The 57,047-nt window shown below is 70.1% G+C and carries 53 protein-coding genes, 1 tRNA gene and 2 pseudogenes (2 of these 56 running past the window's edge); 14 read left to right on the plus strand and 42 right to left on the minus strand.

All coding sequences use genetic code 11. The features are described 5' to 3' along the window. The 5 genes from LNW71_RS07875 to LNW71_RS07895 all read left to right on the plus strand — a co-directional run. On the plus strand, positions 1–514 hold the 3' portion of the coding sequence (locus LNW71_RS07875) for a cellulose-binding protein (protein ID WP_250967575.1). Its footprint begins 425 nt before the window's first position; the window shows 514 of its 939 coding nt (coding positions 426–939); the start codon falls outside the window, past its left edge; it ends in the stop codon at positions 512–514. Between the two features lie 120 nt (positions 515–634). After that, a complete protein-coding gene (locus tag LNW71_RS07880) occupies positions 635–1,660 on the plus strand; it encodes an ATP-binding cassette domain-containing protein (RefSeq protein WP_250967576.1) in 1,026 nt (341 codons plus the stop codon). 5 nt (positions 1,661–1,665) lie between these two features. After that, a complete protein-coding gene (locus LNW71_RS07885; protein ID WP_250967577.1) occupies positions 1,666–2,445 on the plus strand; it encodes an ABC transporter permease subunit in 780 nt (259 codons plus the stop codon). A 161-nt stretch (positions 2,446–2,606) separates the two neighbouring features. Next, positions 2,607–3,857, plus strand: coding sequence for an ABC transporter ATP-binding protein (locus LNW71_RS07890; protein WP_250967578.1), 1,251 nt, complete (start codon positions 2,607–2,609; stop codon positions 3,855–3,857). Further along, positions 3,854–4,750, plus strand: a complete 897-nt coding sequence (locus LNW71_RS07895) for an ABC transporter permease subunit (RefSeq protein WP_250967579.1) — start codon at positions 3,854–3,856, stop codon at positions 4,748–4,750. The genes LNW71_RS07890 and LNW71_RS07895 overlap by 4 nt, the downstream gene beginning before the upstream one ends. A gap of 31 nt (positions 4,751–4,781) precedes the next feature. Here LNW71_RS07895 and LNW71_RS07900 read toward each other — a convergent pair whose 3' ends face one another. Then, positions 4,782–5,111, minus strand: a complete 330-nt coding sequence (locus tag LNW71_RS07900; protein WP_250967580.1) for an ATP/GTP-binding protein — start codon at positions 5,109–5,111, stop codon at positions 4,782–4,784. A 211-nt stretch (positions 5,112–5,322) separates the two neighbouring features. Between LNW71_RS07900 and LNW71_RS07905 the strand changes: the two genes are divergently transcribed. Then, complete coding sequence (locus LNW71_RS07905; protein ID WP_250967581.1) at positions 5,323–6,366, plus strand: LLM class flavin-dependent oxidoreductase; 1,044 nt, start codon at positions 5,323–5,325, stop codon at positions 6,364–6,366. Between the two features lie 90 nt (positions 6,367–6,456). Here the strand turns inward: LNW71_RS07905 and LNW71_RS07910 are convergent, their stop codons facing one another. After that, a complete protein-coding gene (locus tag LNW71_RS07910; protein WP_250967582.1) occupies positions 6,457–6,849 on the minus strand; it encodes an SCO5389 family protein in 393 nt (130 codons plus the stop codon). A 263-nt stretch (positions 6,850–7,112) separates the two neighbouring features. Between LNW71_RS07910 and nucS the strand changes: the two are divergent. Next, positions 7,113–7,783 (plus strand): annotated as a pseudogene (nucS, locus tag LNW71_RS07915) (endonuclease NucS). Between the two features lie 216 nt (positions 7,784–7,999). Here the strand turns inward: nucS and LNW71_RS07920 are convergent. The 4 genes from LNW71_RS07920 to LNW71_RS07935 all read right to left on the minus strand — a co-directional run bounded on the left by LNW71_RS07920 (position 8,000) and on the right by LNW71_RS07935 (position 12,860). Beyond that, positions 8,000–10,438 carry an ATP-binding protein gene (locus LNW71_RS07920; RefSeq protein ID WP_250967583.1) on the minus strand — a complete coding sequence of 813 codons (2,439 nt, stop codon included), beginning with the start codon at positions 10,436–10,438 and terminating at the stop codon, positions 8,000–8,002. Positions 10,439–10,677: 239 nt separating this feature from the next. Then, positions 10,678–11,001 carry an STAS domain-containing protein gene (locus LNW71_RS07925; protein ID WP_250967584.1) on the minus strand — a complete coding sequence of 108 codons (324 nt, stop codon included), beginning with the start codon at positions 10,999–11,001 and terminating at the stop codon, positions 10,678–10,680. A gap of 237 nt (positions 11,002–11,238) precedes the next feature. After that, entirely contained in the window at positions 11,239–12,087 is an 849-nt protein-coding gene (locus LNW71_RS07930) for a 3-hydroxyacyl-CoA dehydrogenase family protein (protein WP_250967585.1), read from the minus strand. Between the two features lie 131 nt (positions 12,088–12,218). Beyond that, positions 12,219–12,860: a TetR/AcrR family transcriptional regulator gene (locus LNW71_RS07935; protein ID WP_250967586.1), complete on the minus strand. Its 642-nt coding sequence runs from the start codon at positions 12,858–12,860 to the stop codon at positions 12,219–12,221. Between the two features lie 99 nt (positions 12,861–12,959). Between LNW71_RS07935 and LNW71_RS07940 the strand changes: the two genes are divergently transcribed. From LNW71_RS07940 to LNW71_RS07950, 3 genes are all read left to right on the plus strand, one after another. Further along, on the plus strand, positions 12,960–13,742 hold the full coding sequence (locus tag LNW71_RS07940) for an ABC transporter ATP-binding protein (protein WP_250967587.1): 783 nt from the start codon (positions 12,960–12,962) through the stop codon (positions 13,740–13,742). A gap of 12 nt (positions 13,743–13,754) precedes the next feature. Beyond that, complete coding sequence (locus LNW71_RS07945; RefSeq protein WP_250967588.1) at positions 13,755–14,504, plus strand: ABC transporter permease; 750 nt, start codon at positions 13,755–13,757, stop codon at positions 14,502–14,504. Positions 14,505–14,681: 177 nt separating this feature from the next. Continuing rightward, positions 14,682–15,254 carry a cob(I)yrinic acid a,c-diamide adenosyltransferase gene (locus LNW71_RS07950; protein WP_250967589.1) on the plus strand — a complete coding sequence of 191 codons (573 nt, stop codon included), beginning with the start codon at positions 14,682–14,684 and terminating at the stop codon, positions 15,252–15,254. Between the two features lie 69 nt (positions 15,255–15,323). Here the strand turns inward: LNW71_RS07950 and LNW71_RS07955 are convergent, their stop codons facing one another. Next, positions 15,324–15,893, minus strand: coding sequence for a hypothetical protein (locus LNW71_RS07955; RefSeq protein WP_250967590.1), 570 nt, complete (start codon positions 15,891–15,893; stop codon positions 15,324–15,326). Positions 15,894–16,044: 151 nt separating this feature from the next. Here LNW71_RS07955 and LNW71_RS07960 point away from each other — a divergent pair. The 3 genes and pseudogenes from LNW71_RS07960 to LNW71_RS07970 all read left to right on the plus strand — a co-directional run bounded on the left by LNW71_RS07960 (position 16,045) and on the right by LNW71_RS07970 (position 19,937). Continuing rightward, positions 16,045–17,240 (plus strand): annotated as a pseudogene (locus LNW71_RS07960) (sensor histidine kinase). After that, positions 17,237–17,887, plus strand: coding sequence for a response regulator transcription factor (locus LNW71_RS07965; RefSeq protein ID WP_250967591.1), 651 nt, complete (start codon positions 17,237–17,239; stop codon positions 17,885–17,887). The pseudogene LNW71_RS07960 and the gene LNW71_RS07965 overlap by 4 nt, the downstream one beginning before the upstream one ends. Positions 17,888–18,173: 286 nt before the next feature. Next, on the plus strand, positions 18,174–19,937 hold the full coding sequence (locus tag LNW71_RS07970; RefSeq protein ID WP_250967592.1) for a glycoside hydrolase family 18 chitinase: 1,764 nt from the start codon (positions 18,174–18,176) through the stop codon (positions 19,935–19,937). 97 nt (positions 19,938–20,034) lie between these two features. Here the strand turns inward: LNW71_RS07970 and LNW71_RS07975 are convergent, their stop codons facing one another. The 26 genes from LNW71_RS07975 to LNW71_RS08100 all read right to left on the minus strand — a co-directional run bounded on the left by LNW71_RS07975 (position 20,035) and on the right by LNW71_RS08100 (position 47,014). Beyond that, complete coding sequence (locus LNW71_RS07975) at positions 20,035–20,481, minus strand: DUF2550 domain-containing protein (protein ID WP_250971931.1); 447 nt, start codon at positions 20,479–20,481, stop codon at positions 20,035–20,037. Between the two features lie 140 nt (positions 20,482–20,621). Then, positions 20,622–20,996, minus strand: coding sequence for a F0F1 ATP synthase subunit epsilon (locus tag LNW71_RS07980; protein WP_250967593.1), 375 nt, complete (start codon positions 20,994–20,996; stop codon positions 20,622–20,624). Between the two features lie 108 nt (positions 20,997–21,104). Further along, positions 21,105–22,547: a F0F1 ATP synthase subunit beta gene (gene atpD, locus LNW71_RS07985; protein ID WP_250967594.1), complete on the minus strand. Its 1,443-nt coding sequence runs from the start codon at positions 22,545–22,547 to the stop codon at positions 21,105–21,107. Continuing rightward, complete coding sequence (locus LNW71_RS07990) at positions 22,547–23,461, minus strand: F0F1 ATP synthase subunit gamma (protein ID WP_250967595.1); 915 nt, start codon at positions 23,459–23,461, stop codon at positions 22,547–22,549. The genes atpD and LNW71_RS07990 overlap by 1 nt, the downstream gene beginning before the upstream one ends. Before the next feature lie 3 nt (positions 23,462–23,464). Further along, positions 23,465–25,036: a F0F1 ATP synthase subunit alpha gene (gene atpA / locus LNW71_RS07995; RefSeq protein WP_250967596.1), complete on the minus strand. Its 1,572-nt coding sequence runs from the start codon at positions 25,034–25,036 to the stop codon at positions 23,465–23,467. Positions 25,037–25,190: 154 nt separating this feature from the next. Next, positions 25,191–26,006: a F0F1 ATP synthase subunit delta gene (locus LNW71_RS08000; protein ID WP_250967597.1), complete on the minus strand. Its 816-nt coding sequence runs from the start codon at positions 26,004–26,006 to the stop codon at positions 25,191–25,193. Beyond that, a complete protein-coding gene (locus LNW71_RS08005; RefSeq protein WP_250967598.1) occupies positions 26,003–26,545 on the minus strand; it encodes a F0F1 ATP synthase subunit B in 543 nt (180 codons plus the stop codon). Before LNW71_RS08005 ends, LNW71_RS08000 begins: the two co-directional genes overlap by 4 nt. 42 nt (positions 26,546–26,587) lie before the next feature. Next, positions 26,588–26,818, minus strand: coding sequence for an ATP synthase F0 subunit C (atpE, locus tag LNW71_RS08010; RefSeq protein ID WP_250967599.1), 231 nt, complete (start codon positions 26,816–26,818; stop codon positions 26,588–26,590). 73 nt (positions 26,819–26,891) lie between these two features. Beyond that, on the minus strand, positions 26,892–27,713 hold the full coding sequence (gene atpB / locus LNW71_RS08015; RefSeq protein ID WP_250967600.1) for a F0F1 ATP synthase subunit A: 822 nt from the start codon (positions 27,711–27,713) through the stop codon (positions 26,892–26,894). A 225-nt stretch (positions 27,714–27,938) separates the two neighbouring features. After that, positions 27,939–28,376 carry a hypothetical protein gene (locus LNW71_RS08020; RefSeq protein ID WP_250967601.1) on the minus strand — a complete coding sequence of 146 codons (438 nt, stop codon included), beginning with the start codon at positions 28,374–28,376 and terminating at the stop codon, positions 27,939–27,941. A gap of 460 nt (positions 28,377–28,836) precedes the next feature. Next, a complete protein-coding gene (locus LNW71_RS08025; protein ID WP_250967602.1) occupies positions 28,837–29,178 on the minus strand; it encodes a hypothetical protein in 342 nt (113 codons plus the stop codon). A 318-nt stretch (positions 29,179–29,496) separates the two neighbouring features. Further along, positions 29,497–30,882, minus strand: coding sequence for an MraY family glycosyltransferase (locus tag LNW71_RS08030; protein WP_250967603.1), 1,386 nt, complete (start codon positions 30,880–30,882; stop codon positions 29,497–29,499). Positions 30,883–31,014: 132 nt separating this feature from the next. Then, on the minus strand, positions 31,015–32,274 hold the full coding sequence (glyA, locus tag LNW71_RS08035; protein WP_250967604.1) for a serine hydroxymethyltransferase: 1,260 nt from the start codon (positions 32,272–32,274) through the stop codon (positions 31,015–31,017). Positions 32,275–32,424: 150 nt separating this feature from the next. Next, entirely contained in the window at positions 32,425–33,066 is a 642-nt protein-coding gene (locus LNW71_RS08040) for a protein-tyrosine-phosphatase (RefSeq protein WP_250967605.1), read from the minus strand. Continuing rightward, positions 33,063–33,710, minus strand: coding sequence for an L-threonylcarbamoyladenylate synthase (locus LNW71_RS08045; protein ID WP_250967606.1), 648 nt, complete (start codon positions 33,708–33,710; stop codon positions 33,063–33,065). The genes LNW71_RS08040 and LNW71_RS08045 overlap by 4 nt, the downstream gene beginning before the upstream one ends. A 67-nt stretch (positions 33,711–33,777) precedes the next feature. Then, a complete protein-coding gene (prmC, locus tag LNW71_RS08050) occupies positions 33,778–34,623 on the minus strand; it encodes a peptide chain release factor N(5)-glutamine methyltransferase (RefSeq protein WP_250967607.1) in 846 nt (281 codons plus the stop codon). A 45-nt stretch (positions 34,624–34,668) separates the two neighbouring features. Next, positions 34,669–35,745 carry a peptide chain release factor 1 gene (gene prfA / locus LNW71_RS08055; RefSeq protein ID WP_250967608.1) on the minus strand — a complete coding sequence of 359 codons (1,077 nt, stop codon included), beginning with the start codon at positions 35,743–35,745 and terminating at the stop codon, positions 34,669–34,671. A 148-nt stretch (positions 35,746–35,893) separates the two neighbouring features. Then, positions 35,894–36,118 carry a 50S ribosomal protein L31 gene (rpmE, locus tag LNW71_RS08060; protein ID WP_123461667.1) on the minus strand — a complete coding sequence of 75 codons (225 nt, stop codon included), beginning with the start codon at positions 36,116–36,118 and terminating at the stop codon, positions 35,894–35,896. Positions 36,119–36,261: 143 nt separating this feature from the next. Then, positions 36,262–37,362 (minus strand): LCP family protein, encoded by a 1,101-nt coding sequence (locus LNW71_RS08065; protein WP_250967609.1) that lies wholly within the window; start codon positions 37,360–37,362, stop codon positions 36,262–36,264. A gap of 364 nt (positions 37,363–37,726) precedes the next feature. Further along, complete coding sequence (gene rho, locus LNW71_RS08070; RefSeq protein ID WP_250967610.1) at positions 37,727–39,808, minus strand: transcription termination factor Rho; 2,082 nt, start codon at positions 39,806–39,808, stop codon at positions 37,727–37,729. Positions 39,809–40,199: 391 nt separating this feature from the next. Next, positions 40,200–41,117, minus strand: a complete 918-nt coding sequence (thrB, locus tag LNW71_RS08075; protein WP_250967611.1) for a homoserine kinase — start codon at positions 41,115–41,117, stop codon at positions 40,200–40,202. A gap of 424 nt (positions 41,118–41,541) precedes the next feature. Next, on the minus strand, positions 41,542–42,612 hold the full coding sequence (gene thrC, locus LNW71_RS08080; RefSeq protein ID WP_250967612.1) for a threonine synthase: 1,071 nt from the start codon (positions 42,610–42,612) through the stop codon (positions 41,542–41,544). A 6-nt stretch (positions 42,613–42,618) separates the two neighbouring features. After that, a complete protein-coding gene (locus tag LNW71_RS08085) occupies positions 42,619–43,920 on the minus strand; it encodes a homoserine dehydrogenase (RefSeq protein WP_250967613.1) in 1,302 nt (433 codons plus the stop codon). A 125-nt stretch (positions 43,921–44,045) separates the two neighbouring features. Next, the gene (gene lysA / locus LNW71_RS08090) at positions 44,046–45,437 is read right to left on the minus strand and encodes a diaminopimelate decarboxylase (protein ID WP_250967614.1); all 1,392 of its coding nucleotides are present in this window, start codon (positions 45,435–45,437) and stop codon (positions 44,046–44,048) included. Positions 45,438–45,462: 25 nt separating this feature from the next. Continuing rightward, complete coding sequence (gene nrtL, locus LNW71_RS08095) at positions 45,463–46,545, minus strand: ArgS-related anticodon-binding protein NrtL (protein WP_250967615.1); 1,083 nt, start codon at positions 46,543–46,545, stop codon at positions 45,463–45,465. 55 nt (positions 46,546–46,600) lie between these two features. Continuing rightward, on the minus strand, positions 46,601–47,014 hold the full coding sequence (locus LNW71_RS08100; RefSeq protein ID WP_250971932.1) for a PleD family two-component system response regulator: 414 nt from the start codon (positions 47,012–47,014) through the stop codon (positions 46,601–46,603). Between the two features lie 227 nt (positions 47,015–47,241). On the opposite strand from LNW71_RS08100, the gene LNW71_RS08105 reads away from it, so the two are divergent. Further along, a tRNA-Arg gene (locus LNW71_RS08105) sits at positions 47,242–47,313 on the plus strand. Positions 47,314–47,505: 192 nt separating this feature from the next. On the opposite strand, the gene LNW71_RS08110 is transcribed toward LNW71_RS08105, so the two are convergent. The 9 genes from LNW71_RS08110 to LNW71_RS08150 all read right to left on the minus strand — a co-directional run. Then, positions 47,506–48,411 (minus strand): LysR family transcriptional regulator, encoded by a 906-nt coding sequence (locus tag LNW71_RS08110; protein ID WP_250967616.1) that lies wholly within the window; start codon positions 48,409–48,411, stop codon positions 47,506–47,508. 112 nt (positions 48,412–48,523) lie between these two features. After that, entirely contained in the window at positions 48,524–49,555 is a 1,032-nt protein-coding gene (locus LNW71_RS08115; protein ID WP_250967617.1) for a LuxR C-terminal-related transcriptional regulator, read from the minus strand. A gap of 495 nt (positions 49,556–50,050) precedes the next feature. Continuing rightward, on the minus strand, positions 50,051–51,082 hold the full coding sequence (locus tag LNW71_RS08120; protein ID WP_250967618.1) for a TauD/TfdA family dioxygenase: 1,032 nt from the start codon (positions 51,080–51,082) through the stop codon (positions 50,051–50,053). Positions 51,083–51,086: 4 nt separating this feature from the next. Then, positions 51,087–52,211: an aspartate kinase gene (locus tag LNW71_RS08125; RefSeq protein WP_250967619.1), complete on the minus strand. Its 1,125-nt coding sequence runs from the start codon at positions 52,209–52,211 to the stop codon at positions 51,087–51,089. Next, positions 52,208–53,266, minus strand: a complete 1,059-nt coding sequence (locus LNW71_RS08130) for an aspartate-semialdehyde dehydrogenase (RefSeq protein ID WP_250967620.1) — start codon at positions 53,264–53,266, stop codon at positions 52,208–52,210. The genes LNW71_RS08125 and LNW71_RS08130 overlap by 4 nt, the downstream gene beginning before the upstream one ends. 154 nt (positions 53,267–53,420) lie before the next feature. After that, entirely contained in the window at positions 53,421–54,260 is an 840-nt protein-coding gene (locus LNW71_RS08135) for a DMT family transporter (protein WP_308294465.1), read from the minus strand. Positions 54,261–54,419: 159 nt separating this feature from the next. After that, positions 54,420–55,301, minus strand: coding sequence for a transporter substrate-binding domain-containing protein (locus tag LNW71_RS08140; RefSeq protein WP_250967621.1), 882 nt, complete (start codon positions 55,299–55,301; stop codon positions 54,420–54,422). Positions 55,302–55,347: 46 nt separating this feature from the next. Beyond that, on the minus strand, positions 55,348–56,643 hold the full coding sequence (locus tag LNW71_RS08145) for a methylaspartate mutase (RefSeq protein ID WP_250967622.1): 1,296 nt from the start codon (positions 56,641–56,643) through the stop codon (positions 55,348–55,350). Next, a protein-coding gene (locus LNW71_RS08150; RefSeq protein ID WP_250967623.1) for a methylmalonyl-CoA mutase crosses the window boundary here: on the minus strand, positions 56,640–57,047 show its 3' portion. It continues 72 nt past the right edge of the window; 408 of the gene's 480 nt are visible here — the last part of the coding sequence; its start codon lies off the right edge, out of view; it ends in the stop codon at positions 56,640–56,642. The genes LNW71_RS08145 and LNW71_RS08150 overlap by 4 nt, the downstream gene beginning before the upstream one ends.

A 57,047-nucleotide genomic window follows, 5' to 3' on the forward strand; every position in this document is an offset into this window, starting at 1 on the left:
CACCCTGCGCACGGACGCGCAGAAGGACGCCGCGCAGAAGCGCGAGGAGGCCGACGCCCTCTTCGAGGAGACCCGCGCCAAGGCCGCCCAGGCCGCCGCGGACTTCGAGACCAACCTGGCCAAGCGCCGTGACCAGTCGGAGCGCGACCTCGCGGCCCGTCAGGCCAAGGCCGAGAAGCGTCTGGCCGAGATCGAGCACCGCGCGGAGCAGCTCCGCCTGGAGGCCGAGAAGCTCCGCACGGACGCCGAGCGCCGGGCCCGTCAGACGGTGGAGACCGCGCAGCGCCAGTCCGAGGACATCGTGGCCGACGCCAACGCGAAGGCCGACCGGATCCGCAGCGAGTCGGAGCGCGAGCTGGCGGCGCTCACCAACCGCCGCGACTCGATCAACGCGCAGCTGACCAACGTCCGCGAGATGCTGGCGACGCTGACCGGTGCCGCTGTGGCGGCCGCAGGCACCCCCGCCGAGGAGGAGCCTGTCACCCGCGGCGTTCCGGCCCAGCAGACCCGCTGACGCCCGCACAACAACGCACGCACGGCCGGTCGTCCCTGACGCACCGGTCGGTCCGGCTCCGACGCGCCCGGTTCCGCCTTTGTGGTGGCGCCGGGCGCGCGGCCGTTCTAGCGTGAACGCATGATCGAGCTCGATGGCCTCACCAAGCGTTTCGGCAGCAAGGTTGCCGTCGACCAGTTGTCGTGCCGGATCAAGCCGGGGATGGTGACGGGTTTTCTGGGACCCAACGGGGCGGGCAAGTCCACCACGATGCGGATGATGCTCGATCTCGACAACCCCACCAGCGGATCGGTACGCATCGACGGCAAGCACTACCGCGAGCTGGAAGAACCCCTGAAGTACATCGGCGCGCTGCTCGACGCCAAGTCGATGCACGGCGGCCGCAGCGCGTACAACAACCTGCTCTGTCTGGCGCAGAGCAATCGGATCCCGCGCAGCCGGGTGGCGGAGGTCCTCGACACCGTCGGCCTGACCGCGGTGGCGAAGAAGAAGTCCAAGGGTTTCTCGCTCGGCATGGGCCAGCGGCTCGGAATCGCCTCGGCGCTGCTCGGCGACCCCGAGATCCTGATGTTCGACGAACCCGTCAACGGTCTGGACCCCGAGGGAATTCACTGGATCCGAAACCTGATGAAGGCGCTGGCCTCGGAAGGCCGGACGATCTTCGTCTCCTCGCACCTGATGAGTGAAATGGCGCTGACCGCTGATCATCTGATCGTGATCGGCCAGGGAAAACTGCTGGCCGACACCTCGATGGCCGACTTCATCCACCAGAATTCGCGCAGTTATGTACGGCTGCGCTCGCCGCAGCAGGAGCGGCTGCGCGACGCGCTGCACGCGGAGGGAGTCGTGGCGGTCGAGTCGGGGAACGGCACGCTGGAGGTCGACGGCGCCACCACCGAGGCGATGGGCGAGCTCGCCGCCCGGCACACGATCGTGCTGCACGAGCTGAGCTCCCAGCGGGCCTCGCTGGAGGAGGCGTTCATGCAGATGACGGCGGACTCGGTCGAGTACCACGCGCACTCGGAACGGGGCGCCGCGCCGCCCCCGGTGGGACCGCACTGGGGCGATCAGTGGAACCAGCCGCCCGGGGGCGACCCGGGAACTCCCGGCGGGTCCGGCGGGTCCGGCACCGGCAAGGGGGCGTGACGACGATGGCATCAGTACCCGCGGTCCTGACCTCGGAATGGACCAAGATCCGTACGGTCTCCTCGACCACCTGGACGCTGATCTGCGCGTTCGTCGTCACCGTGGCGATGGGCGCCGCGCTCTGCGCGGTGATGAACTCCCAGTTCGACAGCCTCTCCGATGCGGAACGGGCCACCTTCGACCCCACCTTCATCAGCTTCTCGGGGATGATTCTCGGCCAGCTGGCGATGGTCGTCTTCGGTGTCCTGGTGGTCGGTACGGAGTACAGCTCCGGCATGATCCGCACCTCGCTGGCGGCGGTGCCGCAGCGCGCCACCTTCCTCTTCAGCAAGATGCTGGTGGCCGGCGTGCTGGCCCTGGTGGTCGGTCTGATCACCAGTTTCGTCACCTTCTTCCTCGGCCAGGCCCTGCTCGGTGACCACAGGACCGACATCGGCGCGGACAACGTGCTGCGGGCGGTGTTCGGCGGCGGCATCTACATGGGGCTGATCGCGATCTTCTCCATGGCGGTCGCGACGATGCTGCGCAGTTCCATGCTGTCGCTCGGCATCCTGATGCCGTTCTTCTTCCTGGTCTCCCAGATCCTGTCGGCCGTACCGGGCGCCAAGAGCGTCGCCCAGTACTTCCCCGACCAGGCCGGATCCAAGATCATGCAGGTGGTGCCCGACGCGATGAACAGCGATCCGGCACCGTACGGACCATGGGCCGGGCTGCTGATCATGGTCGCCTGGGTGGCGGCCGCGGTGATCGGCGGCTTCCTCGTACTCAAGAAGCGGGACGCCTGACCGGGGCGGCCGTGGACCCCCGGTCCACGGCCGCCGTACGGGACGCGCCGCGCAACGGCTTGGCCGGAACCGTCAAGGCCTGGTTATCCTCCTAACTCTTACGGGGGCGTGCGGCCGGACGGCCTGTGCCCCGACGACAGATAAGTCGATGGGGCTGGAGCATGATCGAGGCAGTCGGCCTGACCAAGCGCTATGGCGCGAAGACGGCCGTGTACAACCTTTCCTTCCAGGTGCGGCCGGGCACCGTCACCGGATTCCTCGGTCCCAACGGGTCGGGCAAGTCGACGACCATGCGCATGATCCTCGGTCTGGACCGGCCGACCTCCGGCCATGTGACGATCGGCGGCCACGCCTACCGCAGCCTGCCCAACGCACCGCGTCAGGTGGGTGCGCTGCTGGACGCCAAGGCGGTGCACGGCGGCCGCAGCGCCCGCAACCATCTGCTCTCGCTGGCCCAGCTCGCCGGCATCCCCGCGGCCCGGGTCGACGAGGTGCTCGGTGTCGTCGGTCTGCAGGACGTGGCGCGGAAGCGGTCCAAGGGCTTCTCGCTCGGCATGGGACAGCGGCTCGGCATCGCGGCCGCCCTGCTGGGCGATCCGCAGGTGCTGCTCTTCGACGAGCCGGTCAACGGCCTCGACCCGGAGGGCATCCTCTGGGTCCGCAACCTGATGAAGATGCTGGCGTCCGAGGGCCGCACCGTCTTCGTCTCCAGCCACCTCATGAGCGAGATGGCGCTCACCGCCGACCATCTGATCGTGATCGGCCGCGGCCAGCTGATGGCCGACATGAGCATCACGGACTTCATCTCGGCCAACTCGGCCGACTTCGCCCGGGTCCGGGTCCAGGACAACGGCGCCGAGCAGCGGGAGAAGCTGACCGCCACGCTCACCGAGGCGGGTGGGCGGGTGATGTCGGAGCCGGACGGAGCCCTGCGGATCACCGGCCTCGCGCTGCCGCGGATCAGCGATCTGGCCCACGGGTCGGACGTCCGGCTGTGGGAGCTCTCGCCGCACCAGGCCTCGCTGGAGGAGGCGTACATGCGGATGACGCAGGGCGCCGTCGACTACCGCTCGACGGCGGACCAGAAGGCGGGGCTGGTGCAGCCGCTGCCGGGCAACGGATACGGGCAGCCGCACCCGGGGTACGCCCCGCCGCAGCAGACCGTGCCGGAGGTCCCGCAGCAGGGCTGGTACGCCCCGCCGCCGCCCGGACAGAACCCGTACGCGGCAGCCCCCGCGCCCGGCCAGGCACCGGCAGTCGCCCCGGGCGGCCCGGCGCCGGTCCCGGCAGCAGCGCCCGCCCCTGCGGCGCCCGTCCCGGCAGCGCCCGCTGCCGCCTCCCCCGCCCCGGCGGCGCCCGCAGCGGCTCCCGCCGATCTGACCGCGCGCGACACCAGCGAGGACCCCCGATGACAACGCCGTCCACGCCGCCGACGCCGTACCAGCAGCAGGCGTACGAGCAGCCGGCCGCACCGCAGCACCCGCAGGCTTACCAGCAGCAGGGCGCGCAGGGCGCCTTCTACACCTCGCCGATCCCGGTGCGGCGCGCCACCCTCGGCGACGCGATCGCCTCCGAGTGGACCAAGATCCGTTCCGTGCGCTCCACGATGTGGACGCTCGGCGTCATGATCGTGCTGCTGCTCGGCATCGGCCTGCTCTCGGCGCTCGCCGTCGATCTGTCCGACTCCGACCTGGGCTCCACCCCGGTGCTCAGCCTCGGCTTCTTCGGCGTGCTGCTCGGTTCGATCTGTGTGATCACGCTCGGCGTGATGACGATCGCCTCGGAGTACGGCACCGGCATGATCCGTACGACGCTGACCGCCTGCCCCAGCCATGCCCGGGTGCTCAGCGCGAAGGCCATCGTCTTCTTCCTGCTCACCTTCGTCCTCACGACCGTGATGACCTCGATCGTCGGCGTGCTGCAGACGGCCATCCTGGACGCCGATACGCCCAGCGGCGAGGACTGGCTGCGCAGCACGGTCGGTGTGGGCCTCTACATCGCGACGCTGGGGCTGCTCTCGCTGGCGGTCGGCACGCTGATCCGGCACTCGGCCGGTGCGATCACCGTCATGATCGGCGTGGTGCTGCTGCCGCTCGTGCTGGCCATCTTCATGTTCGCCGAGTCGCTCTCGAAGGTCCAGCAGTGGCTGCTGGAGTACTCGATCCCCAACCAGCTCAGCAATTTCTACGACGCCTCGGTCACCGCGTCGGGGCCGTCCGGCTGGGAGCCGCTGTGGATCATGCTCGCCGTGACCGCCGTGGCCCTGGGCGGCGCCTACCTGGCCATGAGCCGGCGCGACGTCTGACCGGCCGCCGCCGGCCGGCGCAGCCGGGCGCTCAGTACCTCGGCGCGTTCCTGGACCGCTGCACCCGTGTGGTGCGGCGGTCCTTCGCGTTCCAGCAGGCCTTGTGCCAGTGCCTGCGGTCGTCGATCCCGCCGTACTGCGACCAGGCCACCAGGTGCGGGACGCCGGACGGGATCTCCTGGTCGCAGCCGGGGCACCGGTAGCGCTTGCCCGCCGCGCTCGCACCGCTCACCGGGCGGACGGACCACTCCTCGTCCTGCCACTCCTCGGAGCGCCCTCCACCGCCGTACCGGTCCCCCGCCGTGCGTGCGCTGTCGGTGGGACTCTCGCCGCCTCGGGGGCGGTTGCGGCGCGGGGACACGTGACACCTCACGGGGCAGGGCTGGGCAGTTCCCGTCCAGCGTAGGGCCATTCGGCCGGGGTACACGTCCCGCACCGCTCGCCGCGGGGCCCGGGACGGGACGGGTTACCGGAAAATCGCAACAACTTCCCCGCGGACCGTGCCTTTGGCACGTGTCAGACGTTGTTGCCAGTAGGGGAGAGCCGCGTCGGCCGCAAGGAGGCAATAGGCGATGCGCGTGGGAACGTTCGTACTGGCAGCCCAGTTTCCGGGGCAGGGGCCGGGTGAAGCGCTGCATCGCGCCATCCGGTCCGCCGAGGTCGCGGAGGAATCCGGACTCGACTCGGTCTGGCTGGCCGAACATCATTTCGTGCCGTACGGGGTCTGCCCGTCCGCCGTGACACTGGCCGCGCTGCTGCTCGGCCGCACCCGCAGAATCCGGGTCGGCACGGCGGTGAGCGTGCTGCCGACCCAGCATCCGGTCGCACTCGGCGAGCAGGCGGCCCTGCTCCACCTCACCAGCGGGGGCCGGTTCACTCTCGGCGTCGGCCGGGGCGGCCCCTGGATCGACCTGGAGGTGTTCGGCGGCGGCCTGGAGGCGTACGAGAAGGGCTTCCCCGAGTCCCTGGGGCTCCTGCTCGACTGGCTGCGCGAACCACGGGTGGCGGGCCGCGGGGAGCGCTACGGCTTCCGCGAGGTGGCGGTGGTCCCCCGGGCCGACGAACTCTTCGACGGGGAGGACGGCGAGAACCCCGGCGGTCCGGAGGTGATCGTCGCCTGCACCTCGCCGAAGAGCGTGAGACTCGCCGCCGAGAACGGCCTGCCGATGCTGCTCGGGATGCACTGCGGCGACGAGGAGAAGGCCGAGATGGTGGCTCTGTGGCGGTCCAGCGCGCTCGCCGCCGGCCGGTCGCCGGAGAGCGTGCGGCAGGCCGGGCACGTCTCCGCGGGGGTGGCCCAGATCGCGGACCGTACCGAGGACGCCACCGAGACCCTCGTGAAGGCGATGCCCGGCTGGCTGCGGCAGGGGCTCGGCGCCCATGTGACGGTCGACGGCCGGCACCGGGTGATGCGCGACCCGGTCGGCTACACGGAGCTGCTGTGCGGCCTTCACCCGGTGGGCCCGCCCCGGCTCGCGGCCGACCGGCTCGCGGCCACGGCGGAGCGCACGGGCATCACCCGCTTCGCGCTCCTGGTCGAGGGTTCAGGAGATCTCATGGCCACGGAGGAGAACGTAGCGCGCCTGGGCACCGAGGTGCTGCCGCTCCTGAAATGACCGCCCGCAGCCGGTATTCCGGTGTACGAACGGGAGCTGCCGCCCCGGACCAGTCGCACCTCCCGCGGCCCGGAGCGGCAGCAGAGGCGTTCAGCAGTCCCGTAGTTCGGGCGACTGGTTGAGCAACTGGCCCCTCACCGAGGTGAATCGGGCCAGCCGGTCGTCGACCGAGGCGTCCAGCGGGAACACCGCGACGCGGTGGCAGTTCTGGAATGCGAGACGCACCCCGAAGTGCCGCTGCAGCGCGCCGCGTATCGCATCACTCGCGAGCGCACGCAGCAGCTGACCACGTGCCTGCTCGTTCGGCGGCGGCGTCTGGTTGTCGGCGAACTCGCCACCGTCGACCTTCAGCTGTGCCACCAACGAGCTGATCATCTCCCATGCGAAGGGCAGGGAGGTCCGGACGCAGTCGACGAAGTCGGCTTCGTCGACCTCGCCTCGCTCGGCCTGTTCCAACAGCGCCGGTGAGACGTCGAGCGACATGGGTTCTCCTCTCGCGACCCCGGCGGAGCGCCGGAGCCTTACGGGCAGGGAAGGAGGACGGCGACGCAGCGTGCACAGACGGCGACCTCCTGCATCCACGGTAAGGGTGCAGTCCGGGCCGCACCAGGAGATTGGGAACACAACCGGCCAATAACGAAGGGGTTCAAAGACGGACAAGCCAGATTCGGTCAGGTCGAGGCGGGGATGGAGTGACGGGTGGGTGAATCGCGTCGACCGCCTGTCGTCGAGTAGCGTTGCCGACCATGCGTCTCGTCATCGCCCGCTGCTCCGTGGACTACGCGGGCCGGCTCACGGCCCACCTGCCCTCCGCTCCCCGTCTGATCCTGGTGAAGGCGGACGGGAGCGTGTCGATTCACGCCGACGACAGGGCGTACAAACCGCTCAACTGGATGTCGCCCCCTGCACCTTGAAGGAGGGCTCCGGCGACACCGAGGGCGTCTGGACCGTCGTGAACAAGGCGGGCGAAAAACTGATCATCACGATGGAAGAAATCCTCCACGACTCGTCCCATGAACTGGGCGTGGACCCCGGCCTGATCAAGGACGGCGTGGAAGCGCATCTGCAGGAGCTGCTCGCCGACAGGATCGAGACGCTCGGCGAGGGCTACACCCTGATCCGCCGCGAGTACTTCACCGCCATCGGCCCGGTCGACATCCTGTGCCGCGACGCCGACGGGCAGACCGTGGCGGTCGAACTCAAGCGGCGCGGCGACATCGACGGCGTGGAACAGCTGACCCGCTACCTGGAGCTGCTCAACCGCGATCCCCATCTCGCCCCGGTGAAGGGCATCTTCGCGGCCCAGGAGATCAAGCCCCAGGCCCGCGTGCTGGCGACGGACCGCGGTATCGGCTGCGTGGTGCTCGACTACAACGCGATGCGCGGCATCGAGGACGACAAGCTCAGGCTGTTCTGACCCCGGGCGCCCTCCGGCGCTTGATCACCCTCCGGCACCCCGAGCCCGTCCGGCGCCCACGAGCCCGTCCGTCCGGGCACCCCGGGCCCCCTCCGGCACCACCAAGCCCGTCCGGCGTTTGAGGACGGACCCCTCACCCCGGAGGCCGGGACCCCACCGGACGAGCGGCACCCACCGACCCCGTCCGGCACCAAAAGCCCGTCCGGGCGCAACGGCTCAGGCCGCCGACGGGCTCCCCGTCGCCCCGCTCGCCGAGTCCGACATGTCGGGCGCACTCGGCTCCTCCGGCTCCGGGTCGGAAGGAGAGGGCGACGGACTCGTGTCCGACGGGCTCGGCGAGGGACTGCTCGGCGGCGGATCCGACTTCGTCGGCTTGGGCGGCTTGGACGTGGAGTGCGACGGACTCGGCTTGCCGCTCGACGGCTTCCCCGAGGACGAAGGGGTGTCCTGCGGCTCCGTGGTCCCGGACGACGCGGTCCCGCTCCCGGCCGGCGCGGACTCGCCGCCCGTCGGCCCCGGCGTGGACGACCCGGAGTGCGATGCGTGGGCGGACGGGGTCGTGGACTTCGCCGGCTCCTCGGCAGGAAGCCCGGTGTCGCTGTCGTCGCCCTCGCTCACCGACTGCTCGGCCGGGGCGCCGGGGTCACCCTGCGCATCACTGTTCGACGTCAGCCCGAGCGTCACCACCGTGCCGAGCACCCCGGCCAGCAGCACACCCGCACCCGCCGCGACCAGATTGCGCCGCGCTCCGCCGAGGACCGCGAAGCGCCCGCCGGCCGCTCCCCCGGCGCCCCGCGGAGGGGTCTGCCGGGACACGACGGCGGTGTCGTCCGCGTACGGCCGCGGCATGGAGACCGGTATGCCGGCCGGCAGGCCACCGGGCGCCGATGTCTCGAAGGGGTTCGCCGGTATCTCCTCGGCCGCCGGAGCGCGGCCTGCCGCCACCCCGCCCGAGCGGTCCTCGACCAGGGCGAGCGCCCGCCGCCCGACCACCGCGCCCGGCTTGTCGGCCAGCGCGCCACGCATGCTGATGGATGTCTCCAGCTCGGCCCTGGCCCGGTCCGGGTTGCCGGTGCAGAGCGCGAGTACGCCCAACTCGTGGTGGAAGTAAGCCTCTTCGGCGACCTCTCCGGCGATCCGGCCCGCCTCCTGGCCGATCCGCAGGGACTTCTCCCAGGCGCTCCAGTGCAGCCCGGCCGCGAAAGCGGGCGAGGCGCTGCGGGCCAGCAGTACGGCGACGCTGGTCTGGCCGGCCCCGTCACCCGGCACCAGCTGCGCCATCGCCGCGACGATCGCGTCGGCCTCGGCGACCGCCCGTGCGGGGGTGACCGAGGGGTGGCCTGCCCACCAGGCGTAGTGCTGGGCCACCGTGCGGGCCCGGGTCGTGGCGTCGTCGCCGTATCCGGCGGCCTCCAGCTGGGCGAGCACGCCGGCGGCCAGCCGGTAGCGGGGCCCGGCCGGGGAGAGCAGTCCGCAGCCGGCCAGTTCGCCGAGCGCGGCGTCGGCGTGGGTGTCCCCCACGAGCGCCGGCAGATGCGCCTGGTGCGGCACCTCGCCACCGAGGGCGACGGCGAAGCGCAGGGTTTCGCGCGCGGCGGAGCTCAGCCGTGAGGCGAGCAGCGCGGCGGGTGCGGCGCCCTCGCCGAGGCTGGGCAGCGGCAGGTCGGCGTTCTCGGCCGGCAGCGGCGCCTCGGCGGGCCGGCTGTCGAGGTAGCCGTACTCGTCGTACGCGGTGGGATCGGTGCGCTGCATGTCGCGCTGACGCAGCAGGGCGCCCGCCTGGACGAAGCGCAGCGGCAGGCCCTCGGACTCGAACCAGAGGTCTCCGGCCCAGTTGGCCTCCTCCTCGGTGAGCTTCCGTTCGACGACCCGCTCCAGCAGGTCGACCGAGGCGGCGCGGTCCAGCCCGGCGAGCAGGACCTCTTCGAGGTGGGAGCCGGCGCCGGCCGCGGCGACGTCGGGCGTCGCGGCGAGCAGGAAGGCGCATTCGGGTGTCGCGGCGAGCAGCTCGTCCAGCGCGGCGCCGCCGAACTCCAGGTCGTCGAGGACGACGACGGCGCCGGTGCCCCGCAGCTTCTCCAGCAGCAGGGTCCGGTCCGGGCGGTGCAGCGGCGCGTCATGGACCGCGTCGAAGAGTCCGTACAGCAGGTCGGTGACGGTCCGCTTGTGGCCGTTGAGCCGTACGACTCCGTCCGGTGCGAGCCCCGCACAGTCGGCGGCGACGGCGTCCAGGAGTGCGGTGCGGCCGGAGCCGGCCGAGCCGCTGAGCCGTACCGAGCGGCCGCGGCCCAGCAGGCGCACCAGCCGTTCGCGTTCGTCCTCGCGTTCCAGGAGCGGCAGCCGGAGGGCGGGCGGGCCGGGCGGCACGGGGGGTGCGGCGGCGCGTTCGCGGTCGGCGCGCTCGGTGGCGGTGCGCCGGACGGGTTCGGCGGGCTGCTCGCCGGGCGGGCACGGTTCGACCTCGCTGCCGTCCACCGGGTTGACCGTGAGCAGGAGGTCGCCGGATATGAGCGGGACGATGCGTGCCTGCTGCGGTGTTTGCTGACCGAAATCGGGCGTCAGCGGATCACGCGAGGGGCGGCGCCGGCCGGCGTCGTCCGCGGAGCCGTTCATGTCGTGGCCGTACTCTTCCGGCCCCCGGTTTGTCGGGTCCATCGCCAAAGCCCCCAAGACGCGTCGAGCACGGTTGCCCCACCCGGCCTCGCACGTCCAGCTGTCGCTTCCGGTCCGGTGTCCGCCAGGTGGGCCCGTCAATCGGCAGACGGCCGAACCCTAAACCTTCGCACAGTATCTACGAACATCCGGGGTGCCGCGCCGCCCGACAGATCACGGTCTCGTGAGGATTGTGTGGCTTCGGCCACGGAGCGCGGACGGGTGCCGACTGCCGGTCACCTTCAGACGCGCGGCAGCGAGTCCGCGGCGATTCCGCCCTCGATCGCCAGGATGCGGTGCAGTCTGGTGGCTACCAGAAGGCGTTGCATCTGCGGCGGTACGCCGCGCAGCACCAGCCGTCGGCCGGCCCGCCCGGCCCGTCTGTGCGCGCCCATGATGACGCCGAGTCCGGTGGCGTCCCATGAATCCAGCTCGGTCAGGTCCAGCACCAGATCGCCGACTCCGTCGTCGAGCGCCGAGTGCAGGACCGTACGGGCGTCCGCCGCGCTTCGGACGTCGAGGCGGCCCCCGACGACCAGCTCGGCGTGGTCGCCCCTGATATGCATATGCGCTCCCCTGGAATACTCCGTGGCAGGTCCGTCTGTCTGAAACTGTCTCTGCCCCAACTGACTGCGGCAGCGACAGGGAAGTTGCCGTCTGTAAGCGAACCGATACCGAATTCACTCCGTGGAGTGACTTCGGTCCGCCGTGATTGCGCTGCGGCTCCACTGATCCCGGGAGGTGGCCTCCCGGGCCCCGGGGCCTGATTGACGGCAGATCAGGCGTCCGGCGACCGAGAACGATCAGTAGGTGTAGAAGCCCTGCCCGCTCTTGCGGCCGATGTCACCTGCATCGACCATCCGGCGCATCAGCTCCGGGGCGGCGAACTTCTCGTCCTGCGACTCGGTGTAGATGTTGCCGGTGGCGTGCAGCAGGATGTCGACGCCGGTCAGGTCCGCGGTCGCGAGCGGCCCCATGGCGTGACCGAACCCCAGCTTGCAGGCGATGTCGATGTCCTCGGCCGAGGCGACGCCCGACTCGTAGAGCTTGGCCGCCTCGACGACCAGCGCCGAGATCAGCCGGGTGGTGACGAAGCCGGCCACGTCGCGGTTGACCACGATGCAGGTCTTGCCGACCGACTCGGCGAACTCCCGGGCCGCAGCGAGGGTTTCGTCGCTGGTCTTGTAGCCGCGTACGAGCTCGCAGAGCTGCATCATCGGAACCGGCGAGAAGAAGTGCACACCGACGACGCGCTCCGGGCGCTCCGTCACGGCCGCGATCTTGGTGATCGGGATGGCGGAGGTGTTGGAGGCGAGCACCGCGTCGTCCCGGACGATCTTGTCGAGGGCCCGGAAGATCTCGTGCTTCACCTCCAGCTTCTCGAAGACGGCCTCGACGACGACGTCCGCGTCGGCGACCGCGTCGAGGTCCGTGGTGGTGGTGATGCGGGCGAGGGCGGACTCGGCGTCGGACGCCCCGAGCTTGCCCTTGGAGACAAACCTTTCGTACGAGGCCTTGATGCCGTCACGGCCACGGGTCAGGGCCGCGTCGGTGACATCACGCAGCACGACGTCCCAGCCCGCCTGGGCGGAGACCTGCGCGATACCGGACCCCATGAGTCCGGCTCCGATGACGGCGAGCTTCCTGGCCACGTTGGCACCCCTATGCTTTCTCGACGGTTCTCGTCCATGCTCTCCGGCGGAGGTTAGTCCCCGTGAGGGGCGCTGGGGCGGCGAAGAGATGCGCGTCACGTCTCAAATGACGGACATCACACCGGGATGCGTCATTCGGCGGCGCGCCGGGCGTAGTTGAGCACCTTTTCGCCCAGCAGGTCCTCGATGTCGTCCAGCAGAACCAGGGCGTCCCGGGACACCTCGGCGGCCCTGCGCCCCGCGACCATCTCGCGCCCGATGTACGCCATCAGGGTGCTGTGCACCCAGGAGAGCTGACCGGCCACCAGGGCCGGGGTCCGCTCATCGGGCCCGGTTCCGGACACCTCCTGGAGTGTCGCCTCCAGGTGGGCGAGGGCTTCCTGCTGTACGTGCCAGAGGCGGGCCTTGAGGCTGTCGGCGCCCTCGATGACCCGCATGAACCGCTCGTACCCCTCCATCAGCCCGACCGTGGGCGACACGCTTTCCACCTGGATGCGCAGTTCGCGCAGGACCGCATCGGCCGCGGACTCGCCCCGGTCCCGGCCGCGGACGTACCGCGAGAGGCGGTCGACGATGCCGCGGCTGCGGTCCAGGAAGAGGTCCTCCTTGGCCGGGAAGTAGTTGTAGACCGTGTTCACCGAGACGTCCGCGGCCTCGGCGATCTCGGCGATCGTGACCGCGTCGAAGCCCCGCTCCAGGAACAGCCCGGTGGCCACGTCCGAGAGGTGCTGCCTGGTCTGGCGCTTCTTGCGCTCCCTGAGTCCCTCAGCCATGACCCCATCGTAGAGCTCCTCTGGGGTCCATGAATCTTTGGTGTCATCGAATCTTTGGTGTCATTGCAATTTTGCACTGTCTCTGTTTTTGTGGTCGCCATGCCAATCATCAGCACGGCCGGGCTCGCCCGGACCTTCGACACCAAGGCCGGTCCTGTGGAGGCCGTCCGCTCCGTCGACCTGACGGTCGCGGCCGGCGAGATCGTCGGCCTCCTCGGCCCCAACGGGGCGGGCAAGACCACCACCCTGCGCATGCTCACCACCCTCCTCGCCCCTACCGGCGGCGCGGCCACCGTCGCCGGCTGCGACCTGATCGCGGATCCGGCGGGCGTCCGGGAGAAGTGCGGCTACGTCGCACAGTCGGGTGGCGTGGACCCCCACATCTCTGTGCGGGAGGAGCTGGTCACCCAGGGCCGGATGTACCGGCTCGGCAAGGCGGCGGCAGTCGCCCGGGCCCGGGAACTGGCAGGGGAGCTGGGGCTCCTCGAACTGCTCGACCGGAAGACGGCCGCGCTCTCCGGGGGCCAGCGGCGCCGGCTCGACATCGCGATGGGGCTCACCCACCGCCCGCCCCTGCTCTTCCTCGACGAGCCGACCACCGGACTCGACCCGGCCAGCCGCGCCGACCTCTGGGACCTGGTGCGCCGGCTGCGCGACGAGTCCGGCACGACCGTGGTGCTCACCACCCACTACCTCGACGAGGCGGACGCCCTCGCCGACCGGCTGGTCGTGGTCGACGGCGGCCTGGTGGTGGCGGAGGGCACCCCGGCCGGACTGAAGACCCGGTACGCGAGCTCACCCGCCGCCTCGCTCCAGGAGACCTTCCTCGCGATCACCGGCCGCACCCCCGCCCCGGCCGACGCCGCTCCCGTCACCGTTTAGGAATCGAGTCCGATGCTTCTCCACGACACCGCGATCGTCTTCGGGCGGTACGCCCGGCAGACCCTGCGCTCGAAATTCCAGATCCTCTTCGGCGTGCTCATGCCGCTGCTCTACCTCCTCCTCTTCGGCCCGCTGCTCACCGGGCTGCCGCTCGGCACGTCCGGTGACTCCTGGCAGATCCTGGTCCCCGGTCTGCTGCTCCAGCTCGGACTCTTCGGCGCCTCGTTCGCCGGCTTCGCCCTCATCATCGACAAGTCGACCGGCGTCGTGGAACGGATGCGGGTGACCCCGGTCAGCAGGCTGGCGCTGCTGCTGGGGCGGGTGCTGCGGGACACCCTGCTGTTCATGTTCCAGGCGGTACTGCTGGTACTCGCCGCCCTGCTCATGGGGTTGCGCGCGCCGCTCCCCGGGGTGCTGATCGGCTTCGCGTTCGTCGGTCTGCTGACGGTCTCCCTGGCCTCGCTGTCCTACGCGCTGGCCATGAAGGTGGGTACGCCGCAGGAGTTCGGCCCGGTGGTCAACTCGCTCACCATGCCGGCCATGCTGCTCTCCGGCCTGATGCTGCCGATGACGCTCGGCCCGCGGTGGCTGGACGTGCTGTCGCACCTCACGCCGTTCCGTTATCTCGTGGACGCGGTGCGGGACGCGTACGTGGGCTCGTACGCCACCGCGCACATGCTGTACGGAGTCCTGGTCGCCCTGGGATTCGCGGCACTCGCCGTGACAGTGGGCACACGTGTGTTCCGCAGGGCGGGGGCGTAACTGAGGGCTGTCCCGCACTCCCTGGTGGATCAGCGCGCGGCGTCAGATGCGGTGCATCGCAAGGCGGAGGGACGTCCGCATACTGGAAGCATTCGGGCGTTCCGACAATGCGGCGAGGTGCCGCGGCTGTCGTCGCGCGCCCGCCAGGGAGTGCGGGACAGCCCTTAGGCTGGCCGCATGGTCAACCTGACACGTATCTACACCCGCACCGGCGACCGGGGCACCACCGCCCTCGGCGACATGAGCCGGACCGCCAAGACCGATCTGCGGATCTCCGCGTACGCCGACGCCAACGAGGCCAACGCGGTCATCGGTACGGCCATCGCGCTCGGGCAGCTGACCGACGACGTCGTGAAGGTCCTCGTCCGCGTGCAGAACGACCTGTTCGACGTGGGCGCGGACCTCTCGACGCCGGTCGTCGAGGAACCGAAGTACCCGCCGCTGAGGGTCGAGCAGTCCTACGTCGACAAGCTGGAGGCGGACTGCGACCACTTCCTGGAGCAGACGGAGAAGCTGCGCAGCTTCATCCTGCCGGGCGGCACACCGGGCGCGGCGCTGCTGCACCAGGCGTGCACGGTGGTCCGGCGTGCGGAGCGGTCCACGTGGGCGGCCCTCGAAGTGCACGGCGAGGCGATGAACGCGCTCACGGCGACCTACCTCAACCGGCTCTCCGACCTGCTGTTCATCCTGGCGCGGGTGGCGAACAAGGAGGTCGGCGACGTCCTGTGGGTGCCGGGCGGCGAACGCTGAGCGAGGTCCTCGATCGCCGGGAAGCCGGGCCCGCGTCATGGAGCCCCTCCGGCGATCGAGGACGAGGCGTCAGCCGGGCGCCCCCGGCACCCGCTTCGGCCGCCCCCGGGGATCCCGCTTCGGGAACACCGTGTAGCTCCCCGCGATCACCAGGTTGATCCCGATCACGAAGAGCATCGTCCGCTGCCACGACCGCAGCGACACCACGTCCCCGTCGCCCCCCACGTACCAGACCGCCCCCTGCAGCAGTGCCAGCGCCGTCACCGCGGCCACCGTCCACCGCCCGGCCACCCGCCACTCGTGCGCCGCGCGCGCCATGCCGTACTTCGGCGGCTTCACCGGCGGTGGTCCGCCTGCGAACCGGTGCGCGACCCGGGCGTCGACCCACCGGATCGTGGAGTGCCCGAGTCCCACCGTGAAGCCGATGTACACGGCGGCGAGGCCGTGCTTCCAGTCCGGATCGCCGCCGTTCTTCAGGTCGACGGCGGTCACCACCAGCAGCACGACCTCCAGCAGCGGCTCGCACAGCAGCACGGCCGCGCCGAGTCCCGGCATCTTCGCCAGGTAGCGCAGCGCGAGTCCTGCGGCCAGCAGCACCCAGAAGGCGATCTCGCAGGCGACGATCAGTGTGACGATCACGGTCCGGCTCCCTTCGCTCCCCTCCAGCCTCCCCGCCGCAGTCCGCCCGGACGTCGCCCGGAGTGACGAACCACCGCTGCATCCTTCGATGTACTCACGGCTCACTCCCGGTACGGACGTCCCCGCGCGGCCCGCCGTGTTGGATGGGAGGGTGTTCTCCCCTCCCCGTCCCCACCGCGACGACATCCTCATCTCGGTCATCGGGCTGCTCGGCGGAGTGGTGCTGTGGCTGCTCGGTCTGAACATGCAGACCGGCCGCCTCCTCGACGCGCCCTGGATCGCGCTGGTCCCGCTGGTCGTGATGTCGGTGCTGGAGCTGCTGCGCAGGAGCGCACCGCAGACCGCGCTGGTCATCGGCACCCTCGCACTGCTGGTGGACCAGTTCACGGTCGGCAACCTGGCGACCGTGCTGATGTTCACCGACGTCATGTACGCCGCCGTGCTGTACGGCACCCCGGCGGCGGCCCGCCGGATCCCGGTGACCACGTTCCTGATCACGGTCGCGGTCACGATCGGCTTCCTGGGCTGGTTCCGCAGTGCCGAGGCGCTGCTCATCGGCATCGTCACCGGCCTGGTCTCGTTCGTGCCCGCCCTCACCGGGGTCAGCGTGCGCAACCACCGGGACGCCGCCGAGACCGCTCGGCTGCGCGCCGACCAGACGGCCCTGCTGGCCGAGATGGACCGCGCGCAGGCCGTGACCGCCGAACGGGCCCGGATGGCGCGCGAACTGCACGACATGGTGGCCAACCACCTCTCCGCGATCGCCATCCACTCCACCGCGGCGCTCTCCATCGACGACCCGGCGACCTCCCGGAACGCCCTCGGGGTCATCCGGGAGAACAGCGTCGACGGTCTGGCCGAAATGCGCCGTCTGATCGGGCTGTTGCGCGCCGGTGGAGCCGATCAGGAACCCAGCACCTCACCGACTCTCGGCTCGCTGGACGCCCTGATCGAGCAGCATCGTACGAACGCCGCGTCCAGCGGGCTGACGTGCACGCTGGTGGACTCCCGCGCCGAGCCGGGACCGCTGCCGGCGCCGGTCGAGCTGGCCGCTTACCGGATCGTCCAGGAATCCCTCACCAACGCGCTCAAGCATGCGGCCCCGGACCGGTCGAGGTCGGGCTGGGGCAGGCGGAAGGGCGGCTGACGGTGCAGGTGACCAGTGTTCTCGGTGACCGGCCAGGACCGCGGGCGCCCGGTTCGGGGGCCGGTCTGGTCGGTATGCAGGAACGGGTGGCGCTGCTCGGCGGGGAGATCGAGGCGGGGCCGGTGGCCACCGGGAACGGCACCAAGATCTGGCGTGTACGGGCTGAACTGCCCGTCGGGGAAGGAAGGGTGAAGGCATGACGATCCGTGTTCTGGTCGCCGAGGACCAGTCGGCCGTACGTGCGGGGCTGGTGCTGATCCTGGGCAGCGCAGCGGACATCGAGGTCGTCGGGGAGGCCGGGGACGGCGAGGAAGCCGTGCGCCTGGCCCGCGGACTGCGCCCGGATCTGGTCCTGATGGACATCCAGATGCCCAGGCTTGACGGGGTGTCGGCGACGAAGCAGGTGGTCGCGGAGCGGCTGGCGGACGTACTGGTGCTGACGACCTTCGATCTGGACGAGTACGTCTTCGGCGCCCTGCGGGCCGGGGCGTCGGGCTTCCTGCTCAAGGACACCGAGGCGCACAGCCTGCTCGAAGCGGTACGCACGGTGGCGCGCGGCGAGGGACTGATCGCCCCGGCGGTCACGCGCCGGCTGATCGCGGAGTTCGCCGGGGCCGGGCGCGTACCGGCGACGGCCGCCGCGGACCGTGCGGTGCTGGACTCGCTCACCCGGCGCGAGCGCGAGGTGCTCGGCTGCCTCGGCGAGGGCCTGTCGAACGCCGAGATCGCGGTGCGGCTGTCCATGGCGGAGGCGACGGTGAAGACGCACGTCAGCAGGTTGCTGGGGAAGCTGGAGCTCCGCAGCCGGGTCCAGGCGGCGGTGCTGGCGCAGGAGTTGGGCGTCTGAGGTTTAACCGCACCCGCTTCCGTTCTTTGGTCTGGACCTCTTGACGATTGGTCCAGACCTTCCTAATCTCACCGGACACACTGCGGTGAGGGCGCCCCCACGGGGCGCGCTCAGGGCGGCGCAGGGTCAGCAGTCCACGGACCACCCCCGTTTGTCCGGACCTCACCCGAGGAGCACCGTTGAGCACTGAGACCCCCGCCGGACCCGATTCAGATTCGGGGCCGGGAAAGCCACCAGATCAAGAGCCGTCGCGGGCCTCACCGCACTGCTCCTGCCACTCGCCGCGATGGTCAGCCTGGCATCCCCGGCCGAAGCGGCCACCTCGGCAACCGCCACGTACACCAAGAAGTCCGACTGGGGCAGCGGCTTCGAGGGCCAGTGGACGGTGAAGAACACCGGCACCACCGCCCTCAGCTCCTGGACCATCGAGTGGGACTTCCCCACCGGCACCGCGGTGGGCTCGGCCTGGGACGCCACCGTCACCGGTTCGGGCACCCACTGGACCGCCAAGAACCTCGGCTGGAACGGCTCGGTCGCACCGGGCGCCAGCGTCTCCTTCGGCTTCAACGGCACCGGCGCCGGCTCCCCCGCCGGCTGCAAGCTGAACGGCGCCTCCTGTGACGGCGGCAGCGTCCCCGGTGACAACGCCCCCTCGGCCCCCGGCACCCCCACGGCGAGCGCCGTCACCGACACCTCCGCGAAGCTCAGCTGGAGCGCCGCCACCGACGACAAGGGCATCAAGAACTACGACGTCCTGCGGGACGGCGCGGTCGTCGCCACGGTCGCCGGCACCACGTACACCAACACCGGACTCACCGCCGGCACCGACTACTCGTACACCGTGCGGGCCCGGGACACCGCCGACCAGACCGGTCCGGCCAGCGGTGCGGTCAAGGTGCACACCACCGGTGGCGGCGGCACCGACCCCGGCACCGGCTCCAAGGTCAACCTCGGCTACTTCGCCGAGTGGGGCGTCTACGGCCGGAACTACCACGTGAAGAACCTGGACACCTCCGGTTCGGCCGCGAAGATCACGCACATCAACTACGCCTTCGGCAACGTGACCGGCGGCAAGTGCGCGATCGGTGACTCCTACGCCGACTACGACAAGGCGTACACCGCCGACCAGTCCGTCGACGGCGTCGCCGACACCTGGGACCAGCCGCTGCGCGGCAGCTTCAACCAGCTGCGCAAGCTCAAGGCGAAGTACCCGAACCTCAAGGTCCTCTGGTCGTTCGGCGGCTGGACCTGGTCCGGCGGCTTCGGCCAGGCGGCGCAGAACCCGGCAGCCTTCGCCCAGTCCTGCTACGACCTGGTGGAGGACCCCCGCTGGGCCGATGTCTTCGACGGCATCGACATCGACTGGGAGTACCCCAACGCCTGCGGTCTGACCTGTGACACCAGCGGCCCGGCCGCGCTGAAGTCGATCACGTCCGCACTGCGCACCAAGTTCGGCAGCAGCAACCTGGTGACCGCGGCCATCACGGCCGACGGCTCCGCGGGCGGCAAGATCGACGCCGCCGACTACGCGGGCGCCGCGCAGTCGCTGAACTGGTACAACGTGATGACGTACGACTTCTTCGGTGCCTGGGACGCGAAGGGCCCGACGGCCCCGCACTCCCCGCTCACCCCGTACACCGGCATCCCGAAGGCCGGCTTCACCGGCGCCGAGGCGATCGCCAAGCTGAAGGCACAGGGCGTCCCCGCCTCGAAGCTGCTGCTCGGCATCGGCTTCTACGGCCGCGGCTGGACCGGCGTCACCCAGGACGCGCCCGGCGGCACCGCCACCGGCGCAGCCCCGGGCACGTACGAAGCGGGCATCGAGGACTACAAGGTCCTCAAGAACAGCTGCCCCGCCACCGGCACGATCGCGGGCACGGCCTACGCGCACTGCGGCACCAACTGGTGGAGCTACGACACCCCGGCCACCATCTCGTCCAAGATGACCTGGGCGAAGAACCAGGGCCTGGGCGGCGCGTTCTTCTGGGAGTTCAGCGGGGACACCAGCAACGGTGAACTCGTGAGCGCGATGAACAGCGGCCTCAAGTAGTCCCCACCGCACCGCACACCGCGTAACCCCCGAAAAGCACCGGGGAGACAGGTCCGCCCCCTGTCTCCCCGGTTTTCGTCTGTCGGCGCCGCGGCCCTCAGGCCACGTTGACTCGCTGGCCGGGCGGTGCCGCTTCCAGCCAGGCGAGGAATCCGGTGAGGGCGTCCTCGCTCATCGCCAGTTCGAGGCGGGTCTCCCGGTGCAGGCAGCCGAGCACGATGGCGTCGGAGAGCAACGCGAGTTCCTCCTCGCCCTCGGGCAGCCGGCGGGCGACCACCTCGATGGCGGACCGCTCCAGCACCCGGCGCGGGCGGGGCGAGTAGCTGAAGACCCGGAACCAGTCGACCTTGTCGCCGTGGTAGCGGGCGACCCCGTACACCCAGCCCTTGCCCGAGAGGTCCGGCTCCTCGGGCACGTTCCAGCGCAGGCTGCAGTCGAAGGTCCCGCCCGAGCGCTGAATCAGCCGCCGGCGCAGACCGAAGACGAAGAGACCAACCGCGACCAGTGCGACGACCAGCCCGCCCACCCACAGCGCGAGGAACATCTTCACCGACCTCCTCGCGTCGTCGAGTAAACGGATACCGCCAGAACTTCACCTGCATCTGCATCGCCTCAGCCGCGACACGGGCCGGAGAGGTCTCCGGCACGGGCCGCGGCTGAGGGTAAAGCCATGTCGTGCGGTGGCTAGTGCACCGCCACCGCACGCAGTCGCACATCGGCGCGACGCTCGGCGGCGCCGTCCGTGTCCGACTTCGCACGGTCCAGCGCACGCTCCGCGCGCTCGACATCGATCTCGTCCGCCAGCTCGGCAATCTCCGCCAGCAGCGAGAGCTTGTCGTCGGCGAACGAGATGAAACCGCCGTGCACCGCGGCGACGACAGTGCCGCCGTCGCTCGTACGGATCGTCACCGGGCCCGATTCCAGCACACCCAGAAGCGGCTGGTGACCGGGCATGACGCCGATGTCGCCGGACGTGGTGCGCGCGACGACCAGGGTGGCCTCGCCGGACCAGACACTACGGTCCGCGGCGACCAGCTCGACGTGCAGCTCAGCAGCCAAGGGTGGCTCCTCGGGTCACCACCCGGCGGTCATGCCGGGTGTTGGGTCAATTCTACGGGGCGTGGTGAGGGGGACGGGACGCACCCGCCCCCTCGGTGAGCCGGAGGCTCAGGAGACGCCGAGCTCCTTGGCGTTGGCCTTGAGGTCCTCAATGCCACCGCACATGAAGAACGCCTGCTCGGGGAAGTGGTCGTACTCACCGTCGGCGATCGAGTTGAACGCGGCGATCGACTCGTCGAGCGGAACGTCCGAACCGTCCACGCCGGTGAACTGCTTGGCGACGTGGGTGTTCTGCGACAGGAAGCGCTCGATGCGACGGGCGCGGAAGACGGTGAGCTTGTCCTCCTCGCCGAGCTCGTCCATTCCGAGAATGGCGATGATGTCCTGGAGGTCCTTGTACTTCTGAAGGATTCCCTTGACCCGCATGGCGGTGTCGTAGTGGTCCTTCGCGATGTAGCGCGGGTCCAGGATCCGGGACGTGGAGTCCAGCGGGTCCACGGCCGGGTAGATGCCCTTCTCGGAGATCGGACGGGAGAGAACCGTCGTCGCGTCGAGGTGGGCGAAGGTGGTGGCCGGAGCCGGGTCGGTCAGGTCGTCCGCGGGGACGTAGATCGCCTGCATCGAGGTGATCGAGTGACCACGGGTCGACGTGATGCGCTCCTGGAGGAGACCCATCTCGTCGGCCAGGTTCGGCTGGTAACCCACCGCGGACGGCATACGGCCGAGCAGGGTGGACACCTCGGAGCCGGCCTGGGTGTACCGGAAGATGTTGTCGATGAAGAAGAGTACGTCCTGCTTCATGACATCGCGGAAGTACTCCGCCATCGTCAGACCGGCGAGCGCGACGCGCAGACGCGTGCCCGGCGGCTCGTCCATCTGACCGAAGACAAGCGCCGTCTTGTCGATGACGCCGGACTCGGCCATCTCCTCGATGAGGTCGTTGCCCTCACGGGTACGCTCACCGACGCCCGCGAACACCGACACACCGTCGTGGTTGTTGGCGACGCGGTAGATCATTTCCTGGATCAGCACGGTCTTGCCGACACCGGCACCACCGAACAGACCGATCTTTCCACCCTTGACGTACGGGGTGAGAAGGTCGATGACCTTGACGCCGGTCTCGAACATCTCGGTCTTGGACTCGAGCTGGTCGAAGCTGGGCGCCTTGCGGTGGATCGGCCAGCGCTCGGTGACCTCGGACTCGGCCTCGGGCTTGTTCAGGATCTCACCAAGGGTGTTGAACACCTTGCCCTTGGTCATCTCGCCGACCGGCACCGTGATGCCGGAACCCGTGTTGGTCACCGGGGCCTGGCGGACCAGACCGTCGGTGGGCTGCATCGAGATGGCGCGGATCACGCCGTCGCCGAGGTGCTGTGCGACCTCGAGCGTCAGCTTCTTGATCTTGCCGTCCTCGGCCGGGTCGGCCACCTCGACGGTCAGCGCGTTGTAGATCTCCGGCATCGCGTCGACGGGGAACTCCACGTCGACGACCGGGCCGATGACCCGGGCGACGCGGCCCGTGGCAACGGCCGTCTCAACTGTGGTCGTCATTACTTGTCACTCCCCGCGGTCGCGTCGGCCAGCGCACTGGCACCACCGACGATCTCGCTGATTTCCTGGGTGATTTCGGCCTGGCGGGCCGCGTTGGCAAGCCGGGAGAGGCTCTTGACGAGCTCACCGGCGTTGTCGGTTGCCGACTTCATCGCGCGGCGGCGGGCGGCGTGCTCGGAAGCAGCGGCCTGCAGCAGTGCGTTGTAGATCCGGCTCTCGACGTACCGCGGAAGCAGGGCGTCCAGGACGTCCTCCGCCGACGGCTCGAAGTCGAACAGCGGCAGGATCTCTCCCTGGCCGTCCTCGTCCTTCGTGATGTCGAGGCTGAGCGGCAGCATCCGGTTGTCCACCGGGTTCTGCGTCATCATCGAGACGAACTCGGTGAAGACGATGTGCAGCTCGTCCACGCCGCCCTCGGCGGTCTCCTGGGTGACCGCCTCGATCATCGGGGCGGCGGCCCGCTTCGCATCCGCGTACGTCGGGCTGTCGGTGAAGCCCGTCCACGACTCCGCGATCTTGCGCTCGCGGAAGTTGTAGTAGGCGACACCCTTGCGGCCGATCACATACGTGACGACCTCCTTGCCCTCACCCTGCAGCCGCTCGGTCAGCTGCTCCGCGGCCTTGATGGCGTTGGAGGAGTAACCGCCGGCCAGACCGCGGTCGCTCGTGACGAGCAGGATCGCGGCCCGTGCCGGAGTCTCGGCCTCGGTGGTCAGCGGGTGCTTGGTGGTGGAGCCGGTCGCCACCGCGGTGACCGCACGGTTCAGCTCGGTGGCGTACGGCATCGAGGCCGCCACCTTGCGCTGCGCCTTGACGATGCGCGAGGCGGCGATCATCTCCATCGCCTTGGTGATCTTCTTCGTGGCGGTGACGGAGCGGATGCGGCGCTTGTAAACGCGAAGCTGAGCGCCCATCTATCAGCCCTCGCCCAGAAGCTTGCCGTCCGAGGTCTCGAACTGCTGCTTGAAGGTGGCGATCGCGTCGGCGATCGACTGCAGCGTGTCGTCGGACATCTTGCCGCCCTCGACGATGCTGGTGAGGAGCTCCTTGCGCTCGCGGCGCAGGTACTCCAGCAGCTCGCTCTCGAAGCGACGGATGTCCTCGACCGGGACGTCGTCCATCTTGCCCGTGGTGCCGGCCCAGACCGAGACGACCTGCTCCTCGACCGGGATCGGCGCGTACTGCGGCTGCTTCAGCAGCTCGACCATGCGCTTACCGCGCTCCAGCGAGGCCTTCGAGGCCGCGTCCAGGTCGGAACCGAAGGCGGCGAACGCCTCCAGCTCGCGGTACTGGGCGAGGTCCACGCGAAGCCGGCCGGAGACCTGCTTCATGGCCTTGTGCTGGGCGGAGCCACCGACTCGCGAGACCGAGATACCGACGTTCAGGGCCGGACGCTGGCCGGCGTTGAACAGGTCGGACTCCAGGAAGCACTGGCCGTCGGTGATGGAGATGACGTTGGTCGGAATGAACGCCGACACGTCGTTCGCCTTGGTCTCGACGATCGGGAGGCCCGTCATCGAACCGGCACCCATGTCGTCGGAGAGCTTGGCGCAGCGCTCCAGCAGACGCGAGTGGAGGTAGAAGACGTCGCCCGGGTAGGCCTCACGGCCCGGCGGACGGCGCAGCAGAAGCGACACGGCGCGGTAGGCGTCGGCCTGCTTCGAGAGGTCATCGAAGATGATCAGGACGTGCTTGCCGGCGTACATCCAGTGCTGGCCGATGGCCGAACCGGTGTACGGCGCCAGGTACTTGAAGCCGGCCGGGTCGGACGCCGGGGCGGCGACGATGGTCGTGTACTCCAGCGCACCGGCCTCTTCGAGCGCACCACGCACGGAGGCGATGGTGGAGCCCTTCTGACCGATGGCGACGTAGATGCAGCGCACCTGCTTGTTCACGTCGCCCGAGCGCCAGTTGTCGCGCTGGTTGATGATCGTGTCGACGGCCAGCGCGGTCTTACCCGTCTGACGGTCGCCGATGATCAGCTGACGCTGGCCCCGGCCGATCGGCACCATGGCGTCGACGGCCTTGTAGCCGGTCTGCATCGGCTCGTGCACCGACTTACGGACCATGACGCCAGGGGCCTGCAGCTCGAGGGCGCGGCGGCCGTCGGTCGCGATCTCGCCGAGACCGTCGATCGGGTTGCCGAGCGGGTCGACGACGCGGCCGAGGTAACCCTCGCCGACGCCGACGGAGAGCACCTCACCGGTGCGCTGCACCGGCTGGCCCTCCTCGATTCCGCTGAACTCGCCGAGGACGATCGCACCGATCTCGCGCTCCTCGAGGTTGAGGGCGAGACCGAGGGTGCCGTCCTCGAACTTCAGCAGCTCGTTCGCCATGGCGGAGGGCAGGCCCTCCACCTTCGCGATGCCGTCGCCGGCAACGCTGACCGTACCGACCTCCTCGCGCGAGGCCGCGTCCGGCTTGTACGACTGGACAAAGTTCTCCAGCGCGTCCCGGATCTCCTCCGGCCGGATCGTGAGCTCCGCCATCTGGGTTCCCTGCTCTCCTTGTTGGGCCCGAAGTTTCTTAAGGGGGTCTGGGGGCCGACCCCCAGGAATCTTCTGCAATTTCTGCACGGCCCAACCGGGCCGCTGGTCTTGCTCGTTCAGTTGACTGGCACAGCTTGCCGACGCGTCGCGTCGGTCAGCCGGCCATCCGTCGGGTCGCCTCGTCGAGACGCTCCGCGATGGTGCCGTTGATGACCTCGTCACCGACCCGCACCGTGACTCCGCCGAGGACCTCGGGGTCCACATCGAGATTCAGGTGCATCGTGCGGCCGTAGATCTTCGCCAGGGCGGCGCCGAGGCGCTGCTTCTGCCGGTCGTTCAGCGGCACTGCCGAGGTGACGATCGCGACCGTGCGGTCACGGCGCTCCGCGGCGAGCTTGGAGAGGGATTCGAGTCCCTCTTCCAGGCTACGTCCCCGGGGCTGGGTGACAAGCCGCACGATGACGCGCTCGGTCGCGGTCCGCGCCTTGCCGCCGAGCAGGCTGTGCAACAGCTCGCCCTTGGCGGCGGGGGTCGCGGTCCGGCTGGTGAGCGCGGCGCGCAGCTCCGGGTCGGAGGCGACGATCCGGCCGAACCGGAAGACCTCGTCCTCGACGTCGTCGAGCTCGCCGCCGCGCTGGGCGGCGGTGAGGTCTGCGGTGTTCGCCAGTTCCTCGACCGAGTCGACCAGGTCACGCGACTGCGACCAGCGCGAGCGGACCATGCCGGAGACCAGATCGACGGCTTCGCCGCCCACCTGGCCGCGCAGCAGGCGCCCGGCCAGCTCGGCCCTGGCCTCGCCGGCCTGCGCCGGGTCGGTCAGGACCCGGCGCAGCGACACCTCGCGGTGCAGCAGCGCGGTGACGCCGGCCAGGTCCTCGGCGAGCTTCGCCGCATCGACCGACGTGCTGTCGGTCAGTGCGTCGAGACGCTCGCGTGCGGCAGCCAGTGCCTCGCGGCTCGCGCCGTTCATCGGACGGCCTCGGCCTTCGCCTCGAGGTCGTCGAGGAAGCGGTCGACGGTGCCGCTCTGCCGGGCGTGGTCCTCGAGGGACTCGCCGACGAGCTTGCCGGCCAGGTCGGTGGCGAGCTTGCCCACGTCCTGGCGCAGCGCGGACGCCGCGGCCTTGCGGTCGGCCTCGATCTGGGCGTGGCCGGCAGCGACGATCTCCTCGCGCTGCCGCTGGCCTTCCGCCCGCATCTCCTGCAGGATCACGGCGCCCTGCTCCTGCGCCTCCTGGCGCATACGAGCGGCTTCGTGGCGGGCCTCGGCGAGCTGAGCCTTGTACTGCTCAAGAACGCTCTGGGCCTCGGTCTGGGCCGCATCGGCCTTTTCGATACCGCCTTCGATGGCCTCGCGACGCTCGTCCAGAACCTTGTTGATGTTCGGGAGGAGCTTCTTGGCGAGGAAGCCGAAGACGATGAGGAAGGCGATGAGGCCGATGACGAGCTCGGGGATCGGGGGGACGAGAGGGTTTTCCATCTCAGCCGCGACCGTAAGCATCTGGCTCACGTCATTGCCTTTCGTCTAGTGGGCTGGTCGTGGATCCGAAGATCACTGGCCGTAGACGAACGGCATGACCAGACCGATGAGGGCGAGCGCCTCACAGAAGGCGAAGCCGAGGATCTGGTTGGCGCGGATGAGACCGGCAGCCTCGGGCTGACGGGCAAGAGCCTGGGTGCCGTTACCGAAGATGATGCCGACGCCGACGCCGGGGCCGATCGCGGCGAGGCCGTAACCGATGGAGCCGAGGGAGCCGGTGACGGCAGCAAGGGTCTGGGACATGCCAGTTCTTCCTTCTCTTTCACGGACCGGTGGGGGTTGGCCACCGGACGACTGAGGGACGAGCGCGGGATGCTCAGTGGTGCTTGGCGAGCGCGCCCTGGATGAAGGTGCAGGTCAGGAGCACGAAGACGTACGCCTGCAGCGCTTGGATGAAGAGCTCGAACGCGGTCATCACGATGACCATCACGAAGGAGACGCCCGCGTAGGCGAATCCGATGCCGTTGAGCAGGTACCAGCTGGCGATCGTGAAGAGCAGCAGCAGCGTGTGGCCCGCGAACATGTTCGCGAACAGTCGCACCGCGTGGGTGAACGGCCGGACCAGCAGGTTCGAGAAGAACTCGATCAGCATCGCCAGCGGAAGCACCGGCCCGAGCGACTTGTCGTAGCCGGTGATGTTCTTGAAGCCACCGACGAACCCGTGCCGCTTGAAGGTCAGGCTGACCCAGAGCACGTAGACGATCAGGGCCAGAACGATCGGGTACGCGATGATCGACGTCACGGGGAACTGGGCGACCGGAATGATCGACCAGAGGTTCATCATCCAGACGAAGAAGAACAGCGAGACGACGAGCGGAACGTACTTCTCGCCCTCGCGCTTGCCGATCGTCTCGTAGACGATGCCGCGGCGGACGAAGTCGTACCCCATCTCGGCGACCGACTGCAGCTTGCCGGGGACCATCTTGGGCTTGCGGAACGCAACCCAGAAGAAACCGACGATGATGATCGAGCCGAGCAGGGCCAGCAGCATCGGCTTGTTGAAGTACAGGTTGCTGTCCGCGTCGCCCCAGAGGGGCTCGAACAGGAACGAGTGCAGGCCGGGTGCCGGGAAGCCACAACCATCGAAGATGTGGCAATCGGTCTCGAAGGCGAGCACCTGTGTCGGGTCAGCACTCACCGCGGGCTCCTTCAGCGTGGCGCATAGGTACGGCAACCTCGTTGTGTCGGCGCGGCGCGCAGCCGCGGTTCGGCACTGGACTGGTGTGACGGATGTGTGAGCGGCAGTCAGGCAATGAGCCTCGCGATCGAGCAGGCGTCAGCTCACATGCCCGCGCCCGCAGTGCCGCAGTTGGAACCGGACGATAGCAGGGTCCTGAGCTTGCACTTATCCCGCCCCTACCGTTCACGACCGGGACCCAGTGTTCTTGGGCTTTTCGCCCTTGTCGGACTCAGGTTCGACGTAAAGGATCTTGGCCTTCATGTGCGCACGCGCCTGTGCGCCGATCCACACGAGGGTCGTCACGACCAGTGTGAGCGCAAAGGCTTTCGGGTTGAACAGCGAGGTGTTCTTGAATGCGGCGACAAAGATGAAGAGCAGGAGCAGCTGAGCCGTGTACAGCATCAGCCCCATCGCCTGGAATAGGTGGGGCAGAGACTTGGCGGTCCGCTGCAGGACCATCAGCCCGATCCCCATGAAGAGGATGACCACGACCGTCGCAACGATCGCGCCCAGGGCTCCCTTGCCACCGGCGACGCCACCGCTGATCGCGGCGGCAACAGCGCCGGCGACAGCGGTGGGTACGGCGGTCTGGAGGAGAGTCCGGACGTCGTTGGACGGCATGGCGGCAGCTCCGCTTGCTGGGGGTCGGCAGTGTGTCGTCATGGACGAGCGTAGGCCCGGTCCGAGTCGATGCCTCGGGGCCAATGGACCGTGCTACTCAGGTCCTTCGGCTCTGTCACCGGGTTAGTGAACGGTATCACAAACTATTTGATGAGGTCTTTACTCAGAAAGTGTGGTTGCTGTCACACGTGAGTGTGAACCTGCGCGCGTGAGCACTGGATTCGGCGAATTATCCTGTATTGGGCGGATTGAGCCCCTCACGAACTCGACGTCTGCCGCACCGCGTTCGGGCTCAGCCGATTCGTCAACACCATGCAGCAGCGTGCGCCCCTCACGAGCTATACGTTCACTCGGCCCCGGGTGGGCCGGCCGCAAGAATAACGAGAAGCGCCCCCGGGCGGACACCAAGTGCCATACCCAGGGGCGCTGCCAGCTCAGAGATCGGTCACGGCCGGCCCACTCAGCAGGTGACGACCTTGTCGTAATCCACCCAGGGCTGCATGGAGGAGAGCAGATCCGTCTTGCCCTTCTTCACCGCGTGGCAGCTCGAGTCGTAGCCGTACTTGAAGATGCCCCTGAGGTGCTTGGTGCCACTGCAGTTGTTCTTGACCTTGAACGCCTTGTACCCCTCGCCCTGATGGGTCTTGGTGACCTTGACGCAGCTCGGCGCCGCGGCCGTCACACCGACTCGCTGCACCGACGCGGTCGCCGTCGACGGAGCCGCAACGGCCTCGGCTCCCATGAGGCCCAGCGAGCCCCCAAGCGCCACCGTCGCAATCGCTATGGCACGGAACTTCATCATCCTGCTACCTCCATCACGAGTGAGCAGGGATGGTCCGCCATGGTCAGTGGCGGACCGGATCCCCTTGTCGGAAGCATTTCTAACATGGGGGGAACGAAAAAAGTAGCTATAGCAAAGGTTCAGCAAGTGGCCCGTTGGCTGAAACCCGGCTTGTTCTGGCGGGCCATCCGTGAGGGTCTTTCTTTGCGTACGTGAAGATCGCTGGTGAGCAGGATCCGGAATCACGCCGACCGCCGACGCGGGGACCACGTGCATGCGATTCGGTCATTCGGAGGCGGTTAGCCGGCACGACTCGGCGGCGGGAACCCGGGCGGGGCCTCAGCGCCGCGTGGAACCCGCCTTGCGCCCGTCCGCGAAACGCGAACGAGGGCCGATCGCGGTCGCCCCGTTGACGCCCGAGACTCCTGCGGCGACCGGGGCCGGTGCGGTGGGCTCGTCCTCACGCCTCATCTGGCTGTCCGGGGAGCCCTGTTGGTCCTCCGTGGCCGGAGCCGCCTCGTCGGCCTCCCCGCCCCGGCGTCGCCGGCGGCGGTAGCGGGGCGGCACGAAGTGTTCCGCCCACAGCGGGGCGCGCGGGGTGAAGCGGGGCATCAGCAGCAGGATCAGACCGAGCGCGCTCAGGCCCACGATCACCAGGACGATCCACAGGGACGCCGAGTGCACGGAGTAGCCGACCGCGCCGAAGGCGATCAGGGCCGACCAGAAGTACATGATCAGCACCGACCTGCTGTGCGAGTGGCCGATCTCCAGCAGCCGGTGGTGCAGGTGGCCGCGGTCCGCCGCGAACGGCGACTGGCCGTTCCAGGTGCGCCGCACGATCGCCAGCACCAGGTCGGCCGCCGGGATCGCGATGATGGTCAGCGGCAGCAGCAGCGGGATGAAGACCGGCAGCATCGCGTGGGTCGCCTGCCGCTCGCTGCCCTCGAAGAAGATCTTCATGGTGTCCGGGTCGACCTGGCCCGTCACCGAGATCGCACCGGCAGCCAGGACGAGGCCGATCAGCATCGAGCCGGAGTCGCCCATGAAGATCCGGGCGGGGTGCATGTTGTGCGGCAGGAAGCCGAGGCACATGCCCATCAGGATCGCCGTGAAGAGCGTCGCGGGCGCGGCTGCCTCGATCATGTGCCCGTACCAGAGCCGGTAGGTGTAGAGGAAGAACGCGGCGGACGCGATGAGGACCATGCCGGCCGCCAGGCCGTCCAGCCCGTCGACGAAGTTGACCGCGTTGATGGTGATGACCACCAGGGCGACCGTGAGCAGCGTGCCCTGCCACTGGGTGAGGGCCACCGTGCCGACACCGGGGATGGGCAGCCACAGGATCGTCAGACCCTGGATGACCATGACCGCCGCGGCGATCATCTGCCCGCCGAGCTTGATCAGGGCGTCGATCTCGAACTTGTCGTCCAGGACGCCGATCAGCCAGATCAGTGCCGCTCCGGACAGCAGCGCGCGGGGTTCGCTGGAGAGCTCGAAGACGCCTTCGAGGTTCGCCAGGTGATCGGCGACGATCAGCCCCGCGCACAGCCCGCCGAACATGGCGATACCGCCGAGCCTCGGGGTCGGTTCCCGGTGGACGTCACGCGCACGGATCGCGGGCATCGCCCCGACCGCGATGGCGAACTTACGCACCGGGCCGGTGAGCAGGTAGGTCACGGCGGCCGTGACACAGAGTGTCAGCAAGTAATCACGCACGGGCTGCCCCACAAATATCGCCGGCCATCTCAGCCCACACCTTAGCCCGAGCGGCGGGCTGGCTACGTCGGCCTCATGGTTGAGGACACAGAGGCACCGGTGATGGTTGCACGGCCTGCCGCCAGTCAGGACATGGAGGCCGAGTCACCCGGGGTACGGCGGAAACTTCGCCGCCAGTTCCCGCACCTCCGACAGGACGTCGCCCTCCTCGCGCACCGCCGCACCGAACAGCGCCGCGAGCCGCGCCATGCCGCTGTCGCCCATGCCCTGGGTGGTGACGGCAGCGGTGCCGAGCCTGATTCCCCGGGCGTCCGAGTACGGAAGCGCGCAGGTGTCCAGCACCAGGCCCGCGGCGGCCAGCCGGGCGCGTGCGGTGTGACCGTCGACACCGAGCGGGGCCGGGTCGGCGACGATCAGGTGGGTGTCCGTGCCGCCGGTGGTGACGTCGAAGCCCTCTGCCTCCAGGCCGGCGGCCAGCACCCTGGCGTGGGACACCACGCGATGGGCGTACGCGGAGAACGCCGGCGTGGCCGCCTCACCGAACGCGACGGCCTTCGCGGCGACCGTGTGCATCTGGGCACCGCCCTGGGTGAAGGGGAAGACCGCCCGGTCGATCCGCTCCGCCAGCTCCGCGCCGCACAGGATCATGCCGCCGCGCGGCCCGCGCAGCACCTTGTGCGTGGTCGCGCAGACCACGTCCGCGTACGGGACAGGACTCGGCGCCGCTCCCCCGGCGATCAGCCCCATCGGATGCGCCGCGTCGGCGATCAGATACGCGCCGACCTCGTCGGCGATCTCGCGGAACACCTCGTAGTCGGGGTGGCGGGGGTAGGAGATGGAGCCGCTGACGATCGCCTTCGGGCGGTGCGAGCGGGCCAGGGTGCGTACCTGGTGGTAGTCGATCAGTCCGCTCTCGGAGTCCACGCCGTAGCCGATGAACTCGAACCAGCGGCCGGAGAAGTTGGCGGGCGAACCGTGGGTGAGGTGTCCGCCGTACGGGAGTCCCATCGCGAGCACGGTGTCGCCGGGCCGCAGCAGCGCCGCGTAGGCCGCGAGCACGGCCGAGGAGCCGGAGTGCGACTGGACGTTGGCGTGCTCGGCGCCGAAGAGTGAGGTGGCCCGCCGGACGGCGATCCGTTCGGCGGCGTCGGCCTGCTCGCAGCCGCCGTGGTGGCGGGCGCCGGGATAGCCCTCGGCGTACTTGTTGGCGAGCGGTGAGCCGAGTGCGGCGAGGACCGCGGGCGAGGTGAAGTTCTCGGCGGCGGTCAGCTGCAGCGTGCCGGACTGCCTGCGCAACTCCGCCAGCAGCACGTCGGCGATCTCCGGGTCCTCCCGGAGCAGGGCGCCGAAGTCCTGCGGCAGGGCGGTGGCGGCTGGGGGTGCGGCAGGAGTGGTGACCGGCATCGAGGGCTCCGGGCCTGGGGAGGAGTGCGCTGACGTCAGCTCCAATGTAGGCCCGCGACGGGCGCGCTGCCCGCTGTCACGCGCTGCGGTGCACCCGACCGGCCCGAAGGGCCCGGTCCCCTTCCCTGCGGCCCGCGGGCCGCGCGCCGGTCAGCGCGGAGTCGACACGCCGGTCAGCGCGGTGACGACCGGCTCCAGGGCCTGGTTGATCTCGTCCCCGATGGACCGGAAGAACGTGATCGGGGCGCCGTACGGGTCGTAGACCTCGTCGGCCTCGGCGGTGGGGGCCAACAGCCAGCCGCGCAGCGCGGCGGCCGCGCGGACCAGCGCGCGGGCACGTTCGACGACGCCCTCGTCACTCGCGTCGGGCAGCGTCTGTGGGTCTATCGCCCGGACCAGCCGGGTGAACTCCTTGAGCGTGAAGGTCCGCAGGCCCGCCGAGTGACCCATCGAGATCACCTGGGCCCGGTGGTCGCGGGTCGCGGTGAGCACCAGGTCGGCACGGATCACGTGCTCGTCCAGCAGTTCCCGGCCGACGAATCCGGTGGCGTCGGCGCCGAAGTCGGCGAGGACCACCTCGGCGTTGGCCTCCATCGGGGCGCCTTCGTGCCCCCAGGTGCCGGCGCTCTCCACGATCAGTCCGCCCTGGAGCGGGTCGCCCAGGCGGTCCACGAGGGCATGGCGGGTCAGCCGCTCGGTGATCGGCGAGCGGCAGACGTTGCCGGTGCTGACGTGGAGGATGCGGAAAGTGTCGGTCTGCCCCGCTATGCCACGCCCCTCAGGGGCGGTCAATTGGCCACCTCGAGGTCGGGTACCACCTTGCGCAGCTCCTCGGCGGAGAGCGCACCGGTGCGCAGCAGGACCGGCACCTTGCCGGTGACGTCGACGATGGAGGACGGGACGATGCCCGGCGTCGGACCGCCGTCGAGGTAGACGGAGACGGAGTCCCCGAGCATCTCCTGGGCGGCGTCGCAGTCCTCGGGCGAGGGGTGTCCGGTGAGGTTGGCGCTGGAGACGGCCATCGGGCCGACCTCGGTGAGCAGCTCGATGGCGACCGGGTGCAGCGGCATGCGGATGGCGACGGTGCCGCGGGTGTCGCCGAGGTCCCACTGCAGCGACGGCTGGTGCTTGGCGACGATCGTGAGGGCGCCGGGCCAGAAGGCGTCGACGAGCTCCCAGGCCTGCTCGGAGAAGTCGGTGACCAGGCCGTGCAGGGTGTTCGGGGAACCGATCAGCACAGGGGTGGGCATGTTGCGGCCCCGGCCCTTGGCGTCCAGCAGGTCGGCGACGCCCTCGGTACTGAAGGCGTCCGCACCGATCCCGTACACCGTGTCGGTGGGCAGCACGACCAGTTCGCCGCGGCGGACGGCGGACGCGGCCTCGCGCAGACCCGTCGTACGGTCGGTCGCGTCGTTGCAGTCGTATCGCCGTGCCATCAGCCGGCCTCCTCAAGCATGTTCGGGTAGGGCTGGAACGGGTCGTGCGGGTGGTGGTGTCCGACGGTCACGGCATCGCCTTGCGGGCCGTCGCGAACCGGGGACGCCTGTTCAGGTCGGGGTGGTCGGCCGCGTCGGCCCAGCCCCGCTCCTCGGTGAAGATCCACGGCACCTGGCCGCCCTGCGTGTCGGCGTGCTCGATGACGACGAGGCCGCCGGGGCGCAGCAGACGGTGGGCGGTGCGCTCGATGCCGCGGATGGTGTCGAGGCCGTCCTCACCGGAGAAGAGAGCCATCTGGGGGTCGTGATCGCGGGCCTCCGGAGCCACGTACTCCCATTCGGTGAGCGGGATGTACGGCGGGTTGGAGATGACCAGGTCGACCTGTCCGTCGAGCTCGGGAAGGGCCGTCAGGGCGTCTCCGCGGTGCACGGTGACCCTGGAGTCCTCGGCGTTCTTCCTGGTCCACTTGAGGGCGTCCTCGGACAGCTCCACGGCGTGCACGCGCGAGCGCGGCACCTCCTGGGCCATGGCCAGCGCGATGGCGCCCGATCCGGTGCAGAGGTCGACGATCAGCGGCTCGACGACGTCCATCGCGCGGACGGCGTCTATCGCCCAGCCGACGACCGATTCCGTCTCCGGGCGGGGCACGAAGACGCCCGGGCCCACCTGGAGTTCCAGGTAGCGGAAGAAGGCGCGTCCGGTGATGTGCTGGAGCGGTTCGCGGGCCTCGCGCCGGGCGATGGTCTCCCAGTAGCGGGCGTCGAAGTCGGTGTCCGGCACGTTGTGCAGCTCGCCCCGCTTGACGCCGTGCACGAACGCGGCGAGTTCCTCCGCGTCGAATCGCGGCGAAGGCACACCGGCGTCGGCCAGCCGCTGGGTGGCCTGGGCCACCTCGGCGAGCAGCAGGTTCATCGCGGTTCTCCGTACGGGTTCACGAGCGGTGCGGGGCGGTGGGACTTATGCGGCAGCGAGCTTGGCGGCGGAGTCGGCGTCGACGCATGCCTGGATCACGGCGTCCAGGTCGCCGTCGAGCACCTGGTCCAAGTTGTACGCCTTGAAGCCGACGCGGTGGTCCGAGATCCGGTTTTCCGGGAAGTTGTACGTACGGATCTTCTCGGAACGGTCGACCGTACGCACCTGGCTGCGCCGTACGTCCGAGGCTTCCTGCTCGGCGGCCTCCTGCGCGGCGGCCAGCAGCCTCGAACGCAGGATGCGCATGGCCTGCTCCTTGTTCTGGAGCTGGCTCTTCTCGTTCTGGCAGGAGGCGACGACACCGGTCGGCAGGTGCGTGATGCGGACCGCGGAGTCCGTGGTGTTGACGGACTGGCCGCCGGGGCCGGAGGAGCGGTAGACGTCGATGCGCAGATCGTTGGCGTGGATCTCGACGTCGACCTCCTCGGCCTCGGGCGTGACGAGCACGCCGGCGGCGGAGGTGTGGATGCGGCCCTGGGACTCGGTGGAGGGCACGCGCTGCACACGGTGCACGCCGCCCTCGTACTTCATCCGGGCCCAGACGCCCTGGCCGGGTTCGGTGGCTCCGTTGCCGCCCTTGGTCTTCACGGCGACCTGGACGTCCTTGTAGCCGCCGAGCTCGGACTCGGTGGAGTCGATGATCTCGGTCTTCCAGCCGACGCGCTCGGCGTAGCGCAGGTACATGCGCAGCAGGTCCCCGGCGAACAGGGCGGACTCGTCGCCGCCGGCGCCCGCCTTGATCTCCAGGAGCACGTCCTTGTCGTCACTGGGGTCACGGGGAACGAGCAGGAGGCGGAGCTTCTCGGTGAGCTCCTCGCGCTCCTTCTCCAGTTCCTTGACCTCGGCGGCGAAGTCGGGGTCGTCGGCGGCGAACTCGCGGGCCGTCCCGATGTCGTCGCCGGTCTGCTTCCAGGAGCGGTACGTGGCGACGATCGGGGTCAGCTCGGCGTAGCGCTTGTTGAGCTTGCGCGCGTTGGCCTGGTCGGCGTGGACCGACGGGTCCGCGAGCTTCGTCTCGAGATCGGCCTGTTCGCCGATCAGTTCCTCGACCGCCTCGAACATCTTCGGGCTCCTGGTTCCTTGCTGAACGTGCCTGCCGGCCGGCGGGTTGCCTGCCGGGCGGGATACGGGGGCGCCGCGTCCCGGCCGGAAAAAACGCCGGCCCCGGCGCCCCCGGAAGAGGGCGCCGGGAACCGGCGCAGTTGGCTCGCTACTTGCTGGCGGAGCCGGCAGCCTTGCCGAAGCGGGCCTCGAAGCGGGCCACACGGCCACCGGTGTCGAGGATCTTCTGCTTGCCCGTGTAGAACGGGTGGCACTCGGAGCAGACGTCCGCACGGATGGCGCCGCTGTCCAGGGTGGACCGGGTGGTGAACGACGCGCCACAGGTGCAGCTGACCTGAGTCTCGACGTACTGGGGGTGGATTTCGCGCTTCAAGGGATTCTCCTAGTTTCGGGAGGGCGCCGGGTCGTACGCGCGGATTGCGTGTCCGTGAACCGGGGCCGACGTACCAGTCTGCCAGGACCGGCCGTATCTCCCAAAACCGGGGTGGAGCCGCGACTATTCCCGGATACTCCCGGTCACCGGACGATGTCGCCCGCGTCACCCTTGTCGCCGGCCGACTTCTCGGTGGCGGAGGCGGGGATCGGCAGGTCGTGCCGGAGCGCCGTCCACACCTGCTTGCCGGCCTTCTCCTGCGGGATGACGCGGTTCGGGTCGGCCGGGTCGTACTCGACCGGCAGGGTCACCATGTGGACGTCCTTCGAGCCGAGCCCCTTGAGTCCGTCGGCGAAGCCCGCGAGCTTCTTGACCGAACCCAGGTCGGAGTCGGTCGTGACGGCCTTGGTCGCCGTGTCCGCGATGCCGTAGAGCTTCGTGCCGTTGAGCACGCCGACACTCTTCGCCTGCTGCATGAGCGCCTTGATGAAGGCCTGCTGGAGCTGGATGCGGCCGAGGTCGCTGCCGTCGCCGACGCTCTTGCGGGTACGCACCAGGCCGAGCGACTCCTCGCCGTTCAGGGTGTGGGTGCCCGGCTTCAGGTCCAGATGGCTCCTGGAGTCGTTGATCGCCTGCTTGGTGGTGATCTCCACCCCGCCGAGCTTGTCGATCAGCTTCTTGAAGCCGGTGAAGTCGACTTCGAGGTAGTGGTCCATCCGGATCCCGGACATGGACTCGACGGTCTTGACCGCACAGGCCGGTCCGCCGACCTCGTACGCCGTGTTGAACATCGCGCGCTGTTCGCCGCCGACCTCTTCACCGCTGGAGTCGCTCTTGCAGGCGGGCCGGGTGACGAGGGTGTCGCGCGGGATGGAGACGACGCTGGCCGTCTTGTGCCCCTTGTTGACGTGCAGGACCATCGCGGTGTCCGAGCGGGCGCCTCCCTGGTCGACGCCGTACTTCGCGTTCGCGCCGGAGCGGGAGTCGGAGCCGAGGACGAGGATGTCCTCCGAGCCGTTGTCGACGTTCTGGGGGCGGTTCTTGCCCAGGGCGTTGTTGATGTCGACGGCCTTGAGATTGCCGTCGAGCTGGAAGTAGGCGTATCCGAGCCCCGCTCCGCCCACGACGACCACGCCGGCCAGGCTCCAGGCGGCTATGACGGTCGCCCTGCGGCGGCGGGACGGCTTCCTCCGGCGTTTGCCGGTGGCCCGTATTCGGTTGTTGCTCCCGCTCTGCTCAGTCATCCGTCTCCTCGTTCCCTCGGCTGCTCCCGGCTACCCCCTGCTGTGGTGTGCGGGTCTGTGTGCCGCTTTGTCGTCCTTCGGTACGACGCGGCGGCGACAAGAAGGGTTGCACAGGGAGCTGTCCCCGCCGGGTGGGCGTGAGGGGTGCCTGCGAAGCACGGGAACAGCTGGTGATCCGGCGTTCACCTGCGGTTTCTTGCCCGGTACAGGCAATACCGGCCCGCGCCGGCGCGGACGGGCGTGTGGTGAAGGTCTCGGGTCGGCAACGGCCGGGGCGGATCGCGTCACACCGGGGGACGACACAGGGCCGCCCCCGGCACCGAAGTGGCGGAGGCGGCCCTGTGCTGCGGGCGAGGGGCTACGACTAGTCGTTGTTGCCCGGGGCCGGCGTCGTCTTCTGGATCTGGAGCAGGAACTCCGCGTTGGACTGGGTCTTCTTCATCCGGTCCAGGAGAAGCTCGATCGCCTGCTGCTGGTCCAGCGCGTGGAGCACCCGGCGCAGCTTCCAGACAATCGCCAACTCGTCGCTGCCGAGCAGGATTTCTTCCTTACGGGTGCTGGACGCGTCGACGTCCACCGCGGGGAAGATGCGCTTGTCGGAGAGCTTACGGTCGAGCTTGAGCTCCATGTTGCCGGTGCCCTTGAACTCCTCGAAGATCACCTCGTCCATGCGCGAGCCGGTCTCGACGAGCGCCGTGGCCAGGATGGTCAGCGAGCCGCCGTCCTCGATGTTGCGCGCGGCACCGAAGAAGCGCTTCGGCGGGTACAGCGCGGTCGAGTCGACACCACCGGACAGGATGCGTCCGGAGGCGGGGGCCGCGAGGTTGTACGCGCGGCCCAGGCGGGTGATCGAGTCCAGCAGGACGACCACGTCGTGGCCCAGCTCCACGAGACGCTTGGCGCGCTCGATGGCCAGTTCGGCGACGGTGGTGTGGTCCTCGGCGGGACGGTCGAAGGTCGAGGAGATGACCTCGCCCTTCACCGACCGCTGCATGTCGGTGACCTCTTCCGGACGCTCGTCGACCAGGACGACCATCAGGTGGCACTCGGGGCTGTTGACCGTGATGGCGTTGGCGATCGCCTGCAGGATCATGGTCTTACCGGTCTTCGGCGGGGCCACGATCAGGCCTCGCTGGCCCTTGCCGATGGGGGCGACCAGGTCGACGATCCGCGTCGTCAGGATGTTGGAGTCGGTCTCCAGACGGAGCCGGTCCTGCGGGTAGAGCGGCGTCAGCTTCTGGAACTCCGGCCGGGCGCGGCCGGTTTCGGGCGCCATGCCGTTGACCGTGTCGAGGCGGACCAGCGCGTTGAACTTCTCGCGGCGCTCGCCGTCCTTGGGCTGGCGCACCGCACCGGTGACGTGGTCACCCTTGCGCAGGCCGTTCTTGCGGACCTGGGCGAGCGAGACGTACACGTCGTTCGGGCCCGGCAGGTAGCCGGAGGTCCGGATGAACGCGTAGTTGTCGAGGATGTCCAGGATGCCGGCGACGGGGATCAGGACGTCGTCGTCGGTGACCGGCGGTGCGTCGCTCGCGAAGTCGTCGCGGCCACGACGGCCACGGCGGTCGCGGTAGCGGCCGCGCCGGCCGCGCCGGCCGCCCTCGTCGTCGAAGCCGTCGTCCTGCGGCCCGCCGCCACCCTGCTGGCCCTGGTTCTGGCCCTGGCCCTGGTTCTGACCCTGGCCCTGGCCCTGCCCCTGCCCCTGGCGCTGCTGGCGCTGGCCGCCCTGGCCGCCGCCCTGCTCGTCGCCGCCCTTGCCGCGGCGGTCGCGCTGGCGCTCGCGGCGGTCGCCGCGGTCACCGCGGTCGCCACGCTCGCCGCGCTGACCGCGGTCCTGGCGGTCGCCCCGGCGGCCCTCGGCGTTGTCCGCGGCGGCTTCGGCCTTGGCCTCGGAGCGGTCCTCGGCGGGTGCCTCGTGCTTCGGCTCGTCCTGCGCCCGGTCCTTGGACGGCGCCTTGGCGTCGGCCTTGGTGTCCGGGCTGCCCGCCTGAGCGGTCGCGCGGCGCCGGCGGCGCTCGCCCGCGGGCTGCTCGTCGTTGGCCGGCTGACCGGGGATGTCGATCTGCTGCTGGGCCGCGGCCTTGTCGGCGGGCGCGGCGGCCGGGGTCTCGTCCCCGGCGCCCGTGCGCGCCTTGGAGGTGGCCCGGCGCTTCGGCTTGCTCTCGGCCTCGGCGGGGGCCGCGGCAGCGGCCTTGGCCTTGGGCGCGGAGGAGCCGGCCTGGGCCTCCTTGATGACCTCGATCAGCTGGCTCTTGCGCATCCGCGCAGTGCCCTTGATCCCGAGGCCGGACGCGACCTGCTGCAGCTCGGCCAGGACCATGCCGTCAAGGCCGGTGCCGGAGCGGCGGCGCCGTGCGGTGGTGCCAGTGGCAGCACCTTCGGCAGGCGCGGCGCTGTCGACGCTCTTGTCGGCAGTCACGCCCATCAGATCGGTGGTGTCGCTCACGAAGGGTCCTTCCCTGGAGCGGACGTCGGCCTTCTGGCTCGGCGACCGGTTGTGCTGTCCGACTGCGGTCTTTGGTTGTGCGGACCGTGCCGGGGCGGTGGTCCGCCGGAGAGGTACGGCGGAGAGATGAACGTGTGCATGGGCCCGGCGCGAGCATCCCCCTGCTCGGCCCACTCCTGGACGAGCGAGAGGGTGTCGTGCCGGTTCCGGAGCGTGCTCGAAACTGCTCAGGCAGGCTGCTCAGGCAGTTGGGGAGGCTCCCGGAAGAAAAGGTGGTCCCGGAAAGGGACACGAAGCAACGCGCCTCATAGACGTCGATTGCAGACTTGAGGTTAACACTACCGGCTCCAACAAACATTCCCCCTCTCACTCACCGGCAATCACTTCTCGGCTACGGGGCGAGCGGCAGCACGCTCGCACCCGGGACGTCGAGAGTGAGCCGGTTGGCCGCCCATCCCTCGCCCGCCAGCCGTGCGACCTTGTCGGCCGCACCGTCCCCGGCCAGCGCCAGCACGGTCGGCCCGGCACCGGAGATGACTGCGGGGACGCCGTCGGCGCGCAGTCGGTTCACGAGTTCCACGCTCTGCGGCATCGCCGGGGAGCGGTATTCCTGGTGCAGCCGGTCCTCGGTGGCCGTGAGCAGCAGCTCGGGGCGCCTGGTCAGAGCCTCGACGAGGAGGGCGGCACGGCCCGCGTTGAAGGCGGCGTCGACGTGCGGAACGGTACGGGGCAGCAGGCCGCGGGCGGTCTCGGTGAGAACCGGCTTGCCGGGGACGAAAACCACCGGAACGATGGAATCAGCGGGATCCATCCTGATGGCGCGCGCCGATCCGCCGTCCATCCAGGCCAGCGTGAACCCGCCGAGCAGACAGGCGGCGACGTTGTCCGGGTGGCCCTCGATCTCGGTGGCGAGTTCCAGCAGGGCCGCGTCGTCGAGCCGGGCGTCTCCGCCGGTCGTCACGGCGCGGGCGGCGACGATGCCGGCGCAGATCGCGGCGGAGGACGAGCCGAGGCCGCGGCCGTGCGGGATGCGGTTGGCGCAGACGATCTCCAGGCCGCGGGGCTGTCCGCCGAGCAGGTCGAAGGCCGTGCGCAGGGACCGTACGAGCAGGTGGCTCTCGTCGCGGGGCAGCGTGTCCGCGCCCTCACCGGCGATGTCGATGTGCAGCCCGGCGTCGGCGACGCGGACGACGACGTCGTCGTACAGGCCCAGCGACAGGCCGAGGGCGTCGAAGCCGGGGCCCAGGTTGGCGCTGGTTGCCGGCACGCGCACCCGGACGGCGGCGGCTCGGAAGGCGGGACCGGCCATCGCTCTGACGACTCTCCTTGTGAGGCGGCGGGGAATTCGAGGAGCCGCGAGATATTTGGGGTCTCTTTGCGGCTCTTCGGGCTCTTCGGGTTTTTCGGGGCCTACGGGTTCTCGGGGATTCCTCGGGGCGATTGCGGCGGCGGGTATTGCGCGGGCCCGGGAATGCACCGACGGCCGCAACGTCCCGGACACCCCGGCGTGCGCGGCGGGGTGGGTTGGGTACAGCTTATCGAAGGAAGGTTCTGTGGCGACACAGGGCGCACAGGAGGCGCACGATGCGTGTCGCACGCCGCCGGTGCGCTCTCCGCCTCGGAAAAGGGCGATTGGCCCTTCTTCCTGACGAATCCACCGCGGCGGTCGCGACACCCGGGCCCGATGTGCGCATCAGGTCCGGAGCGGCGTCGCGACCGCCGCGGGGTGTGTCCTACGCGAGGCCCAGCTTCTGGGCGGCGGTGACCGCGTCGACCGGGACCGTGACCGGCTGCGGGGCACCCGCGACGGCCCAGTCCGGGTCCTTGAGGCCGTTGCCGGTGACCGTGCAGACGATCCGCTGGCCCGGGTCGACCTTGCCCTCTTCGGCGGCCTTGAGCAGGCCCGCGACGGAGGCGGCCGACGCGGGCTCCACGAAGACACCCTCCTGGGATGCCAACAGCCGGTAGGCGGACAGGATCTGCCGGTCCGTCACCTCGTCGATGAAGCCGCCCGACTCGTCCCGTGCGGCGAGCGCGTACTGCCACGAAGCGGGGTTGCCGATCCGGATGGCGGTGGCGATGGTCGACGGGTCCTTGACGATCTCGCCACGCACGATGGGCGCGGAACCGGAGGCCTGGAAGCCCCACATCCGCGGGGTGTGCCCGGCGATCGCGTCCTTGGCGTACTCCGTGTACCCCTTCCAGTACGCGGTGATGTTGCCCGCGTTGCCGACCGGGAGTACGTGGATGTCGGGGGCGTCGCCGAGCGCGTCGACAATCTCGAACGCGGCGGTCTTCTGGCCCTCGATGCGGACCGGGTTGACCGAATTGACCAGCGCCACGGGGTAGTTGTCCGAGAGCGAGCGGGCCAGTGTCAGGCAGTCGTCGAAGTTGCCGTCGACCTGGAGGATCTTCGCGCCGTGCACGAGCGCCTGGCCCATCTTGCCGAGCGCGATCTTGCCCTGCGGCACGAGGACGGCGCAGACCATTCCGGCCCGCACCGCGTACGCGGCGGCGGAGGCGGAGGTGTTGCCGGTGGAGGCGCAGATGACGGCCTGCGCGCCCTCCTCCTTGGCCCGGGTGATCGCCATCGTCATTCCGCGGTCCTTGAAGGATCCGGTGGGGTTGGCGCCCTCGACCTTGAGGTGCACCTCGCAGCCCGTGCGCTCGGAGAGGACCTGAGCGGGGACGAGCGGCGTGCCGCCCTCACGGAGCGTGACGACAGGCGTCGTGCTCGTGACCGGAAGACGGTCCCGGTACTCCTCGATGATGCCGCGCCACTGGTGGGTGCCCTTGGTGGTCATGGGTCCTTACTCCCCTTCAACACGCATGATGCTGGCGACACCACGTACGGTGTCGAGCTTGCGCAGCGCCTCGACGGTCCTGGAAAGGGCGGCGTCGGGCGCGCGGTGGGTGACGACGACGAGCGAAGCCTCGCCGCTCTTGTCCTGTCGGCCTTTCTGACGGACCGTATCGATGGATACGCCCTGTTCGGCGAAGACCGTCGCGACCTGGGCGAGTACGCCAGGCTTGTCGGCCACGTCGAGACTGATGTGGTACCGCGTGACGACGTCGCCCATGGGGCTCACCGGCAGACGCGTGTACGCGGACTCGCCGGGCCCGGGGGCCTCGTTGAGCCGGTTGCGGCAGACCGCGACGAGGTCGCCGAGGACCGCGGAGGCGGTCGGTGCGCCGCCGGCGCCGGGGCCGTAGAACATCAGCTGCCCGGCGGCCTCGGCCTCGACGAACACCGCGTTGTACGCCTCGCGGACGGAGGCCAGCGGGTGGCTGAGCGGGATCATCGCGGGGTGCACGCGGGCCGTGACCGACTGCCCGTCGGCGGCGCGCTCGCAGATGGCGAGGAGCTTGACCGTGCAGCCCATCCGGCGGGCGGAGGCGATGTCGGCGGCGGTGACCTCGGTGATGCCCTCGCGGTGCACGTCGCCGATCCTCACCCGGGTGTGGAAGGCGATTCCGGCGAGGATCGCGGCCTTGGCGGCCGCGTCGAAGCCCTCGACGTCGGCGGTCGGGTCGGCCTCGGCGTACCCGAGCGCGGTGGCCTCGTCCAGCGCCTCGGAGTATCCGGCGCCGCTGGTGTCCATCTTGTCGAGGATGAAGTTCGTGGTGCCGTTGACGATGCCCAGGACCCGGTTGACCTTGTCCCCCGCGAGGGACTCGCGCAGCGGCCGGACGAGCGGGATGGCGCCGGCCACGGCGGCCTCGTAGTAGAGGTCACGGCCGTGCTTCTCGGCGTCGGCGTGCAGCGCCGCGCCGTCCTCGGCGAGCAGCGCCTTGTTGGCGGAGACGACGCTCGCGCCGTGCTCGAAGGCGGTCCTGATGAGCGTGCGGGCGGGCTCGATGCCACCGATGACCTCGATGACGACGTCGATGTCGCCCCGTTTGACCAGGGCGGTCGCGTCGGTGGTGATCAGTGCGGGGTCGATGCCCTCGCGCACCTTGGAGGGCCGGCGCACGGCGACACCGGCGAGCTCCACCGGCGCGCCGATGCGCGCGGCGAGGTCGTCGGCGTGCGTCGTCATGATGCGCGCCACCTCTGAGCCGACCACTCCACAGCCCAGCAGCGCCACCTTCAGCGGACGCGTACGCATCATCCGACCTCGTTTCCTTTACATCTGATGTATGGACCAGTCTCACTCACCGGACGGGTGTTCCTGCCACCCGTCCGGATCCTGAGATGTTTACGGGGGACCGGGAGTGCCCCCCGGGAAATACGGCATCAGCCGACGTCGAGACGCAGGAGATCTTCCTCCGTCTCACGCCGGACGATGACCCGCGCCTCGCCGTCACGCACGGCGACGACGGGCGGGCGCAGGGCGTGGTTGTAGTTGCTCGCCATGGAGCGGCAGTACGCGCCGGTGGCGGGGACCGCGATCAGGTCGCCGGGGGCCAGGTCGGAAGGCAGAAAGGCATCCTTGACCACGATGTCGCCGCTCTCGCAGTGCTTGCCGACCACCCGGACGAGCATCGGCTCGGCGTCGGAGGTGCGCGAGACGAGCGCGACGCTGTACTCGGCGTCGTACAGCGCGGTGCGGATGTTGTCGGACATGCCGCCGTCGACGCTGACGTAGGTGCGCAGCCCCTCCAGGGGCTTGATCGTGCCGACCTCGTAGAGCGTGAAGGCGGTCGGTCCGACGATGGCGCGGCCCGGCTCGACGGAGATCCGGGGGGTGGCGAGGCCGGCGGACTCGCACTCGCGGGTCACGATGTCGCCGAGCGCCTTGGCGATCTCGTGCGGCTCGCGCGGGTCGTCCTCGGAGGTGTACGCGATGCCGAGGCCGCCGCCGAGGTCGATCTCGGGCAGCTCGACGCCGTGCTCGTCGCGTACCTCGGCGAGCAGCTGCACCACGCGCCGGGCGGAGACCTCGAAGCCGGCCATGTCGAAGATCTGCGAGCCGATGTGCGAGTGGATGCCGATGAGTTCGAGGCCGTCGAGGGTGAGTGCCCGCCGAACCGCCTCCGCGGCCAGTCCGCCGGCCAGCGCGATGCCGAACTTCTGGTCCTCGTGCGCGGTGGCGATGAACTCGTGGGTGTGCGCCTCGACGCCGACGGTCACCCGGATCTGTACAGGCTGGCGCCGGCCGAGCCGCTGCGCGATGTGCGAGACCCGGACGATCTCCTGGAAGGAGTCGAGCACGATCCGTCCGACACCGGCCGAGACGGCCCGCTCGATCTCCTCGACCGTCTTGTTGTTGCCGTGGAAGGCGATGCGCTCGGCGGGCATCCCCGCGTCCAGGGCGGTGGTCAGCTCGCCGCCGGAGCAGACGTCGAGGTTGAGCCCCTCCTCCTTCAGCCAGCGCACGACCGCGCGGGAGAGGAAGGCCTTGCCGGCGTAGAAGACGTCCGCGCCCGGCCCGAACGCATCGGACCAGGCGCGGCAGCGGGCCCGGAAGTCGGCTTCGTCGAGGAAGTAGGCCGGGGTGCCGAACTCCTCGGCCAGCCGGGCGACTTCGATCCCGCCGACGGTCAGTGCACCGTGCTCGTCCCGGGTGACGGTACGGGCCCAGACCTTCTCGTCGAGGATGTTGAGGTCCTCTGCCGGGGCGCTGTAGTGACCCTCCGACATGACGTCGGCGTGGCGGGGTCCGGCGGGGTGTGCGGATCGGCTCATCGTGTTGCTCTGCTCTCTCGGTCTCTCAGAGGTGTGGGGGCGCTTCGATGCCGAGCAGGGACAGGCCGCCTGCGAGCACCGTCCCGGCGGCTTCGGCAAGGGCGAGCCGGGTGCGGTGGGCGGCCGAGGGTTTCTCGTCCCCGACGGGGAGCGGCGACGCCGCGTCGTGGAAGTCGAAGAACGCCTGTGCGAGGGCTTCGAGGTGGCGGGCGACCCGGTCGGGCGCGCGGCGGCGCGCGGCGGCGGCGAGGACGGCGGGGTGGTCGGCGAGGAGCGCGAGCAGCGTGAGCGCCGTGGCCTCCTCGACGGGCTCGACCTCCTCGTCCCGGGCGACGGTGATCCCGAGCAGCGCCGCGCCGCGGCCGAGCGCGCGGGTGCGGGAGTGGGCGTAGCGGACCAGGAACAGCGGATTGGCCTCGCCCTGGACGAGGAGCTCGTCCCCGAGGGGGGCGCGGTCGTGTCCGGCGGGCCGGAGCAGCCCCCAGCGGGTGGCGTCGGGTCCGAGCCGGCCGAGCAGCTGGGCGGCGGTGGCGCCGGCCGGGACCGGCCGTATCTCCGTCAGGGGCACGGGGGGCCGCCCGTGGGCATCGACGGTGACTCCCAGCCGTGCCCAGTCCGGGTCGGGCTCCTCGTCGCAGCTGACGCGCACGAGCGCGCCCTGCGCACGGACGAGCCGGCCCACCGCGTGGGCGGTGACCGCGGCCCGGACCTCGCGGGCGTGGCTGAACTGCAGCAGGTCCCCGGCGCGTGCGTCGCCGTGTCCGTACCGCGGTCCCTGTTGCCGCACCCGGTGCAGGAGCGCGCGCTGCGCGGCGGCGTCGAAGGAGGCGTCGAGTGTGAAGTTCAGGAATCCGGGTCCGGTGATCTCGACCCGTCCGATCCCGGGCGCCCCGGCCATCCGCTCGCGCAGGATCTCGGCCACCCGCCGTGCGGGCAGCGCGGCGGGTCCGGCCAGCTGGAGGGCGACGGCGCAGGCGTAGTCGCCGCGGCCGCCGGGCCGGGTCCTCTCCACTCGCACGCGCGCGGGCACGGGCGCGCGCAAGGCGTCCTCGTCGACCGCACGGCGCACGGCGTGCAGCACGGTCGTGGAGAGATCGACGGGGGTCACGGCACCAGCGTATGGGAGGGAGGGGGGCGTTTCGCGAACCGGTTTCGCCATCCGGTCAGCCGGCGGCGCTCTCCGCCCGCCCGGCACCGCGTCCGCCGTCCAGCACCGGCGGCCGCCCGCACTCCATCAACTGCCGCACGACGCGCACCAGCTCGCTCGGCTCGAAGGGCTTGGCGAGGAAGGCGTCGACCCCTGCCGCGACACCGTTGTCCACCTCGTACGGCGTGCAGGCGCTGATGACCGCCACGGGCAGATGGCGGGTCCGTGGGTCGGCGCGCAGCCTGGTGGCTGTCTGCAGGCCGTCCAGTCGGGGCATCACGACATCGAGCGTGATCACGTCGGGACTGAAGCGATGCACGAGATCCAGACACTCGACACCATCGGCCGCGGTCACGACCTCGAACCCCTCAAGCTCGAGATTGACCCTGATCAACTGCCGGATGACCTTGTTGTCGTCGACAACAAGCACGCGGCCGAGCGCCCCTGACACACTTCGAGAGTAGGCGGGCGGAGTGTCTGCGTCCGGGTTTTGCCCACTTCCGTCCCCGGAGGGATGGCGGTACAGGTTGGCCGGATGTGCGTGCGACCGGCCCGGCAGGGCCTGTGCCACCCCGGCGGCGGCGCGGAAATACCTGTTCACAGCCACCCCGGTGAAGCTGGTAGTGTTTCACCCGTCGCAGAACAACACAGCGATACGCCCCCGTAGCTCAGGGGATAGAGCATCGGCCTCCGGAGCCGGGTGCGCAGGTTCGAATCCTGCCGGGGGCACCTTGCAAAAGGTGCCGAATAGGCCCTCTGATCAGGCATTGCGCCAGGTCGGAGGGCCTCTTTCATGTGCGGGCGCGGGTCCGCGGCGGGACGCGCCCAAGGCCGCCGGCCGCCGGCCGCCGGGGCGGCGGCGCACCCTCCCGCAGCCGGTGCCCGTGCGGCGTCGCAGTCGGCCGGGGTCCGCGGGCGCGCTCAGACCAGCGCGCCCGAGTACTCCTCCGCGAGGAAGCGGATGGTCTGGTCGACGAAGACCCGCATCTCCCTGGAGAGGTTCTTGCCGCGTCGCCAGGCGATCTGGGTGTGCACCTCGAACGGGATGCTCCAGGGGAGGCTGACCAGCGTGCCGGCCTCCAGGGCGTCCGCCACGGTGGCGGTCGGCAGCAGGCTGATGCCCAGGCCCGCGGCGACGCCGCGCTTGATGGACTCGATCGTGCCGAACTCCAGGAAGGGCAGCGGTTCCCCGGTGCCGTCGTTGAGTTCCGCCTCGAACAACTCCCGGTAGGCGCAACCCGCTTCGGCGGAGACGACCTGGGTCTGGCGGAGAGCGTCGGTGGTGACCTTCTCGACCCGGGTCAGCGGGTGGCCGGGGGCCGAGATCACCGTGAGCGGTTCCGAACCGAGCACCTCGGTCTGCACGCCGGCGTGCTGGGTCTCGGCCTCCATCAGGAAGCCCATGTCGAACATGCCCTGGCGCAGCGCGTGGCAGGTCTCGGCGCACAGGCTGGGGCGCAGCACTATCTGCAGAGCCGGATATCGGTGATGGAAGAACTCCAGCAGCGGGGGCATCCGGTAGGAGGTGATGCTCTCCATCGAGCCGATCGTGAGGGCGCCGGAGGGCTCCTGCGACGCCCTCGTCGCGCCGCGCGCCTCGCCCGCAAGGGTGACCATCTGTTCCGCGTACGGCAGGAGCCGCTGGCCGGCCTCGGTGAGCTGGATCCGGCCCCCGAGGCGGTCGAAGAGATCCACCCCGAGGGACAGTTCCAGGGACTTGATCTGGGCGGTGACACTGGACTGCGCGTACTTCAGTTCGGATGCGGCCCGAGTGAAGCTGAGCAGCGTCGCGACCTTGTGGAACGTGACCAGCTGGCGGATGTCCATAGCCCCTCCTGGGTTCGGCTGACGCCGTACTCAATACTCCTTTCCCAGGAAATCAAGCCGGGCCGGGCAAGGCCAGAACATGGGGGTGTCTGATCCAGGACACCGGCCGTCATCATTCGGACACGTCGATGCCGGCGAATACCGGGAGTTCTGCTTGGTCGTCGGGAATCAGTCCCTGACGACCGATCAGTAATCCGGCCTGGAACCGACTGGTCGCGCCGATTTCCTCCATGATTGCAGAAATGTGACGACGGCAGGTCCTGGTCGCCATACCGAGACGTCTGGCGATCACCTCGTCCTTCACACCCATGGCCATCAGCCGAAGAATTGACATTCGAAGATCCTCGGCGACCTGTTGGTATTCAATGGTCCGCCCCACGTCGAACGGCTGGCTTCCCTGCCATACGGACTCGAATGAGCGGCAGAGGTACGCGACGAGCGTGGGGTCCGAGACAATGGCCGCACCGGGCGGTTCTTTTCCGGTGCGTTCCTTGGGTATGAACGCCAGTTTTCGGTCGTAGATGATGAGGCGTTCGGCGAGTTCCTCGGCGGTGCGGACCTCCGCGCCCTCCTCGCAGATCTGCCGCACGTAGGTACGCGTGGCGAGGCTGGAGCGGGCGGTGTGCTGGTAGAGCGTGCGGATGCGGATGCCGCGCCGCCGCATCTCCAGGGTCTGCATCAGGTCCTGTTCCAGCATCTCGGCGCTGCGGCCGCCGCCCGGCTGAAGGCTGATCCGCTCCTCGGTGCACCGGCGGCGGGCCAGGTCGATCTCACGGCGCACCTCTTCGAAGTCGTCCAGCACCCGGATCGGCGGCAGATCGTCGGTGGCCGACCGTTCGTGGGAGCGGTAGACCTCCGCCAGGACCCTCAACTGCCGGTGGATGCCGGCGATCTGCTGGCGCCGCTGCGCGATCGACACCTCCAGCGGCGTGACCAGTTCGGCCTCGGCCACGTCGGGGTTGAGCGGCACCATGGTGGGGCCGGACCCCACCGGGCCGAGCAGCCGCAGCTCATGCAGGGTTTCCCGGGCCTGCGCGATCAGCTCGACGCCGACACCCAGCCCGGCCGCGATCTCCTCGTCGTCGAAGACCCCCTTGCGCAAGGCCCACGCGTAGGCGTCCACGGCCACGCCGTCCAGCAGCAAACGCTCCCCCATTGCCCCTCCCCCACCGCATCGGCACTTCTGCCTGTCCACTTGCTGCCGGTCCATCCTAGGACAGTTCCTGCCACTCGAAGTGGATCTCCATAAATGGCACGGTTCTCTTGCGGCCAGAAAATACATCAGCCAACCAGCCCAGGGGGATACGCAATGATGAACACCCGTCATTCAGTTGTCCGGAGCATCCCGGTGATCGCACTGGCCTTCGGAGTTCTCTACTCCGCCACGCCCTCGACACCGACCGCTTCCAGCCACGAAACCGCACAAATAAACACGGTGGCCGATGACAAATGGGACAACATACCGACGGACCATATTTCATCGTTCAACAGAGAAATCTCTTGAGCTCAATCGCGTATACCCCGGAAGGGCACACCATGACAGCGACTCGCCCCACGGACCCGACCCGCTGCCCGGCAGAGGGCTTCGACACCCTGCACTGGCCGTGAAACAGCGGAACCATTGTCTCCGCTCTCCTCGTCAGTAGTGAACTCGCCGGTCCGCGGGGGTCACCCGGTAGCGGATGTTCCACAGGCTCCGGCGCACGTAGGCGCGTTGCAGCCAGCGATCCCGGCCGTCGTGCCGGGCCACGAACTCCGATCGTGCGTGCACTCCCTTGCGGTTGTTGATCAGAAGCGCCTGCCCCGGCTCCAGGCACACCGTGTGCGCCACCGCCCGGCACGCGTCCTGCAACTGCCCGAAGGCCGTCACGGCCCCCCTCGTCAGGGGATGCACGCCATTGGCCGAAATCGTGATCTCCGGATACTCCGCCGCCCCGCTGATGATCGGCACGGGATCGGACAGCACCTGTCCACCGCCCGCGGCACTTCGGGTGTAGCTGCCCGGCGCGTCGAGCCGGAACAGCGGACTGCGCAGCACCTCCAGCGCCTGCTCCGTCAGCTGCCCGCAGATGTCGCGGGCGTCCGCGTAATGCGTGGCGGCCGCTCCCGAGCGGTCGCCACGCAGGCAGTTGAGCACCAGGAAGTCCGGGTTGGCGATGTCGTAGCGCCCGGTCGAGTCGTAGGTGATGTCGCTGTGGAAGTTGAGGAAGACCGCCGAACCCTGGTTGGTCTGGGTCCTCTCGCCCCCGCGCACCGGGACGACGTCGTGGACGATCCGGCCGTCCTTCTCGGTGAGGACGCCGATGGGCTCACCGATCAGGCCGGCCAGTCCCAGCAGGACGCCCTCGGCGACGAAACCCCGCTTGCCACGGCCGGGACCGCCGTCCGCCGGGGTGGGCGGCAGGGTCTCGTCGACCGGGAGATTGTGTACGAAGACGCCGCCCGGCGTGTCGATGTGCCGGCCGAAGTCCAGTACCTGCTGCAGCAGTTCCAGCGGAAGGGCCGCGAAGACCCGGTGGTAGCGGGTCATGGCCCGGTCGATGTCCGCCACCGGGTCCGGCAGCAGGGCCAGTTCGGCGCCGATCGCGTCGCGCACCGCGTCAGGGAGCACCAGCTCCCCGAAAGTGGGCGCCGTACGCCGGTCCGCTGCCTGGAGGATTTCAGTACTCACTCGTTCACACTCCTGCGAGACGGGACTGGGGACCATGGCCGGCGAACGGGAAGTCCATCCGGTCATGGAGTCGTTGCGCGAGATGCAGTGCGTCCTCCCCGCTCTCGGCGATGTGTGCGGTGACCTTGCTGCCGTGCACCTCGGCGACCGGGACTCCCAGGTACCGCCCCGGCTCGATGCCGTGCGCGCGCTGCACGGTGTCCACGTCGACGTAGCCGCCGACCACCGCGACCCACGGCCCGCCCGTCTGGCGCACCGTCTCGATCCCCGCCTGGTGGAAGGCGTGGTGCGCGGCGTCGGCCCGGGCGTCGTCGGCGTAACCCAGCACCGAGGAGCGCTGGTTGAAGATCACCGCAGACATCTGGTCGCCGCCGGTGCCGATCCTGGTGCCCACGGTGTACGGGGACCGGTTGTAGCGCAGCACGATCTCGATGCGGTGGCGCAGGGCGAGTTGCACGGCGCGGCGGTGCAGCACCTTCGCCCCGTGCAGGGACATCAGGGCGGCCATGTTGTACGAGACGTGCGGCAGCAGCCGGGCCCCGGTGACCAGGTGCGGATCGGACGTGTAGATGCCGTCGACGTCCGAGTGGATCTCGCAGGTGTCGCTGCGGACCGCCGCGGCGACCGCGAGCGCGGACAGGTCCGAGCTGTTCTTGCCGAGCCAGGTCGGCCGCCCCTGGCCGTCCGCCGCCTGGCCGCCCGGCACCACCACGACCTCGTGCTGCTCCAGCGCCCTGCGCAACGGGCCGGGGTCCGTGCCGGTCACCCGGGCCCAGAGGAAGGAGGAGTTGGTGGTCAGCCCGATCTGGTGGCCGGCCAGCACCGTCGCGCTGCGGCCGGCGCGGTGCAGGGCGGTGGCCAGCAGATGGGCGCTGACCAGGTCGCCGGTGGTGAGCAGGCCGGCCGCGGTGGCGTCCTGGGGGTGCGGGTTGACCTCGTGCAGGCGCTCGCGCAACCCCTCCGTCTCCCCCCGCATCGCGCTGACCACGACCACCAGCGGGCGGCCCTCGGCCCGGATCCGGGTGTCGAGCCCGGCCGCCAGGTCCTGGTAGGCGGCGTGGGAACGGAAGGTGGAACCGCCGAACTTCAGCACGGCGGGGCGGTTGCTCGCGCTCGTCCGGGCCCTCATCGGGTGCCTCCGGCCAGGAAGCCGCGATCCAGCACGTACTCGGCGATCTGCATGGCGTTCAGGGCGGCGCCCACCCGGAGGTTGTCCGACACCAGCCACATCCAGAAGCCCCGTGGATTGTGCGGGGCCACCCGCACCCGGCCGACGTGCACGTGATCGGGATGCCCCGCGGTGAGCGGGGTGGGGAAGGCAGCCCGGTCCTCCGCGTCGTGCACGGTGACCTCGGGCAGTGCGCTCAGCAGCGTGATCAGGTCGTCGCGGGCCACCGGGGAACCCGCCTCGACCCAGACCGACTCGGCATGGCAGTTGACCACCGGGACGCGCACGCAGGTGGCGGTGAGGTCCAGGTGCGGAAGCCCGAGGATCTTGCGGGATTCCTGGAGCATCTTCTGCTCCTCCAGGGTGAACCCGCTGTCCAGCAGCCTGTCGATGAAGGGGACGACGTTGAAGGCGAGCGCCGGCTTGAAGCGCTCCGCGGGAAGGTCGGCGTCCGGGTCGCGCAGTGCGACCTCGCTGCCTTCGAGCAGCTCCTCGATGCCGTGGTGGCCCTCGCCCGAGGCGGCCTGGTAGGTGCTCGTCACCACCTGCCGGATGCCCCAGCGCCGCTCGATCGTCTGCAGCACCCGTGTCAGGGGAATGGTCGAGCAGTTGGGGTTCGCGATCACGCCGCTGACCGGACGGGTCTCCAGCACATGGCCGTTGACCTGCGGCACGACGAGCGGTGTCTTGGGGTCCATCCGGAAGGCGTTGGTGTTGTCGATCACCACCGCTCCCTGTGCGGCCGCGGTCCCCGCCCACTCCTCGCTCACCGAGGTACCGGCCGAGAAGAAGGCGATGTCGGCGCGGCCGAAGTCGAACTCCTCCAGCGCCTGGACCGGGTAGGAGCGGCCGTCGACGGCGAGCCGCCGGCCGGCGCTGCGCGTCGAGGCGACGAGGTGGATCTCGCGGTAGGCCAGTGCCCGTTCCTCGATCAGTTCGATGAGGGTGCTGCCCACGGCTCCCGTCGCACCGACGACGGCGATGCGAGGGGCGGTGGGGTCGGTGACGAGAGTCATCAGGGTTCTCCGATCCGGAGGGGCACGGTTGCGGGTGCGTGGGCCGGTCCTGCGGGTTCGTGGCCCGGCAGGCCGGGGCGGGGGTGCCCGCCGTCGGGTCCGCGGGGTGGTCTCCACCGGCGTCGCGGCGGGCGCGGGCCGGGGCCGCGGGCCGTCATCGCCGCACCTCTTGGCCGGCCGGGGCGGGAGCCGGGGCCGGGGTGTGCCGCTCCGGCGCGGGCCGCCGGCCCCCGGGCAGCAGCCGCAGACCGAGGTTGACCCCGAGCCCGGCTGCGACGATCAACGGCACCCCGAGCATCTGCAGCGGCCCGATGCGGTGCCCGTACACGGCGAAGTCGACGAGGATCGCGACGGCCGGGTAGACGAACGAGAGCACGGCGATCCGGTCGGTGGTCAGCTTCTGGTACGAGGAGTACAGGAGGATGTACATCACGCAGGTGTGGATCACCCCGAGGCCCACCAGCCAGCCCCAGCGGGCGTCGAGCCCCGCGGTGTCACCGAGCCGGGTGAAGGGCAGCAGCAGGACGATGCCCACCAGCACCTGGATCAGCGCGGTGAGTTCGGGGCGGATCGTCAGGTACTTGGCGATGACCGTGGCGAACGCGTAGAGGAGCGCGGCCAGCAGCGCCTGGCCGACGCCCAGCAGGTATCCGCTCCCGCCGGTCAGGTCGGCCGTCGAGACGTCCGCCACCAGCAGCACTCCGACGAAGGCCACCACGATCCAGCCGACGCGGTACCGGTCGAGCCCGGTCCGGAAGAACGGCACGCCCAGCAGCACCACGTAGAAGGGCTGGGTGTGGTAGACGACGGTGGCGACGGAGATCGACGTCCGGCCGTACGCGCTGAACAGCAGCACCCAGTTGAAGACGATGAACACCCCGCCCAGCGCGGCGAGCGCGAGCGTGCGCCGGGTCAGCCCCGTGTTCCTGAGGTAGCCACGGAACAGGCAGTACCCGGTCAGCGCCAGCGCACCGAAGACGCAGCGGAAGAACACCACGTTGAACGAGGAGGCCCCGACTCCAGGACGAAGACTCCCAGCGTTCCGGAGAGCCCCATGGCGGCGACGAGCTCAAGGGCGCCCCTGCGCGTGCGGGTTGTGGACATGGTGTCGGTGGTCATGCGCCTCGTGGCTCCTTCCTCTGTGGACGGTGGTTCAGTTCAGGGGAACGGCGTAGTGGAGCCCGCCTCGTGTCCAGAGTTCGTTGGGGCCGCGGGGCACGTCGAGCCCGGACGCCGCGCCCAGATTGCGTTCGTAGACGTCCGCGTAGGTGCCGACGGCGGCCAGCACCCGGGCCGCCCAGCCCTCGTCGACCCCGGCCGCCGGGCCGTGCGGCCCCGCCAGGTCGGCGGCGGCGCCGCGGTCCGCGCCCGACGCCTCCGCGTGTTCGGCGCAGATCAGCAGCTGGAGCACCCAGCGGACCAGCCGGAACCACTGCGGATCGCTCTCCCGGACGGCGGCGGCCATGGGCTCGCGCGAGATCGCGGCGGGCAGGATGCGGTGGGCCGCCGGGTGGGGCAGACCGGCCCGGATCCCGGCGAGCGCGGTGCGGTCCAGCACGTACGCGGCGCAGTCGCCGGCGGCGTACGCGGCCACGGCACCGGCGGGGTCCGGAAAGCCGACCGGTTCGACTGTCAGGCCGCGGGCGCCGTACCAGGCCTCCAGGTTGACCGGGGTGGTGCAGCCGGTGTGGACGGCGAGGCGCCGCCCCGCCAGGTCCGCGGGGTCCTCGATGCCGTCCGCGGTGCGGACGAGGAAGCCCTCGCCGTCGTAGCAGGTGATCCCGGCGAAGAGCACGGGGTGGGCGGCCTCGCGGCCCATGGTCCAGGTCAGGTTGCACACCGTCAGGTCGGTCTCGTCGGCGGCGAGTACGGCCAGTCTTGCGGTGGCGGGCACCGGTTGCCAGTCGACCGCCTCCGGGTCGGCGAGCACCGCCGCGGCCACCGCGCGGGCGATGTCGGCGTCCAGCCCGCTCCAGCGGCCGTCGGTCCCGCGCAGCGACAGTCCCCGGATGCCCTGCGACACCGCGACGCGCACGGCCCCCTGGCCCGCACGGCTTCCAGGGTGGCCCCGGCCCGGGCGGTCATGAGGCACCGGCCAGCAGCGAACCCGTCCGCTCCTCGCGGTCGAAGCGTCGCTCGTTGTGCGACAGCATCCGGGTCAGGGACCGGGCGTCGACTTCGGCGGCGGGCCACGCCGGGTCACCGGCGTCCGCGGTCCGCACGGGCATGGCGCCCGCCCGGGACCAGCTCAGCATGGCGTGCCGGTCGATGGTGCCGCGGGAGCGGTTGGCGTTGTCCGGGTGCAGGCAGTACGGGAGGTCGAGCCGGCCCTGCGCGAAGGCGGCGACGAGCGAGGATCCGACCGTGTCGCCGAGCTCCAGGGCCGCGTCGACGAGGGTGCGGGCTTCCTCGTACAGACCGGTCTCGGTGGGCCGGACCCCGTCGGGGGCGTCAGCGGCGGCCTCCGCCACCGTGTGGGAGAACTCCAGGGCCGCCACGTTCTCCTCGATCGTGGGGATGCGGTGCGCCTCGGCCGGGGTCTTGACGACGAGCCGCTGGGCGCCGCCGTGCACGGCGAGCCGGACACTGCTCTCCAGCAGCCGGTAACTGCCGATCGGCGTACGCGGGAAGACTCCCATGTAGGTGTAGAGGACGATGTGCCGGTCGGTGCCCGCGAGCCGTTCTGCCGCGAGCCGCTGCAGGGCCGCCAGCGCCTCCAGGTCCTGGCCCTGGTGGACCTGCTGGGCGTAGCTGAGCGAGATGCCGGTCAGGCCGTGCTCCCGGAAGAACATGCCCTCCAGCACACTCAGCGCCACCAGCAGCGAGGGCGGGCACAGCTGCCCCAGCATGCAGCCGCCGAAGGTCTCCAGGTGCATCGGCACCGGCTGTGCGGCCAGGAGTTCCACCGCGGTCCCCCACTCCCGGACGGCCTCGGCGAGCGGGGTGCGGCTGTAGGGCAGGCAGTAGGAGACCGGCCCGCCCTCGGTGGCGTCCACCCCGGCCTCCGCCAGGAAGCGGAAGATCCGCAGCGGTCGCGCGGTGCCGTGCCGGACCTGGACCGGGAAGTCCTGCGAAGCGGTCTCCCCCAGCAACGCCCGCACGGCGATGGACCCGTGGGCCAGCAGCGGGAAGCCGTTCAGGTCGCGAGGGCGCTCGCGCAGGGTGCGGCGGGCCGCGGCGAAGTCGTGGCAGCGGGTGTAGCTGTCCAGCGTGACGGTGCCCGCGGTGGTGGCGCGCGCCTCGCGCACGGCGGCAAGACCGGCCCGCATCCGGTCGAGTTCGCCGAAGCCCATGCGCGGCTGCACGACCAGTCGGCCGGCTGCTGCGCTGCGGCGCACGAAGGCGGAGAAGCGGTCGGTGCGCCGGCCCTCGTTCACGCGGCCTCCTCGCCCGCGGCACCGGCCCCGGGCACGACCGAGCGGGTGTCGAGGCCGTGCACGAAGGCCTCGAAGCGTTCGAGGGTGCCGGCCTCGCCGTCGTCGAAGACGGCGTCGTAGCCGGCGGCGGTGAGGCGGTCGCCGAAGCGAACGTTGTCACGGCCGTGGATGCCGAGCTTGCCGCCGATGACCGCCGGCAGTCCTCCCAGCCCGGGTACGGCGCGCAGGGCCCTGATCAGCCGCATGCCGTCCAGCTGCCCGTGCCCGTTGACGGAGCTGATGACGAGCAGGTCGGGCCGCTGGGTGCGGCAGGCGTCGATGATCAGCGCGTCGGGCGCCAGACTGCCCAGGTTCGCCACCTCGTGCCCTCGGCCCTCCAGGAGGAGCTGCAGGAAGACGAGGTT

Origin of the sequence: Streptomyces sp. RKAG290 (assembly GCF_023701695.1) — a bacterium.
In the GTDB taxonomy this organism is placed as follows: Bacteria; Actinomycetota; Actinomycetes; order Streptomycetales; family Streptomycetaceae; genus Streptomyces.

Excerpts from the sequence above, each read along its gene's own strand:
- LNW71_RS07970 (WP_250967592.1), top strand. The coding sequence starts at position 18,174 with ATGGTCAGCCTGGCATCCCCGGCCGAAGCGGCCACCTCGGCAACCGCC.
- LNW71_RS08025 (WP_250967602.1), bottom strand. The coding sequence starts at position 29,178 with ATGATGAAGTTCCGTGCCATAGCGATTGCGACGGTGGCGCTTGGGGGC.
- LNW71_RS07935 (WP_250967586.1), bottom strand. The coding sequence starts at position 12,860 with ATGGCTGAGGGACTCAGGGAGCGCAAGAAGCGCCAGACCAGGCAGCAC.
- LNW71_RS08110 (WP_250967616.1), bottom strand. The coding sequence starts at position 48,411 with ATGGACATCCGCCAGCTGGTCACGTTCCACAAGGTCGCGACGCTGCTC.
- LNW71_RS08065 (WP_250967609.1), bottom strand. The coding sequence starts at position 37,362 with ATGACTGAGCAGAGCGGGAGCAACAACCGAATACGGGCCACCGGCAAA.
- atpE (WP_250967599.1), bottom strand. The coding sequence starts at position 26,818 with ATGTCCCAGACCCTTGCTGCCGTCACCGGCTCCCTCGGCTCCATCGGT.
- atpD (WP_250967594.1), bottom strand. The coding sequence starts at position 22,547 with ATGACGACCACAGTTGAGACGGCCGTTGCCACGGGCCGCGTCGCCCGG.
- LNW71_RS07945 (WP_250967588.1), top strand. The coding sequence starts at position 13,755 with ATGCTTCTCCACGACACCGCGATCGTCTTCGGGCGGTACGCCCGGCAG.
- LNW71_RS08130 (WP_250967620.1), bottom strand. The coding sequence starts at position 53,266 with ATGACTCTCGTCACCGACCCCACCGCCCCTCGCATCGCCGTCGTCGGT.
- LNW71_RS07975 (WP_250971931.1), bottom strand. The coding sequence starts at position 20,481 with ATGTTCCTCGCGCTGTGGGTGGGCGGGCTGGTCGTCGCACTGGTCGCG.
- LNW71_RS07885 (WP_250967577.1), top strand. The coding sequence starts at position 1,666 with ATGGCATCAGTACCCGCGGTCCTGACCTCGGAATGGACCAAGATCCGT.
- LNW71_RS07910 (WP_250967582.1), bottom strand. The coding sequence starts at position 6,849 with ATGTCGCTCGACGTCTCACCGGCGCTGTTGGAACAGGCCGAGCGAGGC.
- LNW71_RS08125 (WP_250967619.1), bottom strand. The coding sequence starts at position 52,211 with ATGAGGGCCCGGACGAGCGCGAGCAACCGCCCCGCCGTGCTGAAGTTC.
- lysA (WP_250967614.1), bottom strand. The coding sequence starts at position 45,437 with ATGAGCCGATCCGCACACCCCGCCGGACCCCGCCACGCCGACGTCATG.
- LNW71_RS08085 (WP_250967613.1), bottom strand. The coding sequence starts at position 43,920 with ATGATGCGTACGCGTCCGCTGAAGGTGGCGCTGCTGGGCTGTGGAGTG.
- LNW71_RS08045 (WP_250967606.1), bottom strand. The coding sequence starts at position 33,710 with ATGGCACGGCGATACGACTGCAACGACGCGACCGACCGTACGACGGGT.
- LNW71_RS07925 (WP_250967584.1), bottom strand. The coding sequence starts at position 11,001 with ATGCATATCAGGGGCGACCACGCCGAGCTGGTCGTCGGGGGCCGCCTC.
- LNW71_RS07890 (WP_250967578.1), top strand. The coding sequence starts at position 2,607 with ATGATCGAGGCAGTCGGCCTGACCAAGCGCTATGGCGCGAAGACGGCC.
- prfA (WP_250967608.1), bottom strand. The coding sequence starts at position 35,745 with ATGTTCGAGGCGGTCGAGGAACTGATCGGCGAACAGGCCGATCTCGAG.
- LNW71_RS08020 (WP_250967601.1), bottom strand. The coding sequence starts at position 28,376 with ATGCCGTCCAACGACGTCCGGACTCTCCTCCAGACCGCCGTACCCACC.
- atpA (WP_250967596.1), bottom strand. The coding sequence starts at position 25,036 with ATGGCGGAGCTCACGATCCGGCCGGAGGAGATCCGGGACGCGCTGGAG.
- LNW71_RS08000 (WP_250967597.1), bottom strand. The coding sequence starts at position 26,006 with ATGAACGGCGCGAGCCGCGAGGCACTGGCTGCCGCACGCGAGCGTCTC.
- glyA (WP_250967604.1), bottom strand. The coding sequence starts at position 32,274 with ATGCCGGTCACCACTCCTGCCGCACCCCCAGCCGCCACCGCCCTGCCG.
- LNW71_RS07905 (WP_250967581.1), top strand. The coding sequence starts at position 5,323 with ATGCGCGTGGGAACGTTCGTACTGGCAGCCCAGTTTCCGGGGCAGGGG.
- prmC (WP_250967607.1), bottom strand. The coding sequence starts at position 34,623 with ATGAACCTGCTGCTCGCCGAGGTGGCCCAGGCCACCCAGCGGCTGGCC.
- LNW71_RS07895 (WP_250967579.1), top strand. The coding sequence starts at position 3,854 with ATGACAACGCCGTCCACGCCGCCGACGCCGTACCAGCAGCAGGCGTAC.
- LNW71_RS07965 (WP_250967591.1), top strand. The coding sequence starts at position 17,237 with ATGACGATCCGTGTTCTGGTCGCCGAGGACCAGTCGGCCGTACGTGCG.
- thrC (WP_250967612.1), bottom strand. The coding sequence starts at position 42,612 with ATGACCACCAAGGGCACCCACCAGTGGCGCGGCATCATCGAGGAGTAC.
- LNW71_RS07990 (WP_250967595.1), bottom strand. The coding sequence starts at position 23,461 with ATGGGCGCTCAGCTTCGCGTTTACAAGCGCCGCATCCGCTCCGTCACC.
- thrB (WP_250967611.1), bottom strand. The coding sequence starts at position 41,117 with ATGGCCGGTCCCGCCTTCCGAGCCGCCGCCGTCCGGGTGCGCGTGCCG.
- LNW71_RS07920 (WP_250967583.1), bottom strand. The coding sequence starts at position 10,438 with ATGGACCCGACAAACCGGGGGCCGGAAGAGTACGGCCACGACATGAAC.
- LNW71_RS07940 (WP_250967587.1), top strand. The coding sequence starts at position 12,960 with ATGCCAATCATCAGCACGGCCGGGCTCGCCCGGACCTTCGACACCAAG.
- LNW71_RS07950 (WP_250967589.1), top strand. The coding sequence starts at position 14,682 with ATGGTCAACCTGACACGTATCTACACCCGCACCGGCGACCGGGGCACC.
- LNW71_RS07880 (WP_250967576.1), top strand. The coding sequence starts at position 635 with ATGATCGAGCTCGATGGCCTCACCAAGCGTTTCGGCAGCAAGGTTGCC.